This window comes from Streptomyces sp. NPDC058534, assembly GCF_042717365.1.
Classification (GTDB): domain Bacteria; phylum Actinomycetota; class Actinomycetes; order Streptomycetales; family Streptomycetaceae; genus Streptomyces.
Genome location: NZ_JBHXNW010000073.1, coordinates 1 through 46,118 on the forward strand (window position 1 = coordinate 1; position 46,118 = coordinate 46,118).

Consider the following 46,118-nt stretch of genomic DNA (forward strand, 5'->3'; position numbering starts at 1 on the left):
TCGCGCTCCCTCCGGCCCCGGGGCGCTCGAGCGGGGGGCGCGTTCGCCATGCCGTCGGCGCCCCGGAGCGCGACGTGCACGTGACGTAAGCCACATAAAGCTTCTGTGAAGTCGGGACAACCATTCACAGGGTTCACCGATCCAACGGGCCGAGGCATCCCACGGGCAGCGGCTCTGCCCGCCTGTGGGAGAGGGACCCGCGCTCGGAGGGGGGTGCGGGTCCCTCTCACCTCTTCCTCAGCTCTTCTTCGGCGGCACCGCCGGTATGCCCAGGAAGGGCAGGCGCAGCGCGCCGAAGGCCTCCGCCGGGACCGCCGGGGACTTGGGCTCGACCGGCGCCAGTCGCTCGTACGCGCTCCCCTGGGCGGGGCGCGGGTCGCTCTCGCCCTTGTTCGGCCAGTACGACATCGCCCGCTCGGCCTGCGCCGTGATGGTCAGGGACGGGTTGACGCCCAGGTTGGCGGAGACCGCGGCGCCGTCGACGACCGAGATGCCGGGGTGGCCGTAGAGCCGGTGGTACGGGTCGATGACGCCGGTCTCGCGGGAGGCGCCGATCGGGCAGCCGCCGAGGAAGTGGGCGGTGAGCGGGGTGCCCACCAGCTCCCCGACGTTGGAGCCGGCGAAGCCGTTGATCTCGGCGGCGAGCGCGGAGGCGCCCTCGGTGGCGGCCTTGATCTGCTTGGGGTTGGGCGAGCCGTGGCCCTGGCGTGCGGTGAGCAGGCCCTTGCCGACGCCCGTCGGTTTCAGGTGCGTGGTCAGGGAGTTGTCCAGCGACTGCATGACCAGGCCGATGATGGTCCGCTCCGACCACTTGCGGTTGGACAGGGAGCGCAGGACCAGCAGCGGATGCCTGGCCGCGTGGCCCAGGAAGCCCAGGACGCGGGACGCGCCCGAGGCGGTGTGCCCGGCGTACGGGACCTGGAGGATCGAGAGGCCGCCCATCGAGTTGGAGCCCTTGCCGTAACGGACCGGCTCGATGTGGGTGTTGGCGTCCGGGTGGATCGAGGACGTGATGGCGACGCCGCGCGTGAAGTCGGCGCGGGACTCGCCGGTGGCCTTGCGGTAGCGGCGGTCGTCGGTCTGGGCACCGACCAGCGCCTCGGAGTTGGTGCGGGTCAGCTCGCCGAGCTTGTCCGACAGGTGCGAGAGCCGGCCGCCCGCCTTCATGCGGTGCAGCAGGGTCTGGGTTCCGTAGGTGCCGGCGGCGATGACGACCCGGCGGGCCGTGAAGGTGCGGCCGGCGTCCTTCTTCTGCCGGTCGGTGGGGAGGGTGGCTATCGCGAAGCCGCCGCGCGAGTCCTCGGTGACCGAGACGACCGTCGTCATCGGGTGCACGACCGCGCCCGCCTTCTCGGCGAGGTAGAGGTAGTTCTCGTTGAGGGTGTTCTTCGCGCCGTGCCGGCAGCCCGTCATGCACTCACCGCACTCGTTGCAGGCCTTGCGGTCCGGGCCCGCGCCGCCGAAGTAGGGGTCGGGCACCCGCTCGCCCGGCTTCGCCTTCGTCTCCGCCTTGCCGTCGGCGTCCTCGCCGTCGCCGAAGAACACGCCGACCGGCGCCATGTGGAAGCTGTCCCCGACGCCCATCCGCTCGGCGGCGGCCTTCAGGTGCACGTCGGACGGGGTCATCGTCGGGTTCAGCCGGACGCCGAGCATGCGCCGGGCCTGGTCGTAGTACGGCGTCAGCTCCTCGTGCCAGTCGGTGATGTCACGCCACTGTGGGTCCTCGAAGAACGGCTTCGGCGGCACGTAGAGGGTGTTGGCGTAGTTGAGGGAACCGCCGCCGACGCCGGCGCCTGCCAGGACCATGACATTGCCGAGCAGGTGGATGCGCTGGATGCCGAACATGCCGAGTTTCGGCGCCCAGAGGTAGTTCTTCAGGTCCCAGGAGTTTTTGGGGAGGGTGGTGCGGGTGAAGCGGCGGCCGGCTTCCAGGACGCCGACGTTGTAGCCCTTCTCCGTGAGGCGGAGGGCGGAGACGGATCCGCCGAAGCCGGAACCCACGACGAGGACGTCGTAGTCGTAAGCGTCTTGAGGCACGGGGGTCTCCTCGTTGAGTTTCGCGTGCGGGTGCTCTGTGGCTGGTCGCGCCCAGGCGGCGGAGCCGCATATCGATACAGCCCCGCGCCCCCAAGAAGGTGGGCTACCTGAACCGGAGACTCTTCATGAGCCGGAGACTGCGGCTCATGAACTGGGCGTACTTCTCGTCGTCCATCCCCAGCGAGGGGGCCATCGGCAGCAGACGCTGGTGGGCGACCGTCTGGGCCTCGGTGTACTTGAGGATGCCCTCCGAGCCGTGCCGGCGGCCGAGGCCGGAGTCTCCCATGCCGCCCATCGGGGACTGGACGCTGCCGTAGGCGGAGGCGTACCCCTCGTTGATGTTGACGGTGCCGGTGCGCAGGCGGGCGGCGACGTCGCGGCCGCGCCGGGCGTCCTTCGTCCAGACCGAGGAGTTCAGTCCGTACGGCGTGGAGTTGGCGTGCCCGACCGCCTCGTCCTCGGTCTTGAAGCGGTAGACGGACACGACCGGGCCGAAGGTCTCCTCGGCGCACACGGTCATGGGTGCCGTGACGCCGTCGAGGATGGTCGGCTCGTAGAAGTACGGGCCGATGTCCGGTCGGGCGACCCCGCCGGCCACGAGCTTCGCGCCCCGCTCGACGGCGTCCGCCACGTGCCGCTCCACCGTCTCCAGCTGCCGCTCTCCCACCAGCGAGCCCATCTCCGCGCCGTAGGAGAGGGACGTGCCGAGCCGCATGGCCTTGGTCCGGGCGGCGAAGCGCTCCAGGAAGGCGTCGGCGACCGACTCCTGGACGTACAGCCGCTCGATGGAGATGCACAGCTGGCCGGCGGAGGAGAAGCACGCGCGGACGGCGCCCGCCGCGGCCTTCTCGATGTCGGCGTCCTCCAGGACGAGCATGGCGTTCTTGCCGCCGAGTTCGAGGGAGACGCCGACCAGCCGGGCGGCGGCGCCCTGGGCGACCTCGCGGCCGGTGCGGGTGGAGCCGGTGAAGGAGACGTAGTCGGCGTGCCTGACGACCTCGGGGCCGATGACGGGGCCGTCGCCGAGGACGACCTGGAAGACCTCGGCGGGCAGGCCGGCCTCGATGAGCAGGTCACGGGCCCACAGTGCGGTCAGGCAGGTCTCGGTGTCGGGCTTCATGACGACCGCGTTGCCCGCGACGAACGCGGGGAGCGCGTCGCCGACGGACAGCTCCAGCGGGTAGTTCCAGGGGGCGATCTGGCCGACGACGCCGCGCGGGTGGCGCAGTTCGGTGACCTTCGTCAGGGTCGGCACGGCGCCGGTGTGCCGCTTGGGCCGCAGGTACGCGGGCGCCTTGCGGCCGTAGTGCCGGGCGGCGACGGCGACGGCCTGGACCTCCTCGTGGGCGTGCAGCCGGGCCTTGCCGGTCTCCAGCTGGATGAGGTCGAGGACCTCGGCCTGGCGCTCCAGGACCAGGTCGTGGAAGCGCAGCAGGACCGCGGCGCGCTGCCGTACGGGAACACGCGCCCACACGGCCTGGGCGGCGCGGGCCTGTGCGAAGGCGCCGGCCACGTCCTCGGGCGTGGACTCGGGCAGGTCGGCGAGCTTCTCGCCGGTGAACGGGGTGTGGTTGGCGGTGCGGCCGGAACCGGCCACGCCCTTGGTGAGCTGGGCGACCAGCTCGGGCGTGACCACGTCGGCAGCGGTGCGGGCGCCCTCCGGGGAGGGGGCGAGGGGGTTCGTGCCGGTGAGTTCCGGGGCCTGCGCGTCCGTCATGAGCCGCAGGGTATGACGCCGCGGCGCCTTTGTGTACCCGTCGGTAATGGGGATTCACCGAGTGCTCACATGACGCCAGTGATCGCTGGCAACAAACCCGCTGATCAGGGCGTTGCGACCGTCCAGTTGGCGACGACCGTCCGGGCGATGTCCCGTCCCTCGTCGGCGAAGTAGCCCTTGCGGGGGTAGTCGATCCACACCTTGTACATGTCGCCGTTGCCCGCCCGGTAGTACAGGATGTGGAACTCGCGCGCCGTGGGGTCCTCCGAGTCCGTGGTCGTGTACTCGATGGTGTTCTCGGCGGCCTTGCCGCCCTGGTACTCGGTCTCGCTCGGCTCGCCCTCGGGGGCGGGGTCGTCGGCGAAGTCGTAGGAGTACTCGCCGTCCTTGAACGTGTCCCAGTCCGCCCACGCGCCCGCCATCGCGGTGTCCGGGATCTCGCCCGTCTTGTCCTCGGCCTTGATGTCGCGGTCGACGAGGACGGTGACGGCGCCGCTCGGGTCGGCGAACGTCTCGTTGGTGCCGTCCCAGTCGTCGGGGTGCTTCTGCTTCACGAACTCGGCGGGCAGGCCGACGCTCATCCCGAGCCTGGCGTCGAGCTTCTGCTGCTTCCAGCCCTCCGGCAGGGGTCCCGCGAAGGGGTCGGCGACCACCAGGTACGACGCCACCGCCGCCGCGACGACCGCCGCGCCGAGGGTGATCCAGGCGTTGCGGCCCAGCCGGACGCTCCACCGGGAGCCCGGCCCCGACGGCCCGTCGGCCCCGGCGACCCGCACGACCTGGGTGGGTGGCGGCGCGGGCGGGTTGGCGGCGGCGTCCAGCAGGCCGCGCACCCGGGCGGCGTCCGGGCGGCGCGCCGGGTCCTTGTCCAGCAGGCCCGTGATCACCTCGGCGAGCGGGCCCTGCGCGGCGGCGGGCGCCGCGGGGATGGCGTTGAGCACCGACTGGAGCGTGGCGGGGGTGTTGCTGCGGCGGAACGGCGAGACGCCCTCCGTCGCCGCGTACAGCACCACGCCCAGCGACCACAGGTCACTCGCCGGACCGGGGCGCTGGCCCAGCACCCGCTCCGGGGCGATGTACTCGGGGGAGCCGACGAAGCCGCCGGTGTCGGTCAGGTTGGTCTCGCCCTCGATCTGGGCGATGCCGAAGTCGGTGAGGACGACCCGGTCGTGCCGGCCGAGCAGCACGTTGTCCGGCTTCACGTCCCGGTGCAGGATGCCGGCCGCGTGGGCGGCCTCCAGCGCGCCGAGCACCTCCAGGCCGATCCGGGCCGCCTCACGGGCGCCCAGCGTGCCCTCCTGCAACGCGTCGCCCAGCGAGCGTCCCCGCACCAGCTCCATCACGATCCACGGCTGGCCGTCGACGACCGCCACGTCGTGCACGTTGACCACGCAGGGGTGGTCGAGCCGGGCCGCTGCGCGGGCCTCGCGGCGCATCCGTTCGAAGGCGTTGTCCCGTTCGCGCTCGGGAAGGTGGTCGGGTACGCGGGGCTCCTTGACGGCCACCTCGCGGTCCACGGTCTCGTCCTTCGCCCGCCACACCGTGCCCATGCCGCCGTGCCCCAGCTTGGCGAGCAGCCGGTAGCGGCCCGCGATCAGCCGCCCGGCGCCCGGGTCCTGCGCGGACTGGTTCTGCGCGGAGGAGTCCTGCGCGGACGGGCCCTGCGCGGACTGGTTCTGCGCGGACGGGCCCTGCGCGGACTGGTTCTGCGCGGACCGGGACACCGGCTGTGACGGTACGACCTGGGTCGGTGCCGCGTACGGGTTGCCGGGATGCGGCACGGCGACGGGCTGGTTCGGTGGTTGCAGGCCAAAACTCGTCGGCTCGTCCGACCCCCTGCGGGGTCCCCCGTTGCTGCTCATGGGTCCATCCATATCGCGCCGGACGCGTCCGTATCCACCGCGGGTGCCCGGTGGTCACAGACCCGTGACGCGGGTTGCCGCTTATCTCCCCTTTAGGTGCGATGCCGGGGACTCGTGGGCGGACGGAGCGCCGGACGGGGACACCGAGGGGGACGCCGGATCCGTCGTCGGTGTCGCGGGCGCCGAGCTCGTCGGCGCTCCGCCCCCGCCGTCGTCGCCGTCCACGAGCAGCACCGCCGCCGAGATGCCCGCGCCCGCCGCCGCGACGACCAGCAGCACCGCCACGAGCACGCTCCGCTTCATCCGCCGGCGCCCGTGGGCCGCCGTCGTCGCGGGCGGGCGGCCGGTGCTCAGGTAGAGACGCAGCATCCGGTCCGCCTCCGCCGCGTCCAGCCGCCGTCGCGGATCGCGTTCGAGGAGGCCCCGGACGACCGGGAGGAGCGGTCCGGTCTGGGCGGGCGGGTGGATCTCCTCGGTGACCACGGCGTGCAGGACGCCGCCCAACGAGTCGCGGTGGAAGGGCGAAGCGCCGCTGAGGATCGCGCACAGCAGGACGCCCAGGGACCACAGGTCGGACTCCGGTCCGGTCCCGGCGCCGGACATCCGCTCCGGCGCGGTGTACTCGGGCGAGCCGACGAAGGAGCCGCTCTCGGTGAGGGTGGTGGCGCCCGCGACCTGGGCGACGCCGAAGTCGGTGAGGACGACCCGGCCGTCCTCGGCGATCAGCACGTTGGACGGTTTCACGTCCCGGTGCAGGACGCCGGCCGCGTGGGCGGTGCGCAGGGCGTCGAGCAGCGCGATGCCGATCCGGGCGGCCTCGCGGGGGCCGACGGGGCCGCGGGCGACGACGCGGTCCGCGAGCGAGCCGCCGTCGACGAGTTCCATGACCATGTACGCGCGGGCGTCGTCCTCGACGACGTCGTGCACGACGATGACGTGCGGATGCCGCAACTGCGCGACCGCGCGGGCCTCGCGCAGGGTGCGCTCGCGGCGCCGCCGGGCCTCCGCCTCGGAAAGGGTCTCGTCGAGGGGCAGCGCCTTCACGGCCACCTCGCGGACGAGCAGTTGGTCGGTGGCCCGCCACACGATGCCCATGCCGCCGCTGCCGAGCCGCTCATGGAGCCGGTAACGGCCCGCGATGACACGCCCGCCAGCCCCCTCGGTCACCATGCGTCCCATGATGCCCCACCGGACGCGACGCCTCCGTGCCGTCGTCACACGGGTGGCCGACAACCGACGGGTGCGCGGGCGCCGTTGCGGCGGCTCCCGGCCGGCTTCCGGCGCCGCGCGGTGCGGTGCGGTGCGGGTCTCAGCCCGTCCGCTCCTGCCAGCTCTGGAGCACCGACCTGAACTGCCGCTCGGTGGTCGGCCAGTCGTCCGCGGGCCCGGACATGTTGAGGGCGTACTCGACGCCGTCCCGGGACATGTGCGTGTGCGCGACGGCGCGGCGCGGGCCGGGGAAGGGGGTGTCCTTCGCCAGCGCGGTCCAGGTGTACTCCCACCGGGCGCTGTCGCGGTCGCGGTAGGTGCCGCGCTCCAGGGTGGCGCGCCGGTAGTCGACCAGCCGCTGTAGCTGGACCTCCAGATCGAGCTGGTGCGCGTGCGGGTCGTTGTAGTCGGGGGCGGTGTCGACGGATATGCGCAGGAGGTGCTTGCCGCCGTCGGGGCTGTAGTCGGCCTGCTTGAGTTCGCCCTCGTCGTCGAAGGCCGTCCGCTGCCAGTTCTTGGGCAGGTAGAGGCTGAAACCCAACGGGTCGTCGCGGCGTTTCCAGTTGTCCGGGACGGATCCGCCGGGCCCCTTGCCGGTGGTGGGGGACCCCGAGGGCGTGGTGGGCGAGGAGGACGTCGGCCCGGTGGGCTCCGGACCGGCCTCCGTGCCGCCGCCGTCGCGCTGTTGCAGCAGCACGGCGGTGCCCGCGCCGATGAGGGCGGCGACGGCGACGACCAGGGCGACCGTGCGCAGGCGGCCCTGCCGACGGCGCCGGGGGCCGGGGGTTCCGGCGGGTCCGGTGTGCGTATGGCCCGTCGTGGGGCCGGGCGGCGGCACGGTGCCCGGCGGCATGGCGCCCGTCCCGTGCCCCTGCGCCGTGTGGCCCGTCCCGTACCTCTGTGCCGTGTGGCCCGTCGCAGGGTGGCCGACGGCCGCGGTGGGGCCGGTCACCGGCGGGTACGGCGTCGCGGTGGGCGTGCCCGCCGTCCCCTGGTGGAGCGTGTCGCCCTGCCGCCCCTGGCCCGCGTACCGGGTAGGCACGTACGCCTGGGCCGCGTCCGGCCGCCGTCCCTCGGCCGCCTGGGCGAGCAGGTACTCGGCCTCGGTCGGGTCGGGCCGCGCCTCCGGGTCCTTGCGGAGCAGGGCGCTGATGACCGGCGCGAGCGGACCGGCGTACCGGGGCTCGGTGGCCTCCTCCTCGACCACGGCCTGCATGGTGGTGAGCGGTGAGGTGCGGCGGAACGGCGATCTGCCTTCCACCGCCGTGTACAGCGTCGCGCCGAGCGCCCACAGGTCGGAGGCGGAGCCGGGGTCGTGGCCGCGCACCCGCTCGGGCGCGAGGTAGTCGACGGAGCCGACGACCTCGCCGGTCCGGGTGATCGTGGTGTCACCCTCGATCTGCGCGATGCCGAAGTCGGTGAGCAGGACGCGGCCGTCGTCGGCGAGCAGGACGTTGCCCGGTTTGACGTCGCGGTGCAGGACGCCGGCGGTGTGCGCGGCGCGCAGGGCGCGCAGCACCCACAGGCCGATACGGGCCGCCTCGCGCGGCTCGACCCGCTCCTCCTCCTTGACCGCGTCGGCCAGCGAGCGGCCCTCGACCAGCTCCATCACGATCCAGGGCCGGCCGTCGTGTTCGAGGACGTCGTGCACGGTGACGACGGCCGAGTGGTTGATCCGCGCCGCCGCGCGCGCCTCGCCCCGGGTGCGTGCCAGCAGTATCGCCTGGTCGCTCTCGGAGACGTAGAGCGCGGCGGTCAACTCCTTGATGGCGACGGTCCGGTTCAGCACCTCGTCGTGTGCGCGCCACACCCGGCCCATGCCGCCGCTGCCGATGGTGTCCCCGAGCCGGTAACGGCCCGCGACGAGCCGGCCCTGCATCTGATTCACGTTGCCCCGCAATGGTCTTGTCAGGGCCAGACTAGGGACCGGCCCCCCTCCGGGGAACGGGTGGGGTGGCATGGAAACCGCTCTGTGACGGTTGTCGCTTTCCGTGACGGGAGGCAACCATCGGGGCGAACTGGGGTCAGCGCGTGTACTGGTAGGTCGCCGAGGCCTGTTCGAACAGCCGGCTCACCTCGTCCCGCTCGGCCTCCGGACCGCGCACCTGCACCACGTGGTAGCGGCCGTCGATCAGGATGGCGACGTTGCGCACGAAGAGCTCGCCGCCCGCGCCGGTCCAGGTGAACTGCCCCTCGGCCATGGTCCGTCCGCCGACCTCGATGGTCTTCAGCCCGCTGGAGGTGGCCCAGCTGGAGGCGCGGTAGGGGGCCAACTCGGGCTCGCTGTCGCGCTGGTAGACCATCGGGTCGTCGCCGAACTCGGAGGTGCGGTCGCGGCCCGGTACGACGAGCAGCTCGAAGTCGCCCTTGGCGTAGACGACCTGGCCGCTGCCGTTGCGGGGGGTGCGGTTCCAGTCCTCGGCGACGGCGACGCGGAAGCCCTCCGGGTCCTTGCGCAGGGTGAACCCGTCGGCGACGTTCGACTGCGTCTCGGTGGAGCCGGCCCCGGTCTCCGAGTCGCTGGGGCCGGGCTCCGGGGACGTCTGCTCGGGCCGGGGCTCGCTGCTGACGTCCGGTGACCCCGCGGGCGGCGCCTGGCTCGCGTCACCGGCGGTGCCGGTGCGGTCGGCGGCGCCGGAATCGCGCGTGTCGCTCTTCGGCAGGAAGAACATGGCGTACGCGACGGCTCCGGCCAGGGCGAGCAGTATCACCAGGAGCAGGGTCCGGCCGAGGCTGCGTGGCGAGCGGGCGGGTTCCGCGCGGCCCCGCTTGTGGCGGCCGTGGTGTGCGGGCAGCGCGGCCCGGCGCCTGCGCACCAGCTCGCCGCGGCGGCGCACGATGGGCAGCCGGCTGTGGCCGGTCTCGGCGGGCGGGGCCGAGATGACGTGCAGGCCGGCCTCGGGCTCGGGCGCGGAGCGTACGAGGGAGCGCAGCCAGCCGCGCAGTTCCTCGAAGTCGATGCGCTCGGTGGGGTCCTGACGCAGCAGTGACTCCACGACCGGCCGCAGCGGCCCGCACTCCTCGGCGAACGCCGGTGGCTCCGCGCACACGATCTGCACCAGCTCGGCGGTGGACTCCTCCGGGTAGGGCGCGTGCCCCTGTACGGCGCGGTAGAGCAGCGCGCCCAGCGCCCACAGGTCGGTGGCGGGGCCGATGGGCGCGGCCAGCTGCCAGTTCTCGTGCACCGGCCCGGCCTGCTCGGGCGCCCAGCGCTCGGTCACCGGCCCGACCACGGCCATCCGCGTCTGCCGGGCCCGCTCGGCGGCGAGCGCGGTGGCGGGCCCGCGCGGCGCGGGGGTACGGGCGACGAGGTCGTCCCAGCGCCCGGAGGTCGCCGGGCCGGCCTCCTGCGACGGGAGGGCGTGCCCGGCGGTGTCCCCCTGCCGGGGGGCGGGGGGCAGGGCCCGGCTGGTCAAGGTCTCGGACGAGGCCGGGTCACCGGGGGGTTGGGGTGCTTGGGGTGCCGGGTCACCGGTGAGGCGGGGCGCGTGGGGTGCCGGATCACCGGCGGGGCGGGGCGCGTGGGGTGCCGGATCACCGGCGGGGCGGGGCGCGTGGGGTGCCGGATCACCGCCGAGGCGGGACGCGTGGGGTGCCGGATCACCGCCGAGGCGGGGCGGGGTGGATGCCGGGTCGCCTCCGGTGCGGGGCGTGGCGTCGTGCCAGGAGGTCGTGCGTACGCCGTAGGGGTCGGCGATCTGCCCGGACGGACCGGCGTGGACGCCCTGGTCGGGGTACTGGCCGGACCTACCGGCCTCGCCGTCATGGTCGGGGTACTGGCCAGGTCGGCCCGCGATGGCTTCCGGGCCCTGGGGTGGGCGGGCGGCGTCGTCGGGGGCGGGGCGGGCTCCTGGGAGGGCCGCGCGGCCGTTCTGGGCCTCCTGGACGCGGGCGGCGGCACGGGCCCCGGCGCGGTACGCCGCGATCGCGCCGGCGCGCGCGGCGCGGATGTCGCCGCTGGCGTCGAGCTGGGCGGGCGCGAGCCCGGCGGCGGGTGCACCCGGCCCCACGGCCCCGGGCACCGGCAGCCCACCGACGCCCCGAGCCTCGATGGCGGCCCGCCGGGCGGCCTCCGGATCGGCGTCACCGGGGCCCAGGATTCCGGCCCGGGCGCCGACCGGCCCCAGCATCCCGGGCCCGGTGCCGCCCGGGCCGGGCGTACCGCCGCCGGGGCCGAAGGTCCCGTTGGGGTCGAGCGGGCCGGGGGCGGGGTCCTCGTCGGGCGGCGGGACCGGGTCGTACCCGCACAACGCCTCCTCCGCCGCCCCGACCGCCAGGCCGGTCAGCATCACGCGCCCGTCGTCGCAGACCAGCACGGTGCGCGCGGTGATGTTGCGGTGCACCCAGCCGTACGTGTGCAGCACCCGCAGCGCGAGCAGGATGTCGGAGGCCACCTCCGCCGCGCGGTACGGCGTCAGCGCCTGCTCGGCGAGCAGCGCGGCCAGCGGCCTCGCGGCGACCAGCTCGCTCACGATCCACAGCGAACCGCCCTCGGCGAACACGTCGAAGACCTGGTCGAGCCGCGGGTGGTCGGGAACGGCGGCGGCGGCCTGCGCGGCCTCGACGGCCCGCCGTACCACCGGGTCGGCCGGCCGCCGGATGCCGCCACCGCCGTCGGAGGACCGCCTGCCTGCGTGCCGGACGCCGCCGTCGCGGGCCGTGAAGCCGTCGGGCAGACCGTCCGCGTCGAGCACCTCCGCCTCGACGACCTCCGGCAACGGCAGCTGTCGGACCAGGACTTCCTGGCCGCTGTACGTGTCGAAGGCCCGGGTCTCGGTGAGTTCGTACTCGTCGGACGGCGGCAGGGGCAGGCGGTAGCGGTCGGCGAGCACCCGTCCCGCATAGTCGTCCACGTCGCCACCCCCGGCAGCCCGTCGGTCAATTCCGTTCGCCCGGCGGGCCGTTCCGGCTGCGTACGGTCCGCAAGCACTCACGATACGTGCCGGAGGCAACCCGCAAAGAGCTGATGCCAGATATCGCGCCGCTCAAACCCGGACCCATCCGCTCAGGACTTGGGTTCGAAGGACTTCGTCAGGGTGCGCCAGGTGTTACGGCGCAGGTCGCCGTCCCAGTCGGCGGCCTTCGCGGTGTACATGAGCGCGTAGCCCTGGTGGTCGTTGACGACGAAACCCCGGTCCACGGTGCGGTACTTGGTGCCGCCGTCGGTGTAGGTGAACTCCCAGTCGGCCGCGTTCCAGCCCCGGTAGCCCACCTTCTCTATGCGGATCTTCTTGTACTGCGAGCGGACCATGGACCGCTCCTGGTTCTTCCAGTCGGCGACCGGGTCGCCCTTGGGCGTGGAGGTCCAGGCGACCAGCAGCTTCTGCCCGCCGGGGCCGGTGAACCGGTCGCCCGAGGCGCCCGTGGAGGCGAACCTCCAGCCCTCGGGCAGCCCGATGCGGTAGCCCTGGCCGCCCTTGTGGGTGGCGGCCACGTCCTCCTTGGCGTCGGACTTCCCGGCGTCCGGCGACCCGCCGCCCGCGTCGCCGGACGCGCTCGCGCCGGCGTCCGGCGCGCCGGTCGCGTCCCCGTCCGTGGCCGGGTCGGAGGCGGCGCCGTCGGTGCCGGTGCCGCCCTCCTCGTCCTGCTTGGTCTCGTCGCTCGGGCCGGCGGAGGCGACGGGCTTGTCGTCCTTGCCGCCCTCGGCGCCCTTGTCGTCGCCACCGCCCAGGGTGAGCGCCAGCACGGTGCCGAGCACGGCGAGCGCCACGACCACCGCGATGACGATCAGCGTCCGGCGCGGCACCACGTCGGTGAGCGGTGCCCGGGGCACGGGCCTGGCCGGCAGGTCCGGCGGCGGCACGACGGGCCAGCCGGAACTCCGCGCACCGCCGGGAGCGTTCGCCGCCCCGCCCTGCGAGCCGGCACCGGCGCCCGATCCCTGCGCCGATCCCGTGGCAGCGGCCGTTCCGGCGGTACCGGACGCGGCGGTACCGGACGCGCCCGCCCCCGTGGAGCCGGATTCGGCGCCGGACCCGGAGCCCGTAACGCCCTGCCTGGTCCGCGAGGCGGCGGCCGCACCGGCCGCACCCGCCCCCACGGCGGCCTTGCGCACCGAGCGCAGTGCCCCGCGCAGCCGCTCCCCGGCCTCCTCGGCCCGCTTGCCGCCGGCGCCGCCGCCCCGGCGCGTCCGCTCGTCCGGCTGGGCCGGCAGCGGCACGACCTTCGTGGCGTCGACCGGTTCGGCCTCGGCGGCGGGCGGGTGGATGACCTTGTTCAGCATCGCCCGGGCGCCGGCGTCGTCGATCCGGTGGGCGGGGTCCTTGTTGAGCAGGCCGTAGATGACGTCCCGCAGCGGGCCGGCGTTCTTCGGCTCCTCCAGGTTCTCCGTCATCACCGCGGTGAGGGTCGCGATCGCGGAGCCCTTGTCGTAGGGCGGGGCGCCCTCCACGGCGGCGTACAGCAGCCCGCCGAGCGACCAGAGGTCGGCGGCCGGTCCCGGCTTGTGGCCGCGGGCGCGCTCCGGGGAGATGTAGGAGGGGGCGCCGACGAGCATGCCGGTGGAGGTGACGGACGGGTCGCCCTCGACCTGGGCGATGCCGAAGTCGGTGAGCACGACCCGGCCGTCCTCGGCGATCAGCACGTTGGACGGCTTCACGTCGCGGTGCAGGATGCCCTCGCGGTGCGCCGACCGCAGCACGTCGAGGACGGCGAGGCCGACCTCGGCGGCGCGCTTCGGCTCCAGCAGACCGTCCTCACGGATGGCCTCGGCGAGCGACTTGCCCTCGACGAGTTCCATCACGATCCAGGGCCGGTCGTCCTCCTCGACCACGTCGTAGACGGTGACGGCGCCGTTGTTGCGGATCCGCGCGATGGCCTTGGCCTCGCGCAGCGTGCGCGTGATCAGGCGCCGCTTCTCCTCCTCGTCGATGTTGCCCGGGAACCGCAGCTCCTTGACGGCGACCGTGCGTCCCAGGGTCTCGTCCTGGGCCCGCCACACCGTCCCCATGCCGCCGCGGCCGAGCACGTCTCCCAGCCGGTAACGCCCGGCGAGGAGACGTGCGCTCTTGTCCGTACGGGGTGTCCCCGCCCGCTCCGCGTCCGACATGCGTCCCCTCATGCAACCCGCCCTGACTGAGCCTTCATTGTCCCCCACGCGACAAGTGCTCGACGCCCAGGGTGCCACGGGGGCCGGGTGGGCGCCGGGGGCGGGCGGTGCGGCGGGCCCGAGGGGCACCGGCCCGCCGCACCGCCCGCTACCGGGGCACGATGTCCGGCGCCCCCAGCCGCGCCGCGTCGGCCGTCAGGTCGTCCGGCTGGCGCTGCGACTCCCGCTCGGCCTCGACCCGCTTCTCGTAGTGCCGGACCTCGCGTTCGACCTGGTCCTTGTCCCAGCCCAGCACCGGTGCCATCAGCTCGGCGGCCTCACGGGCGCTGCGCGTCCCGCGGTCGAATGTCTCGATGGAGATGCGGGTGCGCCGGGTGAGGACGTCGTCCAGGTGCCGCGCGCCCTCGTGCGAGGCGGCGTAGACGATCTCGGCGCGCAGGTAGTCGTCGGCGGCGTGCAACGGTTCGCCCAGTGAGGGGTCGGCGGCGACGAGTTCCAGCAGCTCCTCGGCCAGCGACCCGTACCGGTTCAGCAGGTGCTCCACGCGCACGACGTGCAGGCCGGTGCGCGCGGCGATCCGCGCCCGCGCGTTCCACAGCGCCTGGTAGCCCTCGGCGCCGAGCAGCGGGGTCTCTTCGGTGACGCTGTCGGCGACCCTCAGGTCGAGTCCGTGCACGGCCTCGTCCACGGCGTCCTTGGCCATCACCCGGTACGTCGTGTACTTGCCGCCCGCCACGACGACCAGGCCGGGCACCGGGTGCGCGACGGTGTGCTCGCGCGAGAGCTTGCTGGTGGCGTCGGACTCGCCGGCCAGCAGCGGGCGCAGTCCGGCGTAGACCCCCTCGACGTCGTCGCGGGTGAGGGGCACCGACAGCACCGAGTTGACGTGCTCCAGGAGGTAGTCGATGTCCGCGCTGGAGGCGGCCGGGTGGGCCTTGTCGAGGTCCCAGTCGGTGTCCGTGGTGCCGATGATCCAGTGCCGGCCCCAGGGGATGACGAACAGCACGGACTTCTCGGTGCGCAGGATGAGCCCGGTGGTGGAGTGGATGCGGTCCTTGGGCACGACCAGGTGGATGCCCTTGGACGCCCGGACGTGGAACTGGCCGCGCTCGCCCACCATCGACTGCGTGTCGTCGGTCCACACCCCGGTCGCGTTCACGATCTGCTTGGCGCGGATGTCGTACTCGCCGCCGGCCTCGACGTCCTGCACGCGCGCGCCGACCACGCGTTCGCCCTCGCGAATGAAGGAGGTGACCCGCGCGCGGTTGGCGACCTGGGCGCCGTACGCCGCGGCCGTGCGCACCAGGGTGGCCACGAAGCGGGCGTCGTCCATCTGCGCGTCGTAGTACTGGAGCGCGCCGACGAGCGCGTCCTTCTTCAAGGCGGGTGCCACCCGCAGGGCGTGAGAGCGGCTCAGGTGACGGTGCATCGGCAGGCCCCGGCCGTGGCCGCGGGCCATGGACATGGCGTCGTAGAGCGCGACGCCCGAGCCCGCGTACAGCCGCTCCCAGCCCTTGTGCTGCAACGGGTACAGGAACGGCACCGGCTTCACCAGATGCGGTGCCAGCCGTTCGAGCAGCAGCCCGCGCTCCTTCAGCGCCTCCCGTACGAGCGTGAAGTCGAGCATCTCCAGATAGCGCAGGCCGCCGTGGATCAGCTTGCTGGACCGGCTGGAGGTGCCCGACGCCCAGTCCCGCGCCTCGACCAGGCCGGTCGACAGGCCGCGCGTCACGGCGTCCAGCGCGGTGCCCGCGCCGACCACGCCGGCGCCCACCACCAGTACGTCCAGTTCGCGCTCGGCCATGGCCGCGAGCGACTCGGCGCGCTGCGCCGGCCCCAGTGTCGCTGTCCTCACTGCTGCCTCCCGCTGTGGTCGCGTCGGCCGCACCCGTCGGGCGAAGCCCGTCTCCTGGTACCCACCATGCCCAGATTCTGTCCGGCCTGCCCGACATCGGCCGCCGCACGCCCCCAGCCTGTGGACAACTTCAAGCCTGTGGACAACTTCCCGCAGGTCACCGTCGAGACTCACCCGAAACGAGGCAGATCAATCCCACAAATCGGTCATATTTACTCCTAGTCTGACGTTGTGCTCGCTCATCCTGTCCACCGGGCTTGCGCGCCTGTCCCGCTTCGGCTACTGGGAAGGACGGCCCACGCCATGCCCGCAGATCTCGCCGTCATCGGACTCGGCCCGTACGGCCTGCCCCTGGCCCAGGCCGCCGTCGCCGCCGGCATCCCCACCCTCGGCTACAAGACCGGCCCCGAGGCCGGCCCCCTCTCCCCCGCCGAGCTGCGCCGGATGCTCGCGGCGGGCTTCCGCACCGCCGCCGGCCCGGCCGAGCTGGGCCGGGTGCGTACCGCGGTCATCTGCGCGCCCACCCCGCCGGCGCCGGACGGCGGCCTGGACCTCACCCAGGTCGAGGCCGCGGCCCGCACGCTGGCCGCGCACATGCGCCCGCACACCACGGTGATCCTGGAGTCGCCGGTGCGGCCGGGGACCACGGAGGAGTTCCTGCGCCCGATCCTGGAGCAGGGCTCCGGGCTGCGCGCCGGCCGCGACTTCCACCTCGCCTACTCCCCCAGCCGCGTCGACCCCGGCAACCGCGACTTCACACCCGCCAACACACCGAAGGTCATCGGCGGCCTCACCCCCGCCTGCACCGAGTCGGCCGCCGCCTTCTACGGCCGCCTCACCGACAAGGTGGTCCGCGCGCGTGGCCCGCGCGAGGCGGAGACGGTGCAGCTCCTGGAGACCAACTTCCGCCACGTCAACATCGCCCTCGTCAACGAGATGGCCGTCCTCTGCGACGACCTCGGCGTCGACCTGTGGGACGTCCTGCGCTGCGCCGAGACCAAACCCTTCGGCTTCCATGCCTTCCGGCCCGGCCCCGGCGTCGGCGGCCACTCCGTCCCCCAGGACCTGACCGGCCAGGCCCCCCACAGCCTGCGCATGGTGGAGGTCGCCCAGCGGGTCAACGCACAGATGCCCCGCTACGTCGTCCAGCGCGCCGCCGCCCTCCTCAACGAGCACGGCAAGTCCGCGCGCGGCGCCCGCGTCCTGCTCCTCGGCGTCACCTACAAGGCCGACCTCGCCGACCAGCAGGCCACCCCGGCCGAGGAGATCGCGACCCGCCTGATGGGGCTCGGCGCCGCCGTCAGCTACCACGACCCGCACATCCCGTCCTGGAACGTCGCGGAGCGCCCGGTCCCCCGCGCGGACTCCCTCTACGAGGCCGCCGCCGACGCCGACCTGACGATCCTCCTCCAGCAGCACCGCACGTACGACCTCCAGGGCCTGTCGGTGAAGGCCCAGCTCCTGCTGGACACGCGCGGGGCGACGCCCACGGGGGCGGCCCACCGGCTCTGAGCGCACCGGCGATGGCGCCGGGTGGGGCCAGGCAACGCGAAGGGGCCCGGAGCGACTGCTCCGGACCCCTTCGCTACGCCGTCCGGGTGACTACCGCCGGTGCTGCGAGTCCGCCACGGTGACCTCGACCCGCTGGAACTCCTTGAGCTCGCTGTAGCCGGTCGTCGCCATCGCGCGGCGCAGCGCCCCGAAGAAGTTCATCGAGCCGTCCGGGGTGTGGGACGGGCCGGCGAGGATTTCCTCTATGGTGCCGACCGTGCCGAGGTCGACCTTCCTGCCGCGGGGCAGCTCCTCGTTGACGGCCTCCATGCCCCAGTGGTTGCCCTTGCCGGGCGCGTCGGTGGCGCGGGCCAGCGGGGAGCCCATCATCACGGAGTCGGCGCCGCAGGCGATCGCCTTGGGCAGGTCGCCGGACCAGCCGACGCCGCCGTCGGCGATGACGTGCACGTACCGGCCGCCGGACTCGTCCATGTAGTCGCGGCGGGCCGCCGCCACGTCCGCCACCGCCGTCGCCATGGGCACCTGGATGCCCAGCACGTTGCGCGTGGTGTGCGCGGCGCCGCCGCCGAAGCCGACGAGGACGCCCGCCGCGCCGGTGCGCATCAGGTGCAGGGCGGCGGTGTAGGTGGCGCAGCCGCCGACGATGACCGGGACGTCCAGCTCGTAGATGAACTGCTTCAGGTTCAGCGGCTCGTGCGAGCCGGAGACGTGCTCCGCCGAGACCGTCGTACCGCGGATGACGAAGATGTCCACACCCGCGTCCACGACGGCCTTGGAGAACTGGGCGGTGCGCTGCGGGGAGAGCGCGGCGGCGGTGACCACACCGGAGTCGCGCACCTCCTTGATGCGCTGCCCGATCAGCTCCTCCCGGATGGGAGCGGCGTAGATCTCCTGGAGGCGTCGGGTCGCGGTGTCCGCGTCGAGGCCGGCGATCTCGTCGAGCAGCGGCTGCGGGTCCTCGTGCCGGGTCCAGAGCCCTTCGAGGTTGAGCACGCCGAGGCCGCCCAGCTCGCCGATGCGGATGGCGGTGGCCGGTGAGACGACCGAGTCCATGGGAGCGGCCAGGAACGGCAGCTCGAAGCGGTAGGCGTCGATCTGCCAGGCGATCGAGACCTCCTTCGGGTCCCGCGTACGGCGGCTGGGGACGACGGCGATGTCGTCGAAGGCGTACGCCCGGCGGCCGCGCTTGCCGCGCCCGATCTCGATCTCAGTCACGTCTGTGGCCTTTCCCTGATGCGTTGCAGCGCCTTCCAGTATCCCCGACGGGCACGGCGGGGCACTGCTGAGGGCGGCCCCGGATGGTCCGGGGCCGCCCTCGGGAAGCCTGCTGCCTACTTGCTGCGGCTGTAGTTCGGTGCTTCGACCGTCATCTGGATGTCGTGCGGGTGGCTCTCCTTGAGGCCGGCGGAGGTGATCCGCACGAACCGGCCCTTGGACTCCATCTCCTCGATGGTGCCGGCGCCCACGTAGCCCATGGTCTGGCGCAGACCGCCGACGAGCTGGTGCAGCACGTTGCCCAGCGGGCCGCGGTAGGGCACCTGGCCCTCGATGCCCTCGGGCACGAGCTTGTCGTCGGACGCCACCTCGGCCTGGAAGTAGCGGTCCTTCGAGAACGACCTGGCCTGGCCGCGGGACTGCATGGCGCCCAGCGAGCCCATGCCGCGGTACGACTTGAACTGCTTGCCGTTGATGAACTGCAGCTCGCCCGGCGACTCCTCACAGCCCGCGAGCAGGCTGCCCAGCATCACCGTGTCGGCGCCGGCGGCCAGTGCCTTGCCGATGTCGCCGGAGTACTGCAGGCCACCGTCGCCGATCAGCGGGACACCGGCGGGCCGGGCGGCGAGGGACGCCTCGTAGATCGCCGTGACCTGCGGGACACCGATGCCGGCGACGACGCGGGTGGTGCAGATGGAGCCGGGGCCCACGCCCACCTTGATGCCGTCGACACCCGCGTCGATCAGCGCCTGGGCACCGTCACGCGTGGCGACGTTGCCGCCGACGACGTCTATGCCGACGCTCGACTTGATCTTCGACATCCAGCTCAGGGCGTTGCTGTTGTGGCCGTGCGAGGTGTCGACGACCAGGAAGTCCACCCCGGCCTCGGCGAGGGCCTGGGCCCGGTCGAGCGCCTCGGGGCTGGCGCCCACGGCGGCGCCGACGATCAGACGGCCCTCCGCGTCCTTCGCGGCGTGCGGGTACTGCTCGGCCTTCACGAAGTCCTTGACCGTGATCAGGCCCTTGAGGACACCGTCGCCGTCGACCAGCGGAAGCTTCTCGATCTTGTGGCGGCGCAGCAGCTCCATGGCCTCCACACCGGAGATGCCGACCTGGCCGGTGACCAGCGGCATCGGCGTCATGACCTCGCGCACCCGCCGGGAGCGCTCGCTCTCGAAGGCCATGTCGCGGTTGGTGACGATGCCGAGCAGCCTGCCCGCGTCGTCGGTGACGGGTACGCCGCTGATGCGGAACTTGGCGCACAGCGCGTCGGCCTCGGCGAGGGTGGCGTCCGGGTGGATGGTGATGGGGTTGGCCACCATGCCGGACTCGGAGCGCTTGACCAGGTCGACCTGGTTGGCCTGGTCCTCGATGGACAGGTTCCGGTGCAGGACGCCGACACCGCCCTGGCGGGCCATGGAGATCGCCATCCGGGATTCGGTCACCTTGTCCATCGCCGCCGAGAGCAGCGGGATGTTGACCCGCACGTTGCGGGAGATGCGGGACGAGGTGTCGACCGCGTTCGGGAGCACCGCGGAGGCGCCCGGCAGCAGCAGCACGTCGTCGTAGGTCAGCCCGAGTGTCGCGAATTTTCCGGGCACTCCGTCGACGTTGGCAGTCATGACACCTTCCCCAAATGGCCTTGATCGGTGCGGATGTCCATGCTAACGGGAAGTGGACGTGGCTCATTCCACGATCAGGAAGGCCTGCGATCTTCGTAGTTTTGTACGGACAGGGGCCGCCGTCCGTTCACGGCGGCGACTACTGCTCCGCCAGCGCCCGCAGTCGGCTCAGCGCCCGGTGCTGGGCGACCCGCACGGCACCGGGTGACATTCCCAACATCTGGCCGGTCTCCTCGGCCGTGAGTCCGACCGCGATGCGCAGCAGGAGCAGCTCGCGCTGGTTCTCCGGCAGGTTGGCCAGCAGTTTCTTGGCCCAGGCGGCGTCGCTGTTGAGCAGCGCGCGCTCTTCCGGGCCCAGGGAGTCGTCCGGCCGCTCGGGCATCTCGTCGGACGGGACGACGGTCGAGCCGGGGTGGCGCATCGCCGCGCGCTGCAGGTCGGCGACCTTGTGGGCGGCGATGGCGAAGACGAACGCCTCGAAGGGCCGGCCGGTGTCCTTGTAGCGGGGCAGCGCGAGCAGCACCGCGACGCAGACCTCCTGGGCGAGGTCCTCGACGAAGTGGCGAGCGTCGCCGGGCAGGCGGGACAGACGGGTACGGCAGTAGCGCAGCGCCAGGGGGTGGACGTGGGCGAGCAGGTCGTGCGTGGCCTGCTCGTCCCCGTCGACGGCGCGGTGGACGAGCCCACCGACCGTCCCCTGGTCGCGGGGCGCCTCGTCGTCACGCATCGGTCCATCGTGCCTTGCGGCCGTCCGATCCGTGGCTCCGTGCCCGCTGTTGTGCACCGAAGCGTTATGAGTAGGTGCGCCGGAACTCATCCCCTGCGCCCTCCCCTTCCGCTTGACCGACTCGTCCCCGAGGAACTCCACACCTCAAGGATGCGTCATCCGCGGCGAAACGAGCAGCGGGCACCCGGCGGGTCGCCTTGTCACCCCCGCTCACCTCGCGATAAGCGGGGAACGTCACGTCCCCGACGGGCCCTTTCGGCCTCCACCGCACGGGTGCCCCCTAGGGCCTGTCCGGCGGATCATGCCGCAGACGCGGGGGCTGGCACGCCCATCTGCCGCGTTGTCGTCGGTTGCCGACTCCCCCACGCTCGGCTCCGCTCGCGCGGGGGGACCCCCATCGCGTCGTCGCCCTCCTCCGCCTTGCAGCTGGACGCACCAGCCCCCGCTCGCCTGCGATGATCATGCACCGTCCCTTTCCTGCGACCTGATCCGCCGGACAGGCCCTAGCGGACCAGGCCCCACCGGAAGCCGAGCGCCACGGCGTGCGCGCGGTCCGAGGCGCCGAGCTTCTTGAAGAGCCGCCGGGCGTGGGTCTTGACGGTGTCCTCGGAGAGGAACAGCTCGCGGCCGATCTCCGCGTTGGAGCGGCCGTGGCTCATGCCCTCCAGGACCTGGATCTCACGCGCGGTGAGCGTGGGCGCGGCGCCCATCTCGGCCGAGCGCAGCCGGCGCGGGGCGAGCCGCCAGGTCGGGTCGGCGAGGGCCTGGGTGACGGTGGCGCGCAGCTCGGCGCGCGAGGCGTCCTTGTGCAGATAGCCGCGGGCACCGGCGGCGACCGCGAGGGCCACGCCGTCCAGGTCCTCGGCGACGGTGAGCATGATGATGCGCGCCCCGGGGTCGGCGGACAGCAGCCGCCGGACGGTCTCGACGCCGCCCAGGCCGGGCATGCGCACGTCCATCAGGATCAGGTCCGAGCGGTCGGCACCCCAGCGGCGGAGGACTTCCTCGCCGTTGGCGGCCGTCGTCACGCGCTCGACGCCGGGCACGGTCGCCACCGCGCGGCGCAGCGCCTCTCGGGCAAGCGGGGAGTCGTCGCAGACGAGGACGGAAGTCATGGCCGTCCTCCGCAGCTGATGCGCGTCACGTTGAGCCTCCAGGCTGGTACGAAATCGTCACCTGTGCGGTCGACCGTCCCGGACGCCCGCCCGAGCACTTGTTCCTTCAACCGCCTCCGCACTCTCAACGATGGTCACTCGAAAGAGTTACGGGGCTGTGTGTCGTCTTCGGCACTCTACGTGAGGAGGCGGCCACGCAGCAGACATGCGCGTCGGACCCGCGCCGTTTCATCACAAGCAGTGCCCCATTTAGCCGCTTTTCTTCCACTTCGGTGGTGTCTGCGGCTAGATTCGCAATGAGTCATATTTTCATCTCCTTAGATCGTAGTTGTACGGTCGTGGATGCTGGATCGCTGGATCGCCGCATCGCCGCATCGCCGCATCGCCGGCATTCACCCATATCGGCAACAAGGGGTCACGCAATGGCAGATTTCTCCCGCCTTCCAGGACCGAACGCGGACCTGTGGGACTGGCAGCTCCTGGCTGCGTGCCGCGGGGTGGACAGCTCGCTCTTCTTCCATCCGGAGGGCGAACGCGGTGCGGCGCGGAGTGCTCGCGAGAACTCGGCCAAGGAGGTCTGCATGAGGTGCCCGGTCCGCGCCGAGTGCGCGGCGCACGCGCTTGCGGTGCGTGAGCCGTACGGCGTGTGGGGCGGGCTGACCGAGGACGAGCGCGAGGAGCTGATGGGACGGGCACGCCACCGCCTGGTGGCGGCGTCGGCGTCCGGACCGGCCGGCGGGGAGGCGGCCGCCCACCACTGAAGGAACGTTTCTTTAATGGGGTTGTCAGAGCAGGGGGTTCTTCAGGGCATGGGGTTCTTCAGAGCAGAGGGTTCTCAGAGGGGGTTCGGCCGACGCGCCGCCGACAGGCGCGCGCCCGCCCGGGCCAGTTCGTCCAGCGTCGCCGCCACCGCGGGCACCTGGGCCAGGTCGGGCAGGCTGAGCGCGACGATCTCCCGCCGCACCGCCGGTTCCAGCGTCACCGTGCGCACACCCCGGGGCCGTACGGACTCGACGGCGAGCTGGGGCAGGACGGCCACGCCCAGCCCGGCGCCGACCAGGCCGACGACGGCCGGGTAGTCGTCGGTCGCGAAGTCGATGCGGGGGGTGAAGCCGGCTCCCTCACAGACCTCGACCAGCTGGCCCCGGCAGCGGGGGCAGCCCGCGATCCAGGACTCCCGGGCCAGCTCCCCGATGGCCACGGGCCCGGCGGACACCGCGCGGGCCAGCCGGTGCCCGTCCGGGACCAGCGCCACGAGGCGGTCGGTCAGCAGCGGCCGTACGACGAGATCGTCCCACTCCTCCGCGCCCGCCGCGCCCTCGTAGCGGAAGGCGAGTGCCACGTCGCAGTCGCCCTCGCGCAGCAGCTCGACGGATTTCGGCGGCTCGGCCTCCTCCAGCGAGACCCGGGTGCCGGGATGCGCGGCGCGCAGCGCGGCCAGGGCGTTGGGTACGAGGGTGGAGCTGCCGCTGGGGAAGGAGACCAGCCGGACCCGGCCGGCGCGCAGCCCGGCGATGGCGGCGACCTCCTCCTCGGCGGCGGTGAGCCCCGCGATGATCCCGGCGGCGTGCCGCACCAGCGCCTCTCCGGCCTGGGTGAGGCGCATCTCGCGCCCGGTGCGGACGAGCAGGGGGGTGCCGACGGAGGACTCCAGGGCCTTCATCTGCTGGCTGACGGCGGGCTGGGTGCAGCCCAGCTCGCGCCCGGCGGCGGAGAAGGAACCGGTCGATGCCACGGCGCGCAGCACACGGAGATGACGAGCCTCGATCACACCGCTGAGGATAAGCGACGCTTTGACCGAACGACGAATACCGCGTCGACACTTTGACGAGGATTGTCCTACCGTTCCGCCATGAAGCTTCTGTCTGTCAATCTCGGCCGCGCGAAGACCGTGCCGTACACGGACCACCCCGAGGGCGTCACCGGCATCGACAAGCGGCCGGCCGACGGGCCCGTGCGGGTGGCGGCGCCCGGGGCGAAGGGCGTCGGGGCGAGCGGGCTGGCCGGCGACACGGTGTGCGACACGCGCCATCACGGCGGCGACGACCAGGCGGTGTACGCGGTGGCCCGCGAGGACATGGACGACTGGGAGCGCGAACTGGGCCGTGCGCTGCCCAGCGGCTCGTTCGGCGAGAACCTCACCACCACGGGCCTGGACGTCTCCGGCGCCCTGATCGGCGAGCGCTGGCGGATCGGTCCGGACCTGCTCCTCGAAGTGACGTCCGGACGCATTCCCTGCCGCACCTTCCAGGGCCATATGGGTGAGCAGGGCTGGATGAAGCGCTTCATCGAGAAGGCCGCGCCGGGCGCGTACTTCAGGGTGGTCGAACCCGGGGAGATACGGGCGGGCGACCCGGTCCGGATCGTGCACCGGCCCGACCACGAGGTGACGGTGGCCCTGCAGTTCCGGGCGGTGACGATCCAGCGGGAGCTGCTGCCCCGGCTGCTGGCGGCGGGCGGGGCGCTGCACCCGGAGGCGTTGGCGCAGGCACGGAAGTACGTGGCGAGGTACGGCGACTGACCGCTCTTCACCAGGATTTTCTTCACCGGCTCTTCACGAGCGGCGGGGCCGGTGAGCGAAGTGGACCCGGCCCGTCCGACCCATAACCTTGCGCCATGACAACGGCATTGATTACGGGATCGACGGCGGGCATCGGCGCCGCGTTCGCCCGGCGGCTGGCGGCCGACGGACACAACCTGGTGCTGGTGGCCCGGGACACCAAGCGGCTGCGCGAACAGGCGACCGAGCTGCACGACCGGCACGGCATCGAGGCGGAGGTGCTGACGGCGGACCTGTCGGCGGACGCCGGCATCGAGGCGGTGTCCGCCCGGCTGGGTGAGCGCAGGCACCCCGTCGATCTGCTGATCAACAACGCCGGCTTCGGCAACAAGGGCAAGTTCCTCGACGTCTCCATGGCCGACGAGCTGACCATGCTCAAGGTGCACTGCGAGGCGGTGCTGCGGCTGACCTCGGCGGCGGTGGAGGGGATGCGGGAGCGCGGCCGCGGCGGCGTCGTCAACGTGGCCTCGGTCGCGGCCTTCGTCCCGCGCGGCACCTACGGCGCGTCCAAGGCGTGGGTGGTGCAGTTCACCCAGGGCGTGGCGAAGGACCTGGGCGGCAGCGGCGTACGCCTGATGGCCCTGGCTCCCGGCTTCGTGCGTACGGAGTTCCACGAGCGGGCCGGCATGGGCACGGACAACATCCCGAACTGGATGTGGCTCGACGCGGACAAGGTCGTCGCGGCGGCCCTGGACGACCTGGCCCGGGGCAAGTCCCTGTCCATCCCGGACCCCCGCTACAAGACCCTGATGGGCGCGGCGAAGCTGGTGCCGCGCGGCATGCTGGGCGGCCTCAGCTCACGGACGGGCCGCAAGTACGGCCCGCAGTAACCGGCAGCGCCCCGCAAGGGGCGCGGGGAACTGCGCGAGCAACCCCCACGGCGCCGCACCCGGCGGCAAACCCCGCCGGGGCAGGACGCGAACCCGCCGCCGGCGCCAAAAGAAACGGTGCCCAGCCCCCCGCAGGGAACTGGGCACCGTAGGGCTCAGCGCAGCGCTCAGTGGGCGTGCCCGTGGCCCGCGGCGGCCGGCTCTTCCTCTTCCTTCTTCTCGACGACCAGGGTCTCGGTCGTCAGGAGGAGGGAGGCGATGGAGGCCGCGTTCTCCAGGGCGGAGCGGGTGACCTTCACCGGGTCGATGACGCCGGCCTTGACCAGGTCGCCGTACTCGCCGGTGGCGGCGTTGAAGCCCTGGCCCTTGTCCAGCTCGGCGACCTTGGAGGTGATGACGTAGCCCTCCAGGCCGGCGTTCTCGGCGATCCAGCGCAGCGGCTCGACGGCGGCGCGGCGGACGACCGCGACACCGGTGGCCTCGTCGCCGGTCTTGCCGAGGCTGCCGTCCAGCACCTTGACGGCGTGGACCAGCGCGGAGCCGCCACCGGAGACGATGCCCTCCTCGACCGCGGCGCGGGTCGCGGAGATGGCGTCCTCCAGACGGTGCTTGCGCTCCTTCAGCTCCACCTCGGTGGCGGCGCCGACCTTGATCACGCACACGCCGCCGGCCAGCTTCGCGAGACGCTCCTGGAGCTTCTCGCGGTCCCAGTCGGAGTCCGTGGACTCGATCTCGGCCTTGATCTGGTTGATGCGGCCCTCGACCTCGTCGCGCTTGCCGGCACCGTCGACGATCGTGGTGTCGTCCTTGGTGACGGTGATGCGGCGGGCGGTGCCGAGCACGTCCAGGCCGACCTGGTCGAGCTTGAGGCCGACCTCCTCGGAGATGACCGTGGCGCCGGTGAGGACCGCCATGTCCTGGAGCATCGCCTTGCGGCGGTCGCCGAAGCCCGGGGCCTTCACCGCGACGGCGTTGAAGGTGCCGCGGATCTTGTTGACGACGAGGGTGGAGAGCGCCTCGCCCTCCAGGTCCTCGGCGATGATCAGCAGCGGCTTGGAGGCGTTGGTCTGGATGACCTTCTCCAGCAGCGGCAGCAGGTCCGCGATGGAGGAGATCTTGCCCTGGTTGATCAGGATGTACGGGTCGTCGAGGACGGCCTCCATGCGCTCCTGGTCCGTCACGAAGTACGGCGACAGGTAGCCCTTGTCGAAGGCCATGCCCTCGGTGAAGTCCAGCTCCAGGCCGAAGGTGTTGGACTCCTCGACGGTGATGACACCGTCCTTGCCGACCTTGTCCATCGCCTCGGCGATCAGCTCGCCGACCTGCTGGTCCTGGGCGGACAGCGCGGCGACGGCGGCGATGTCGGACTTCTCTTCGATCGGCCGGGCCGTGGCGAGGAGGTCCTCGGACACGGCGGCGACGGCCGCGTCGATGCCCTTCTTCAGCAGCGCCGGGGAGGCGCCGGCGGCGACGTTCTTCAGGCCCTCGCGGACGAGCGCCTGGGCGAGCACGGTGGCGGTGGTGGTGCCGTCACCAGCGATGTCGTTGGTCTTGGTCGCCACCTCCTTCACCAGCTGGGCGCCGAGGTTCTCGTACGGGTCCTCGACCTCGACCTCGCGGGCGATGGTGACGCCGTCGTTGGTGATGGTGGGGGCGCCGAACTTCTTGTCGATGACGACGTTGCGGCCCTTGGGGCCGATCGTCACCTTCACGGTGTCGGCGAGCTTGTTGACGCCGCGCTCGAGGGCGCGACGGGCGTCCTCGTCGAACTTCAGGATCTTCGCCATGGGAGCGTGAGCCCTCTTCCGGAAATCTTGGGGTTATACGGCACTGCGCCCCCGACACCCGGCTTTTTATGGTCGCGGGAGCCAGGGGCGCAGCTGGAAAGCAAGGTGCTTCGGTGAAGTGAAGAGCTACTTCAGCTACTTCTACTTCTCGACGATCGCGAGCACGTCGCGGGCCGAGAGGACGAGGTACTCCTCGCCGTTGTACTTCACCTCGGTGCCGCCGTACTTGCTGTACAGCACGACGTCGCCGACGCTGACGTCGAGCGGAAGGCGGTTGCCGTCCTCGAAGCGGCCCGGGCCCACGGCCAGGACGACGCCCTCCTGGGGCTTCTCCTTGGCGGTGTCCGGAATGACCAGGCCCGAAGCCGTGGTCTGCTCGGCGTCGAGCGGCTGGACCACAATGCGGTCCTCGAGCGGCTTGATGGCAACCTTGGAGCTGGTGGTCGTCACGATCCGACCTCCCCCTTCGGAGATCTCACGGGGTTAACTGTCTGAGGTGGCGACCAGGTGGATCCGTCGTCGCGGGTGCCGGACCTGCCCGTCGCGTAGTTGGCACTCTCCAGTGGGGAGTGCCAGGGTTGAGACTATGACTGCGGTTAGCACTCGGTCAAGCGGAGTGCCAATGCCTGCGGCGCGTCGGCCGGGAAATCGTGTGAACGCCGGTCTGGGGAGCGCACCCGGGGTGGGTGTGGGCGTCGCTGGGGGCTGCCGCCCCCCAGACCCCCGCTGTCGGCCTGAACGGCCTCGTCCTCAAACGCCGGACGGGCTGAGATGCCGGTCGGCGCCGAGAGTCAGAGGTAGTCGTCCAGGGCGGCCACCCTCAGGTCCTGGTCCTCGATCGTCTCCAGCAGAGCTTCCGTGTGGGTGGTCAGGTTCACGGCCACGATGTCGCCGGGGTGCAGGCCGTGTTCGCCTCGGGTGTAGGTGAGGTGGCCGTCGGTGTTCAGGGCCGCGCGCCACAGGACGACGGCCGTGATGCCGCAGTCGGCGGCGGCGCGCAGGGTCGTGGTGTCGTACGTGCCGTGCGGTGGGCGGAAGAGGTGGGGGCGGACGCCGAAGCGGGACCTGAGCTTGGTCTGCTGGCCGCAGACCTCGGCGCGCTGGCCGGCGTAGGGCAGGCCCCGCAGGGAGCGGTGGTTCAGGGTGTGGTTCTGGAGGCTCGCGCCCACCGATCGGAGCCCGGCGAAGTGGCCGTACGCCGGTCCGGCCACGGTGTCGGTGAGGAACAGGGTGACGGGGAGGCGCCGCTCGCGGATCAGGGCGGTGAAGCGGGGGTCGCGCTCGGCGCTGTCGTCGTAGGTGAGGAAGACGACCCGGTCGGTGGTGCGGACGTGGTCCACGACGGGCGGGAGGTTCAAGTTCTGGTCGCCGCTGCGGTCGCCGCCCCGGGCGGGTTCCCCGGCCGCCGGGTGTCCGGCGGGGCCGGCGAACTGGGCGCAGCCGGTGAGCAGTACGGCGGCCAGGGCGGCCCCGGCCGGCCGGAACCGTCCTCGCCTCACAGGTAGTCCTCCAGGCGGGCCACCGCGTAGCCCTCGGCGGTGATCCGGTTCAGGAAGCGCCGGGCCATGTCGGTCATCGTGCCGTCCCAGTCCTCACGGCCCCGGAAGTGGGTGAGGACGATGTCGCCGGGGTGCAGTTCCCGGTCCCACTCGCGGTACTCCCAGTGGTCGACGAACACCTCCTCGCTCCAGATGGGCGCGTACTTGATGCCGCAGGTCTTCGCGGCGCGCAGGGTGTCGCGGTTGTAGTTGCCGAAGGGCGGCCGGAAGAGGACGGGGCGCTTGCCGTAGCGCTTCTCCATGACGTTCTGCATGCCGCAGATCTCCCGCTTCTGCTCCGCGTAGGAGAGGCCGGGGAGGTAGGGGTGGCTCAGGGTGTGGTTGTTGAGGGTGACCCCGCGGGCCTGCATCTTCTTGAAGTAGCCGTAGTCGTCCTTGATCTCCTCGTCGGTGAGGAAGACGGTGTACGGGATCTTCAGCTCGCTCATCATCCTCAGGAACGCCCGGTCCTTCTCGGCGCCGTCGTCGATGGTGAGGAAGACGATCTTCTCCTTGGTGGGGACCGTGGTGAAGACCGGCGGGAGGCCGTCCTGCTTCTGGCCGTCGACCTCGAAGCCTTCGCGCGCCTTGATCTCCGGCTTCTTCGCGGGGGGCGCGGGGGCGGTCAGCGGGACCTTCCGGAGATCCCAGCGCTTTGCGGCGGCGACCCGGGCGGCCTGGGCCGCGCGCAGCTTGGAGGCGTATGCGTCGAGCCCGCGGGCCGGGGGTGCCTGGAGAGGCTCCTGGCCCGGGGCGCCCCGGGCGTCCGAGGTGTCCTGCGCACAGCCGGCGGCGAGGGCGGCCACGGCGAGGAGGACGGTGACGGTGGCGGCGCGCCCGCGCGGTCCGGGGGCAGTCGCCGCCCGCAGCACCCGCGACGCCCGGCTTTTGTCATTTTGTACGACTGCTCGCATGGTGCCGGATCTTCGCAGTCCTCGGCCGCAGGACCCCGTCCGACACCGCGCCGGAGGCACACCATCCACCGACTGGCCCACAATGAGGCGGTGAACGACCTCGACGCCCTGCTCTCCCTGCTCACCCCCGAAGGCCGCGCCCTCCTCGACGAGGTGCGCGACACCGACCCCGCGCGGGAGTTGGCCGTCGCCACCCGGCTGCGCCGCGAGCACCCGGTCGCGCTGGTGTCGGCCGCGCTCGGGCAGGCGCGGCTGCGGCAGCGGGCGGCGGCGAAGTTCGGGGCGGAGGACGCGGGGCGGATGTTCTTCACGGCCAACGGGGTCGAGCAGTCCACGCGGGCGAGCGTGGCGGCGTACCGGGCGGAGCGGTTCGCGGCTCTGGGTGCCACCTCCGTGGCCGACCTGTGCTGCGGGATCGGGGGCGACGCGATCGCGCTGGCCCGGGCGGGCATCCGGGTGCTGGCGGTGGACCGCGACCCGGCGACCGCGGCGGCGGCCCGTGCCAACGCCGACGCGCTGGGGCTCGGGGAGCTGATCGAGGTGCGCGAGGCGGATGTCGAGGCGGTGGACACCAGCGGGTACGACGCGGTCTTCGTCGACCCGGCCCGCCGCGGCGGCCGGGGGAGGATCTTCGACCCCGAGGCGTACTCGCCGCCGCTGTCCTGGGCCGTCGGCGCGGCCCGTACGGCCTCCCGTGCCGCCGCGCTGAAGGTGGCGCCCGGCATTCCGCACGAGGCGGTGCCGGACGACGCCGAGGCCGAGTGGATCTCCGACGGCGGGGACGTGAAGGAGGCCGTGCTGTGGTTCGGCGGCGCCCCGGGGGCGGTGCGGGCCACGCTGCTGCCCGGGCCCCGCACCCTGCCGGGCACCGGCCTGCCCGACCCGGCGGTCCGTACGCCCGGCCGGTACCTGTACGAGCCGGACGGCGCCGTGATCCGCGCCCATCTGGTCGCCGAGGTCGCCGAACAGGTCGGCGGCGGACTGCTCGACGCGACCATCGCGTACGTCACCGCGGACGAGCTGCAGCCGACGCCGTACGCCACGGCGTACGAGATCACCGACCTGATGCCCTTCCACGTGAAGAAGCTGAAGGCGCTGCTGCGGGAGCGCCGCGTCGGCACGCTGACCGTGAAGAAGCGGGGGTCGGCGGTCGAGCCGGAGGAGCTGCGGCGGAAGGTCAAGCCGCAGGGGCCGAACGCGGCGACCGTGTTCCTGACCCGGGTCGCGGGGGCGCCGACGATGCTGGTCGGGCACCTGGCGCGGAAGCCCTAACCGCACTCCTGTGCCCGGCGGGTCAGCAGTTCGCGCTCGCGTTCGTTGCGGGCCAGGGACGCGGCCCGTTCGAACTCCGTGCGCGCCTCGGCCGGGCGGTCCAGGCGGAGCAGGAGGTCGCCGCGGACGCTGGGGAGCAGGTGGTAGTCGCGCAGGGCCGGTTCGGCGGCCAGGGCGTCGACGAGGGCCAGCGCGGGGGCCGGGCCCTCGGCCATCGACACGGCGACCGCGCGGTTGAGTTCGACGACCGGGGACGGGGCGCGGGTGGCGAGCAGGCCGTAGAGCGCGGCGATGCGCGGCCAGTCTGTCTGCTCGTAGCGGTACGCCGTCGCGTGGCAGGCGGCGATCGCGGCCTGGAGCACGTACGGGCCCGGGGCGCCGGAGCCGGCCGTGGCGTGGGCGTGGTCGAGGGCGGTGATGCCCCGGGCGATGAGCAGGCGGCTCCACCGGCGGCGGTTCTGGTCGCGCAGGAGGACCGGCTCGCCGTCGGGGCCGGTGCGGGCGGCGGTGCGGGAGGCCTGGAACTCCAGCAGCGCCGTCAGGCCGTGGACCTCGGGTTCCTTCGGCATCAGGGCGGCCAGGACGCGGGCCAGACGCAGGGCGTCCTCGCACAGGGCCGGGCGGAGCCAGTCGTCGCCCGCGGTGGCCGCGTAGCCCTCGTTGAAGATCAGGTAGATGACCTCCAGGACCGAGCCGAGGCGGGCCGCCCGGTCCGGGCCGTACGGCACCTCGAAGGCGACGTTCTTGGTGGCCAGGGTGCGTTTGGCGCGCACGATGCGCTGCGCGACCGTCGGTTCCGGGACGAGGAAGGCGCGGGCGATCTCGGGCGTGGTCAGGCCCCCGAGCAGCCGCAGGGTCAGGGCGATGCGGGCCTCGGCGGAGAGCACCGGGTGGCAGGCGGTGAAGACCAGCCGCAGCAGGTCGTCGTCGATGTCGTCCGGGGCGGCGGGCTCCTCCGGCGGCGCCGTCTCGGCGGGCAGCTCGCGGCCGATCTCCGCGAGCTTGCGGGCGTAGGTCTCCCGGCGCCGGATGAGGTCGACGGCGCGACGCCTGGCGGTGGCCATGAGCCAGGCGCCGGGGTTGTCGGGCACGCCGTCCCTCGGCCACTGCTCCAGGGCGGCGACCAGGGCGTCCTGCGTGAGTTCCTCGGCGATGCCGACGTCCCGCACGAGCCGGGCGACGCCGGCGACGACGCGCGGGGTCTCCAGGCGGAAGACGGTCTCAAGAGCCTCGGTGGGCTGCGGTTCCACAGCCCACCATGCAACACCCTCCGGGCGGCCGGGGAAAACGGTGCTCAGCCCTCCATCAGCTGTCGCACCTCGCAGGTGACCGTCCAGTACTCCTCGTGCACCTTCAGGAAGCGCTTGGTCCACTCGACGGCCTCCGCCTTGTCCTTCGCCTGGAGCAGGGCGTAGCCGCCGATGACCTCCTTGGACTCGGTGAACGGCCCGTCGGTGACGGACAGCTGTCCGCCCTCGTAGTGGACGCGGGTGCCGTCGGCGGTCGGGGTGAGGCCGGCCGTGTCGAGCAGGACGCCGGCCTTCGTCATCTCCTCCATCAGCTTCTCCATGCGCTGCACCAGCTCGGGGCTGGGGCCGCCGGAGAGGGAGTCGTTCTCCTCGATACGGATCAGCGACAGGTAACGGGGCACGGTGACTCCTCGGGTTCGGCGGCCGGGTTCCTCCCCGGCCTCTCACCCAGTACGTCGAACGGGAGCGGCGTGGATCGACAGCCGTCGCGGGATTTCTTTCAAGAACTTTCGGGGGAACCGCTAGCGCAGCGATTCCCACAGGTCACCGGCGTCCGGCTCGCGGGCGATCACCCGGTTGGGGTCCCAGGGGGCCGGGTCCACCGGCATGGTCACGGTGCGTACGTCGGCTGCCGCGAGGCCCCCGAGGCTGCGGCCGAGGCTCGTCAGTTCGCCCAGTGAGTCCAGGCCGGTGTCGGTGGTGAGGCTGCCGGTGACCGCGTCCGCGACCTGGTAGAGGCGCGGGGGGTCGGTGAGCAGGTCGGTGGCGGCGATCTGTTCCAGCAGCGCCTTGACCAGGTTCTGCTGGAGCTCTATCCGGGCCAGGTCGCTGCCGCCCGCCAGCCCGTAGCGGGTGCGGGCCAGACCGAGCGCCTCGGTGCCGTCGAGGTGGTGGGTGCCGGCGTCCAGGTGCAGGTGGCTCTTGTCGTCGTCGATGTCCACGTCCGTGGTGACGGTGACCCCACCCAGCGCGTCGACCAGCTTGGCGAACCCGGAGAAGTCGATCTCGATGTAGTGGTCCATGCGGACGCCGGTGAAGGACTCGACGGTCTTGACCGCGCAGACCGGTCCGCCCAGTTCGTAGGCGGTGTTGAACATCGCGCCGCTCGCCTCCCGGGTCGAGCCGCCGGACTCCAGGGGGCAGGAGGGGCGGTCGACGAGCGTGTCGCGCGGGATGCTGACGACGGTGGCGGCGGTGCGGCCCGCGTCGAGGTGGACGACCATCGCGGTGTCGGAGCGGGCGCCTCCGCTGTCGCCGCCGCCGAGTTCCCGGTTCTCCTCGCCGCTGCGCGAGTCCGAGCCGAGGACGAGGATGTTCAGGGCGCCGGTGGGCGCCGGGGACCCGGAGGGCGAGCCGGAGGGGACGGTGGCCGGACGGGCGGGGCGGTCGTCGCCGAGCGCGCCCTCGATGTCGACGCCGGTGATGTTGCCGTTCAGGTGCCAGTAGGCCCAGCCCGCCGCGGCGAACCCGAGCAGCAGGGCGCCGGCCAGCGCCAGGCCGGCCACCTTGAAGCCCTTCGAGCGCCCACCGCGCCCCTCCCGCGCGTCCCGCGCAGCCATGCGTCCCGCCCCCGCCCCTGCCGGTCCCGTTCGCGTCCCCACGCGAGTGCCCCGTCGGAGGGAACATAAGTCGGAATTGTTGAATCAGGAACGTGCGGGTCGGGATTCTGCGGAAATTCTCAGACTTCGGGCGTGGCCCGGACGTCGGCGCGGCTCGGGCTTCCGGGCGGCTCGGGCTTCCGGGCGGCTCAGCCGGCGCCGGGCGCCGCCGTGCTGCTGCGCACCTCCAGGCTGGTGGCCAGCTCCACCCGGGTCGCCGACGCCGAACCGTCGTCCCGCCCGAGGTCCAGGACCAGCCGCGCCGCCGCCTCGGCCATCTCCGTCAGCGGCTGCCGTACGGTCGTCAGCGGCGGCCCCACCCAGCGGGCCACCGGCAGGTCGTCGAAGCCGACCACGCTGAGGTCCTGCGGGATGCGCAGCCCCAGTTCGCGCGCGGCCTCGTACAGGCCCAGCGCCTGGAGGTCGTTGCCCGCGAAGACTGCGGTCGGCCGGTCGGGGCGGCGCAGCAGCTCCAGGCCCCGCCGGTAGCCGGCCTCGTGGTGGAAGTCGCCGGTCACGATCAGGTCCGGCTCGACCGGCAGCCCGGCGGTCTCCAGTGCGGCCCGGTAGCCGTCGACGCGGGCGCGGCTGCACATCATCCGGGTGGGTCCGCTGATCGCCCCGATGCGGGTGTGACCGAGGTCGACCAGGTGACGGGTGGCGGCGAGTCCGCCCTGCCAGTTGGTGGCGCCGATGGACGGCACGTCGGCGCCGGGGTCGCCGGCCGGGTCCATCACCACGAACGGGATGGAGCGGCTGGTGAGCAGGGCCCGCTGGGACTCGTCGAGGCCGGACAGGACCAGGATCACGCCGTGCGGACGGCGCGCGGCGACCTGGTCGGCCCAGGTCCGGCCGGGCGTGAGGCGCCCCGCGCTCTCGGAGAGCACCACGCTGAGCCCGGTGTCCCGGGCCACGTTCTCCACGCCCCGGATGACCTCCATCGCCCAGGCGCTCTCCAGCTCGTGGAAGACCAGGTCGATCAGCGGCGAACGGGTCGACTCGGCCCGCCGGCGCCGGTAGCCGTGGGTGCGCAGCAGCTCCTCCACGCGGGCCCGGGTGGAGGGGGCGACGTCGGCGCGGCCGTTGAGCACCTTCGAAACAGTCGGCGCCGACACACCGGCCGCACGCGCGATCTCGGCGAGGGTCGCGGTCTGCGCGGACCGCTTTTGCGTCCGGGTTTCAGCGGGCTGCGGGGATGTCATGGCGGCGATCGTAACCCTGTCGGGCTCGCTTGACGAAGCCCTCTGGGGTTTCAGGATCTCGGAACATTCGATGACCACATCGAAATATTCGCCGAGTCCGAGTCCGCTCGTCGTCCACGAATCACACTCCCTAGACCGTGAACGCGCCGTGAAGGCACCGGTGTCAGTCCTTGCCCATCGACTCGAACCGCCACCGGTGCACCGGACGCGTGACCAACTCCCCGTCCGGTTCGGGCAGTTCCGGCAGTGCGGCCTCGTACGGCGCGTCCCACCAGGTGATGACCAGGACCCGGTCCTGCGGGGCGCGCAGGGTTTCGCGGCGGAGCGGGGTGGCGGCGAGCGGCTGGGCCCGGGTCCAGGCCAGCAGTTCCGCGCCCCGGCCGGGCACGGCCCGGGCCTCCCACATCAGGGCGACGGTCACGAGTACAGGTTCTCCTTGCTGACCTCGTGGACGTGGTCGTGCGAGTGGCTGTGGCCGTGGCCCTGGGCGTTCCCGGGCACGTGCGGGTCGGTCACCGGCAGCGACGAGTCCGCGGAGAGGTCCCAGTCGGAGGCGGCCCGGTTGCGGGCGACCATCTCGGCGCCGAGGGCGGCCACCATCGCGCCGTTGTCCGTGCACAGCTTGGGGCGCGGCACCCGCAGCCGGATGCCGGCCGCCTCGCAGCGCTCCTGGGCCAGCGCGCGCAGCCGGGAGTTGGCGGCCACGCCGCCGCCGACCATCAGGTGGTCGACGCCCTGGTCCTTGCAGGCGCGCACCGCCTTGCGGGTCAGCACGTCCACGACCGCCTCCTGGAAGGACGCCGACACGTCCCGCACCGGCACCTCCTCCCCCGCCGCCCGCTTCGCCTCGATCCAGCGGGCCACGGCCGTCTTCAGCCCGGAGAAGGAGAAGTCGTACGCCGGGTCGCGCGGACCGGTCAGCCCGCGCGGGAAGGCGATGGCGTTCGGGTCGCCCTCGCGCGCGTACCGGTCGATGACCGGGCCGCCCGGGAAGCCCAGGTTCAGCACCCGGGCGATCTTGTCGAAGGCCTCGCCGGCCGCGTCGTCGATGGTGGCGCCCATCGGGCGGACGTCGGAGGTGATGTCCGTCGAGAGCAGCAGCGAGGAGTGGCCGCCGGAGACCAGCAGCGCCATCGTCGGCTCGGGCAGCGCGCCGTGCTCCAGCTGGTCGACGCAGATGTGCGAGGCGAGGTGGTTGACGCCGTACAGGGGCTTGCCGAGGGCGTAGGCGTACGCCTTGGCGGCCGAGACGCCGACCAGCAGGGCGCCGGCCAGGCCCGGACCGGCGGTGACGGCGATGCCGTCGAGGTCGCGCGCGCCGACCCCGGCCTCCTTCAGGGCGCGGTCGATGGTGGGGACCATCGCCTCCAGGTGGGCGCGGCTGGCCACCTCGGGGACGACGCCGCCGAAGCGGGCGTGCTCGTCGACGCTGGACGCGATGGCGTCGGCCAGCAGGGTGGTGCCGCGGACGACACCGACGCCGGTCTCGTCGCAGGAGGTCTCGATCCCGAGGACGAGCGGCTCGTCGCGTGAGTCAGCCATGGTTGTCGGTTCCTCGTTCGGTTCCCGGTACGGAGGTGGAAGGGTCGGTCAGGCGCATCACCAGGGCGTCCACGTTGCCCGGCTGGTAGTAGCCGCGCCGGAAGCCGATGGGCTCGAAGCCGAACCGCTCGTACAGCCGCTGGGCGCGGGTGTTGTCCACCCGGCACTCCAGCAGCACCTCGGCGCACTCGAAGGCGGTCGCCGCCCGCAGCAGCTCGGTCAGCAGCCGCGCGCCGAGGCCGGTCCCCCAGTGGTCGCGGGCGACGGCGATGGTCTGCACGTCGCCCTGGTCCCCGGCGGTGACCAGACCGGCGTAGCCGACGAGGCGGCCGTCCTCCTCGGCGACCAGGTACCGCCGGGTCGCCCCGGGTCCGCGCGCGTGGGCCAGCTCGGACCAGAACATGCCCCGCGACCAGGCGTCCTCCGGGAACAGCTCCCGCTCCATACGGAGCACGGGGTCGATGTCCCACCAGCGCATCTCGCGCAGCCCGGCGTCCACGGTCGGGGTCACGGGTTCGGTCGCTCCGGTCACTTGGGGGTGACCACCTTGTAGTTCTTGGGGACCTGGGCGTCGGGCCTGCGCAGGTACAACGGCCGGGGCTCGGGCAGCTTCTCGCCCGCGGCCAGCTTCTCGGCGGCCAGGCACGCGAGGGCGGCGGCGGACACGTGCTCGGGCTCGTGCGCCTTCGGGAAGGTGTCCGGGTACAGCAGCGCGCCCGCGCCGACGGCCGGGAGTCCGGCCACCTGCCCGGCGATGTCGGCGGGGCGGTCGACGGCCGGGTCGGTGAGGCGGGTGCGGGAGTCGGCGTAGCGCGCCCAGTAGACCTCCTTGCGGCGGGCGTCGGTCGCCACCACGAAGGGTCCCTCCAGGTCGGCGGCGTAGGCGAGGCCGTCCAGCGTGCACACGCCGTGCACGGGCACCCCGAGCGCGAGCCCGAAGGTCTCCGCGGTCATCAGGCCGACGCGCAGCCCCGTGTACGGGCCGGGGCCGATGCCGGCGACGACCTCGGTGACGGCGTCGAGCCGCAGTCCGGCCTCGGCGAGCACCCGGTCGACGGCGGGCAGCAGCAGCTCGCCGTGGCGGCGTGCGTCCACCTGGCTCGACGAGGCGATGACGTCCGTACCGTCGTGCAGCGCGACGGTCACGGCGGGCGTGGCGGTATCCAGAGCGAGCAAGAGCACGCAAACAGCCTACGGCGCCGGGCGTCCCCCGGCGGACGCCCGGCGGCGGCCCCGGCCCGTACCCGTGTCGCACAGCGCGTTCACCACGTCACGGACTGCTACCGTCGCCGGGAACTCAGGCACGACGTACGACGACGAGGTGGTCGCCCGTGGCAAGCAGCAGCGCCGGTTTCGTCACCGGCCTCACCGCGGCCGCCCTCGCGACCATCGGCTTCCTCGCCCACCAGGCGGCGGCGACCGTCCCGGCCGAACTCGGCCGGACCCACGTGAGCAGCACACCCGCCCCCGGCGCTTCCAAGGCGCCGCGCGACCGCAGGCACCCCGAGGCGCTGCCGACCGGATCCGGCCAGGGTGAACGGGTGGTGTACTCGGTGGACGACGACCGGGTGTGGCTGGTCGGCGCGGGCGGCAAGGTGCGGCGCACCTTCCCGGTCACGCCCAGCACGGTCGACCCCGCGCCGGGCACCTACGGGGTCACCTCCCGGTCCAACCGGGTCACCGGGTCCGACGGCGTCCCGGTCGAGCACGTCGTGCGCTTCACCAGCACCGCGGGCGTGGTCATCGGCTTCAGCGCGGAGGTCGACGGCTCGACGGCGAAGCCCGATCCGGGCAAGCGCACCGGCGGCATCCGGGAGTCGCGCGCGGACGGCGACGCGATGTGGCGGTTCGCGACGATCGGGCAGCCGGTCGTCGTCGTCCCCTGAGGCGCGGGGGCCGTGGGAGGTCAAGCGGCCTCGCGGTGCTCCCGGACGGGCCCGCGGGTCTCCGGTTCGGGCGCGCGCGGCGGCGTCGAGACCGCCGCGGCGGCGGCGCAGGACGCCAGCAGTTCGCTCATGGGCACCCCGCTGAGCGCGGGCGACTGCGACCTCGGGCGGGCCTGCGGCTCGGTGTGGGACATGGACGCCTCCTGAAGGTCGGGGGCGGGCGTGGTTAGGCATGCCTAACCACGAGCTGGGTACCATGTGACCACGCGCAAGACCCGGAACGCAATATTTTCCCGACGCCTTGTCGGAACATCCCGGCGGCGTTCCGCGAGCGCCGCGCTCAGCCGGCGAGCACGCTCATGTCGGCCTCGGCCCAGCGCGCGCCGACGCCGGTCAGCGTCACGTGCCGCACCTCGTCCGTGGTGTCACCCACGGCGCGGTGGATCCACAGCTGCAACCGGTCGTCGGTCAGCTCCTCGACCTTGCCCTCGCCCCACTCCACGACGATCACCGAGTCGGGCAGGGAGACGTCGAGGTCGAGGTCCTCCATGTCGTCCAGGCCGCCGGACAGCCGGTAGGCGTCCACGTGGACCAGCGGCGGACCGTCACCGAGCGAGGGGTGCACGCGGGCGATCACGAAGGTCGGGGAGGTGACGGCACCGCGCACGCCCAGACCCTCGCCGAGCCCGCGGGTCAGCGTCGTCTTGCCCGCACCCAGCTCCCCGCTGAGCATCACCAGGTCACCGGCGCGCAGCAGCTTGGCGAGCCTGCGGCCCAGTTCCCGCATCTGCTCGGGGGAGGTGACCGTGATCTCGGTGTCGGGGGCGGGCTCGGCCGGCTCAGCCGGGACGTGCGGCTTTGCGGATTCTTCCATCGTCACTCACTCGCAGTAGTACACGTGTCACACCCCGCAAGGGGTCGGTTGGGGCTGGACCGCAGCCGGGAGGCTGGAAGCCGCTTCCGCTCAGGAAGAGGCGGAGTCACAGCCCTCAACGGTAGCCGTTGACGGCAACGCCCCCGCGCGGGCGAGCAGATCCGCGAGGCGGTCGGTGACGACTTCCGGGTGCTCCAGCATGACCAGGTGCCCGGCGTCCGGCACCAGTACCAACTCGGCGCCCGGCAGGATGCCGGCGATCGCCTCGCTGTGCTCGCTCGGCGTCACCAGGTCCCGCACCCCGGCCAGCACCAGGACCGGCAGGTCGGCGAAGTGGACGAGGGCCTCGGTCTTGTCGTGGTCGTTGAAGGCCGGGTAGTACTCGGCGACCACGTCGATCGGCGTCGACTCGATCATCCGCTCGGCGAACCGGGCCACGGCCGGGTCGACGTCCCGGGACGCGAACGAGTACCGCTTGATGATCCCGGCGAACAGGTCCGCCGTCGCCCGCCGCCCCTTCTCCACCAGCTCGGCGCGCTGCCCCAGCACCTTCAGCACGCCCGGCAGCACCCGCCGGACCGCGTTGACGCCGGCCACCGGCAGCCCGAAGTTGACCTCGCCGAGCCGGCCGGAGGACGTGCCGACGAGCGCGACGCCGACGACCCGCTCGCGGACCAGGTCGGGGAACGCGTCGGCCAGGGCCATCACGGTCATGCCGCCCATGGAGTGCCCCACCAGCACGATCGGGCCCTCGGGCACGGCCGCGTCGATGACGGCCTTCAGGTCCCGGCCCAGCTCCTCGATGGTGACCGGCCGGCCGTCCCGCGCCTGGGCCGCGCCCCGCGCGGACCGGCCGTGGCTGCGCTGGTCCCAGTGCACGGTGCGTACGACGCCCCTCAGGGCGGCCCGCTGGAAGTGCCAGGAATCCTGGTTGAGGCAGTAGCCGTGGCTGAAGACGACGGTCACCGGAGCGGGCTCCTTGCGGCCGAACAGCCGCCGGCGGCGCCGGGAGAGCGCGGACTCCGCCGCCGGTTCGACGTCGTCGACCTCGTAGTACAGCTCGGTGCCGTCGTCGGCGTACGCCTTGCCGGGGTTGCCGCGCAGTCCGCCGTACGGTCCCGCCGAGTCCAGCGCGAGCCGGGCCTTCTGGCGTATCCCGCGGCCGACCGTCAGCCGTTCTATCGCCACGCCGGCCGCCGCGCCCGCCGCGACCACGCCTATGGCGACGCCGGCGATGCCGGTCGCCCGGCGCCAGCCGCCGGCGGCGGCCTCGGTGGCCGCTTCCGTGGCGGAGGCGACGGCCGACGCGACGGCCTCCGCGTTGCTCTCGCTCACGTACACCGCTCCTCTTCGCCGGGCCGCTGTGCGGATACCCACTGGTTGCCGATTCACCTGAACGTGCGTCACGCCGTGTGCGGGCGCGTCATCCCGCGTACGGACGCGTCACTCGTTCACATAGACGCGCGGCACGCGGGATCCGATCCGGGTGACGATCTCGTACCCGATGGTGCCCGCCGCCTGCGCCCAGTCCTCGGCGGTGGGCTCGCCGCGGTCGCCGGGCCCGAACAGGACCGCCTCGGCGCCCGGTTCCGGCCGGTCGCCGCCGAGGTCGACGACGAACTGGTCCATCGCGATCCGTCCCGCGACGGTGCGCCACTTGCCGTCGACCAGGACGGGTCCGGTGGAGGAGGCGTGGCGCGGGATGCCGTCCGCGTAGCCGAGGGGGACGAGGCCCAGGGTGGTGTCGCCGGGGGTGGTGTAGTGGTGCCCGTAGCTGACGCCGTGGCCGCCGGGGACCTGTTTGACCAGGGCCAGCGCGGCGGTCAGCGTCATCACGGGCCGCAGTCCGAGGTCGGCGGGGGTGCCGATCTCGGGGCTGGGCGAGACGCCGTACATGGCGATGCCGGGCCGCACCAGGTCGAAGTGGGCCTCGGGGAGGGTGAGCGTGGCCGGCGAGTTGGCGATGTGCCGCACGTCGGGGCGTACGCCCTGCCGCTCGGCGTACGCGGTCATCTCGTGGAAGCGGGTGAGCTGGGCGGCGATGGAGGGGTGCCCGGGCTCGTCGGCGCAGGCGAAGTGCGACCAGAGCCCGGTGACCCGGATCAGGCCCTCGGCCTCGGCGCGCAGGGCCTGACGGACCAGTTCCTCCCAGTCCGAGCCCGGCTGGCAGCCGCCCCGGCCGAGCCCGGTGTCGGCCTTGAGCTGCACCAGCGCGGTGCGCCCGGCGAGCCGTGCCGCCGCGGTGACCTCCGCCAGGGCCCACATCGCGCTGACGGAGACGTCGAGCCCGGCCTCCACGGCCTCCCGCCAGGGGCCGCCCGGCGTCCACAGCCAGCACATGATCCGTACGTCGTCCGGCAGCCCGGCCTCCGCGCGCAGGGCGAGCGCCTCCTGCGGGGTGGCCGTGCCCAGCCAGGTCGCGCCCGCCTCGACGGCCGCGCGGGCGCAGGGTGCCGCGCCGTGGCCGTATCCGCCGGCCTTGACGACGGCCATGAGAGCCGCCCCGGGGGCCCGTTCGCGCAGGGCGCGTACGTTGGCCCGCAGGGCGGCCAAGTCGATCTCGGCCCGGGCCCGCAGTACCGCGTCCCGCCGAGCAGCTGTCTCACTCATCGTGCCCACAGTCTCTCAGAGCCCCCGGCCGTCGCCGTGTGCCCGGGCGTCACCCGCCGGGCGACGGCCGCCAGTGGTTAGGGTGCCCGGCATGAGCATCATCGGGGTCGGGATCGACGTGGCCGAGATCGAGCGGTTCGAGGCTTCGCTGAAGCGCACGCCGGCCCTCGCGGAGCGGCTCTTCCTGGAGAGCGAGTTGCTGCTGCCGAGCGGTGAGCGCCGGGGCGTCGCCTCGCTCGCCGCCCGCTTCGCGGCGAAGGAGGCGCTGGCCAAGGCGCTGGGCGCGCCGGCCGGCCTGCTCTGGACGGACGCCGAGGTGTACGTCGAGGACAGCGGCCGGCCGCGACTGCGGGTGACGGGGACGGTGGCGGCGCGGGCGGCGGAGCTGGGGGTGGCGTCGTGGCACGTGTCGCTCAGCCATGACGCGGGGGTGGCGTCGGCGGTGGTGATCGCGGAGGGGTAGCGGCTGCCCTCAGGGCCTGCCCACGGTCGGCCGGACCCAGATGTGCGCGCGCTCGCCCTGTACGCAGATCGGGTAAGGGCGGGATCGTGCGTGTTTCCGGCGTACGGGGAAGACTCGACGGCATGCGGACTGCGTACAGCGTGGAGACGGTCAGGACGGCGGAACGCCAGGAGATGGCACGGCTGCCGGAGGGGGCGCTGATGCAACGGGCCGCCGCCGGGCTCGCCGCCGCCTGCGCCGAGGTGCTCGGGCGGGTGGCGGGCCGGGTCTACGGCAGCCGGGTGGTGCTGCTGGTCGGCAGCGGGGACAACGGCGGTGACGCCCTGTACGCCGGGGCGCGGCTGGCCCGGCGCGGGGCGGGCGTGACGGCGGTGCTGCTGGCGCCGCAGCGCGCGCACGGACCGGGGCTGGCCGCGTTGCGCCGGGCGGGCGGCCGGACGGTGGCGGGCGGCCCGGAGACCGGCGCCGGTTCCGCCGTGGAGCTGGTCACGCGGGCCGATCTGGTCGTCGACGGGATCGTCGGGATCGGTGGTAAGGGCGGGCTGCGCGAGGAGGCGGTGCCGCTCGCGGACGCGGCCGCTCGGTCCCGGGCCGCCGTCGTCGCCGTCGACCTGCCGAGCGGGGTCGACGCGGACAGCGGGGAGGTGCGGGGGGCCGCGGTGCGGGCCGACCTGACGGTCACCTTCGGGGCGCACAAGCCGGGGCTGCTGGTCGATCCGGCGCGGGAGTACGCCGGTTCGGTGCGGCTGGTGGACATCGGGCTGCCGCTGCCGGGTGAGGCGGCCGAGCTGGAGGCCCTGCAACACGCGGACGTGGCCCGGCTGCTGCCGGTGCCGGGCGCGGAGAGCGACAAGTACCGGCGGGGGGTCGTGGGGGTCGCCGCCGGGTCGGCCCGTTATCCGGGCGCGGCGGTGCTCGCCGTCGCCGGTGCGCTGCGGGGCGGGGCGGGGGCGGTGCGGTACGTCGGTCCGGCGGGGGACGCGGTGATCGCCCGCTTCCCGGAGACGCTCGTGTCCGAGCGGGGCCCGGAGCGGGCGGGGCGGGTGCAGGCGTGGGTGGTCGGGCCGGGGGCCGGTGACGACGCCGGGACGGTGGCCGAGGTGCTGGCGGCGGAGGTGCCGGTATTGATCGACGCGGACGGGCTGCGGCTGGCCGACGCGGACGCGGTGCGGGCACGCACGGCGGCGACGCTGATGACGCCGCACGCCGGGGAGGCGGCGGCGCTGCTCGGGGTGGGCCGGGAGGAGGTCGAGGGGGCGCGGCTGGCCTCGGCGCGGGAACTGGCGGCGCGGTACGGGGCGACGGTGCTGCTGAAGGGCTCGACAACGGTGGTGGCCGGGGCGGACGGAGGGCCGGTCCGGGTCAACCCGACGGGCACGTCGTGGCTCGCGACGGCCGGGAGCGGGGACGTACTGTCCGGACTCGCGGGGTCCCTGCTGGCGGCGGGGCTGTCGGCGCTGGACGCGGGGAGCGCGGCGGCGTACCTGCACGGGCTGGCGGGCCGGTTCGCGGCGGAGGGGGCGCCGGTGGGGGCGCATGATGTCGCCGGGGCCGTTCCGGAGGCGTGGCGGGATGTGGTTCGGGGGCGGTGAGCGCGGGGTGTGACGAGTGTCAGGAACTCAGTTCCCCTCGGTCCAGCACCTCACCGGTCTTCGCGTCGACGTCGTAGGTGTGGACGTTGTCCCGTTCGATGGTGGTCACGTCGACGTTCCACACGACGCGGCCTTCCTTCGTGTCGATCTCGATCGAGGTCACCTTGCCGAATTCCGGTTTGGTCACCTCACGCACGGCCTGCTCCGGAAGGATCTTGGCCTGCTCGATCAGTTTCCGCTGCCCGGCGTCTTCGTCCGGCACTTCCTTGGCGCTCAGCACCTTGGGGCGGCTTCCGTCCACTCGCACAAGGTGACGTGTGCCGTCCTGGGCGACGACGTTGCTGTCCCAGACCGGCTCGTCCCCCTCGGACTGGCGCAGGTGGAGAGCTGCCAGGTCACTGCCGGGCACCTCTTCCAAGGACAACCGGATGGCTTCGTCGGCCGGGACTTCGAGCATGGGCAGCACCTCATGCGCTTCCTGCTGTTCACTGTCGCAGCCGGCCAGCGCGAGCAGCGCGAAGGCACAGGCCATGGCCGTCCCGGCGAGAGGCGGGCATCGGCGTGCGCCGCCGGTGGCGCGAGGAGTCGGGAGAATCATGACGCCTGCGTACCCGGCCGCCGGTGGTGTGATGTCCGAACGCCTTGCGGTTCACCCGGCGGGCGGCAAGCCCGTCGGCCCGTTTCCCGCAAACACGTAGATGCCTGTCGGAGATGCCTGTTCTGGATGTGTGGCGGCTGAATGCCTGAGCACCTGACGTGCTGTGCCGCAGGTGAGCCAGACGTCCACGGAGGTGGGACCGTGGTCAGGACACCGAGCCGGATGCCTCCCGTACTGGTCGGGGTCGCTGCCGGGCAGGACGGCTGGCGGGGGGCGAAGACCCTGGTGTGTTTCGCGGCCGCCGAGGCGGCTCTGCGCGGGGCCGCTCTGCGGATTCTGCATGCCGTGGAGTGGCCGATCCCCGATGACGCACCCGAGGAAGGCGGTGCTCCTCTGTCTCCGGAGGACCAGGGGCGCGTTGTCGCCGGAATGTACGCCGAGCTGGTGGAGCGGGAGTATCCTCCCGCGCACGAGGGAGATTCGTGGTCGGCGTCAGCGGCTCCGCGGCCGCCGAGGCCGCGCTGAGGTTCGCGTTGGCCGAGGCCGCACTGCACGAAGCGCCCCTGGACATCGTTCACGTCGATCACGCTCCGGCCCTGACCACTCCCCAGGCCGGTGTGGGGGCCGGGGACCGGACCGGGTCCGCCGACCTGGCTCGGACCGTCACGCACGCCGGCGTCGTGGAGCGCGGCGCCGAACTGCCGAAGGTCGAGGTGTCGACGCGGCTGGAACACGGCGGGACGGTGCGCAGACTGCTGCACGCGGCGGACGACGCGGCCACGCTGGCTGTCGGGTCCTGCGACGGCCGGACCTTTCCAGCGGCCCGCCTGTCGGTGCTCGGCCGCCTGACGGCCTCCGCCGGATGCCCGCTCGCCGTGGTCCCCGAGCACGTCGGGCTCTGAGCCGTTCCGGCAGGTGCGTGAACGCCCACGGACTGGGAAACCGGTTGCTTCGGGGGGCTTTGCCGCCTGTGGGAAAAGAGGACTGCCATGTCGGATATCGAACCGGGCCGGCTGGACGTGGGCACCGCGTGGAACACGGTCGCGAGCTTCGACTCCTACGAAGAGTCGCAAGCCGCTGTCGACCACCTGTCCGACCGCCATTTTCCCGTGGAACACCTGGACATCGTCGGCTCCGGCCTGCGCCTGGTCGAGCACGTGACCGGGCGGCTCACCAAAGGGCGGGCCGCCGGCGCGGGCGCCTTGAGCGGAGCCTGGTTCGGCCTGTTCATCGGTCTGCTGGTGGCGCTGTTCACCCCGCGGCCGGACTGGCCCGGGCTCATCGTCTTCGGTGTTCTCATCGGCGCGGTGTGGGGTGCGCTCTTCGGCTTCGTCTCCCACTCCGCCACCCGGGGCCGCCGTGATTTCTCCTCGACCCGCTCGCTGGCCGCTTCCCGCTACGACGTCATCGCGCGCGGCGGGCGCGCGGACGAGGCGCGGGCCCTCCTGGCCGAGGGTGGCGGCACGTGGGGCGAGAAGCCGTAGCTGCCCGGGCGGACCGGTCGGTGGGTGCCTGGACGGTCCGTTCCGCCCAGCTGACCCTGGGTGTCAGCAGCGTGGCCTTCCTCGCCCTGAGTCAGTGGGCGGTCAGCGTCTCTAGAATTCTGTGGTTGCCCGGGTGTTTCGGGCTTTTCGGGCGCGGCGTGGCCGTGTGCGGTCGCCATCGGTGGGTCCGATCCTCGGG

Annotated in this window: 40 protein-coding genes; 10 read left to right on the top strand and 30 right to left on the bottom strand. The window is 73.0% G+C overall.

Going from position 1 to position 46,118, the window contains the following annotated elements; genetic code table 11:
* Window positions 1-237: 237 nt before the first annotated feature.
* The 8 genes from ACFWR9_RS33235 to ACFWR9_RS33270 all read right to left on the bottom strand — a co-directional run bounded on the left by ACFWR9_RS33235 (window position 238) and on the right by ACFWR9_RS33270 (window position 15,728).
* Window positions 238-2,037, bottom strand: a complete 1,800-nt coding sequence (locus tag ACFWR9_RS33235; protein ID WP_383848679.1) for a GMC oxidoreductase — start codon at window positions 2,035-2,037, stop codon at window positions 238-240.
* Window positions 2,038-2,140: 103 nt separating this feature from the next.
* On the bottom strand, window positions 2,141-3,754 hold the full coding sequence (locus ACFWR9_RS33240) for a succinic semialdehyde dehydrogenase (protein WP_383848681.1): 1,614 nt from the start codon (window positions 3,752-3,754) through the stop codon (window positions 2,141-2,143).
* A 104-nt stretch (window positions 3,755-3,858) separates the two neighbouring features.
* The gene (locus ACFWR9_RS33245; RefSeq protein ID WP_383848684.1) at window positions 3,859-5,616 is read right to left on the bottom strand and encodes a serine/threonine-protein kinase; all 1,758 of its coding nucleotides are present in this window, start codon (window positions 5,614-5,616) and stop codon (window positions 3,859-3,861) included.
* Window positions 5,617-5,697: 81 nt separating this feature from the next.
* Complete coding sequence (locus ACFWR9_RS33250) at window positions 5,698-6,795, bottom strand: serine/threonine-protein kinase (protein ID WP_383848687.1); 1,098 nt, start codon at window positions 6,793-6,795, stop codon at window positions 5,698-5,700.
* A gap of 130 nt (window positions 6,796-6,925) precedes the next feature.
* Complete coding sequence (locus ACFWR9_RS33255; protein ID WP_383848689.1) at window positions 6,926-8,704, bottom strand: serine/threonine-protein kinase; 1,779 nt, start codon at window positions 8,702-8,704, stop codon at window positions 6,926-6,928.
* A 145-nt stretch (window positions 8,705-8,849) separates the two neighbouring features.
* Window positions 8,850-11,678: a protein kinase gene (locus tag ACFWR9_RS33260; RefSeq protein ID WP_383848692.1), complete on the bottom strand. Its 2,829-nt coding sequence runs from the start codon at window positions 11,676-11,678 to the stop codon at window positions 8,850-8,852.
* Between the two features lie 152 nt (window positions 11,679-11,830).
* Window positions 11,831-13,873: a protein kinase gene (locus ACFWR9_RS33265; RefSeq protein ID WP_383848771.1), complete on the bottom strand. Its 2,043-nt coding sequence runs from the start codon at window positions 13,871-13,873 to the stop codon at window positions 11,831-11,833.
* Between the two features lie 148 nt (window positions 13,874-14,021).
* Entirely contained in the window at window positions 14,022-15,728 is a 1,707-nt protein-coding gene (locus ACFWR9_RS33270) for a glycerol-3-phosphate dehydrogenase/oxidase (protein WP_383848696.1), read from the bottom strand.
* 303 nt (window positions 15,729-16,031) lie between these two features.
* On the opposite strand from ACFWR9_RS33270, the gene ACFWR9_RS33275 reads away from it, so the two are divergent.
* Window positions 16,032-17,240 carry a nucleotide sugar dehydrogenase gene (locus tag ACFWR9_RS33275; protein ID WP_383848699.1) on the top strand — a complete coding sequence of 403 codons (1,209 nt, stop codon included), beginning with the start codon at window positions 16,032-16,034 and terminating at the stop codon, window positions 17,238-17,240.
* A 90-nt stretch (window positions 17,241-17,330) separates the two neighbouring features.
* Here ACFWR9_RS33275 and ACFWR9_RS33280 read toward each other — a convergent pair whose 3' ends face one another.
* The 4 genes from ACFWR9_RS33280 to ACFWR9_RS33295 all read right to left on the bottom strand — a co-directional run bounded on the left by ACFWR9_RS33280 (window position 17,331) and on the right by ACFWR9_RS33295 (window position 21,919).
* Window positions 17,331-18,455 carry a GuaB3 family IMP dehydrogenase-related protein gene (locus ACFWR9_RS33280; RefSeq protein WP_383848702.1) on the bottom strand — a complete coding sequence of 375 codons (1,125 nt, stop codon included), beginning with the start codon at window positions 18,453-18,455 and terminating at the stop codon, window positions 17,331-17,333.
* A gap of 116 nt (window positions 18,456-18,571) precedes the next feature.
* Window positions 18,572-20,077: an IMP dehydrogenase gene (guaB, locus tag ACFWR9_RS33285; protein WP_383848704.1), complete on the bottom strand. Its 1,506-nt coding sequence runs from the start codon at window positions 20,075-20,077 to the stop codon at window positions 18,572-18,574.
* 139 nt (window positions 20,078-20,216) lie between these two features.
* Window positions 20,217-20,804 (bottom strand): sigma-70 family RNA polymerase sigma factor, encoded by a 588-nt coding sequence (locus tag ACFWR9_RS33290; RefSeq protein ID WP_064729392.1) that lies wholly within the window; start codon window positions 20,802-20,804, stop codon window positions 20,217-20,219.
* 503 nt (window positions 20,805-21,307) lie between these two features.
* Window positions 21,308-21,919, bottom strand: a complete 612-nt coding sequence (locus ACFWR9_RS33295; RefSeq protein ID WP_003948568.1) for a response regulator transcription factor — start codon at window positions 21,917-21,919, stop codon at window positions 21,308-21,310.
* A 422-nt stretch (window positions 21,920-22,341) separates the two neighbouring features.
* On the opposite strand from ACFWR9_RS33295, the gene ACFWR9_RS33300 reads away from it, so the two are divergent.
* Window positions 22,342-22,680 (top strand): WhiB family transcriptional regulator, encoded by a 339-nt coding sequence (locus ACFWR9_RS33300; protein ID WP_376350549.1) that lies wholly within the window; start codon window positions 22,342-22,344, stop codon window positions 22,678-22,680.
* A 74-nt stretch (window positions 22,681-22,754) separates the two neighbouring features.
* Here the strand turns inward: ACFWR9_RS33300 and ACFWR9_RS33305 are convergent, their stop codons facing one another.
* Window positions 22,755-23,690: a LysR family transcriptional regulator gene (locus ACFWR9_RS33305; protein WP_383848707.1), complete on the bottom strand. Its 936-nt coding sequence runs from the start codon at window positions 23,688-23,690 to the stop codon at window positions 22,755-22,757.
* A gap of 81 nt (window positions 23,691-23,771) precedes the next feature.
* Between ACFWR9_RS33305 and ACFWR9_RS33310 the strand changes: the two genes are divergently transcribed.
* Both ACFWR9_RS33310 and ACFWR9_RS33315 read left to right on the top strand, forming a co-directional pair.
* A complete protein-coding gene (locus tag ACFWR9_RS33310) occupies window positions 23,772-24,440 on the top strand; it encodes an MOSC domain-containing protein (RefSeq protein ID WP_383848710.1) in 669 nt (222 codons plus the stop codon).
* 95 nt (window positions 24,441-24,535) lie between these two features.
* On the top strand, window positions 24,536-25,309 hold the full coding sequence (locus tag ACFWR9_RS33315) for an SDR family NAD(P)-dependent oxidoreductase (RefSeq protein WP_383848713.1): 774 nt from the start codon (window positions 24,536-24,538) through the stop codon (window positions 25,307-25,309).
* Window positions 25,310-25,476: 167 nt separating this feature from the next.
* Here the strand turns inward: ACFWR9_RS33315 and groL are convergent, their stop codons facing one another.
* The 4 genes from groL to ACFWR9_RS33335 all read right to left on the bottom strand — a co-directional run bounded on the left by groL (window position 25,477) and on the right by ACFWR9_RS33335 (window position 29,548).
* Window positions 25,477-27,096: a chaperonin GroEL gene (gene groL, locus ACFWR9_RS33320; protein WP_383848715.1), complete on the bottom strand. Its 1,620-nt coding sequence runs from the start codon at window positions 27,094-27,096 to the stop codon at window positions 25,477-25,479.
* A gap of 141 nt (window positions 27,097-27,237) precedes the next feature.
* A complete protein-coding gene (gene groES / locus ACFWR9_RS33325; RefSeq protein ID WP_003974211.1) occupies window positions 27,238-27,546 on the bottom strand; it encodes a co-chaperone GroES in 309 nt (102 codons plus the stop codon).
* 341 nt (window positions 27,547-27,887) lie between these two features.
* On the bottom strand, window positions 27,888-28,595 hold the full coding sequence (locus ACFWR9_RS33330) for a polysaccharide deacetylase family protein (RefSeq protein ID WP_383848717.1): 708 nt from the start codon (window positions 28,593-28,595) through the stop codon (window positions 27,888-27,890).
* Entirely contained in the window at window positions 28,592-29,548 is a 957-nt protein-coding gene (locus ACFWR9_RS33335) for a polysaccharide deacetylase family protein (RefSeq protein ID WP_383848720.1), read from the bottom strand. The genes ACFWR9_RS33330 and ACFWR9_RS33335 overlap by 4 nt, the downstream gene beginning before the upstream one ends.
* Here ACFWR9_RS33335 and ACFWR9_RS33340 point away from each other — a divergent pair.
* A complete protein-coding gene (locus tag ACFWR9_RS33340) occupies window positions 29,531-30,820 on the top strand; it encodes a methyltransferase domain-containing protein (protein ID WP_383848723.1) in 1,290 nt (429 codons plus the stop codon). The genes ACFWR9_RS33335 and ACFWR9_RS33340 overlap by 18 nt on opposite strands.
* Here ACFWR9_RS33340 and ACFWR9_RS33345 read toward each other — a convergent pair.
* From ACFWR9_RS33345 to tsaB, 8 genes are all read right to left on the bottom strand, one after another.
* Entirely contained in the window at window positions 30,817-32,070 is a 1,254-nt protein-coding gene (locus ACFWR9_RS33345) for an RNA polymerase sigma factor (RefSeq protein WP_383848726.1), read from the bottom strand. The genes ACFWR9_RS33340 and ACFWR9_RS33345 overlap by 4 nt on opposite strands.
* Before the next feature lie 44 nt (window positions 32,071-32,114).
* Window positions 32,115-32,471 (bottom strand): YciI family protein, encoded by a 357-nt coding sequence (locus tag ACFWR9_RS33350; RefSeq protein ID WP_383848728.1) that lies wholly within the window; start codon window positions 32,469-32,471, stop codon window positions 32,115-32,117.
* 120 nt (window positions 32,472-32,591) lie between these two features.
* Window positions 32,592-33,629, bottom strand: coding sequence for an LCP family protein (locus tag ACFWR9_RS33355; RefSeq protein ID WP_383848731.1), 1,038 nt, complete (start codon window positions 33,627-33,629; stop codon window positions 32,592-32,594).
* Between the two features lie 188 nt (window positions 33,630-33,817).
* A complete protein-coding gene (locus ACFWR9_RS33360; RefSeq protein WP_376350520.1) occupies window positions 33,818-34,870 on the bottom strand; it encodes a LacI family DNA-binding transcriptional regulator in 1,053 nt (350 codons plus the stop codon).
* Window positions 34,871-35,033: 163 nt separating this feature from the next.
* Entirely contained in the window at window positions 35,034-35,291 is a 258-nt protein-coding gene (locus ACFWR9_RS33365) for a hypothetical protein (protein ID WP_383848735.1), read from the bottom strand.
* Window positions 35,288-36,412, bottom strand: coding sequence for a tRNA (adenosine(37)-N6)-threonylcarbamoyltransferase complex transferase subunit TsaD (tsaD, locus tag ACFWR9_RS33370; protein WP_383848737.1), 1,125 nt, complete (start codon window positions 36,410-36,412; stop codon window positions 35,288-35,290). The genes ACFWR9_RS33365 and tsaD overlap by 4 nt, the downstream gene beginning before the upstream one ends.
* Window positions 36,405-36,890, bottom strand: coding sequence for a ribosomal protein S18-alanine N-acetyltransferase (gene rimI, locus ACFWR9_RS33375; protein ID WP_383848774.1), 486 nt, complete (start codon window positions 36,888-36,890; stop codon window positions 36,405-36,407). The genes tsaD and rimI overlap by 8 nt, the downstream gene beginning before the upstream one ends.
* Window positions 36,891-36,940: 50 nt before the next feature.
* Window positions 36,941-37,594, bottom strand: coding sequence for a tRNA (adenosine(37)-N6)-threonylcarbamoyltransferase complex dimerization subunit type 1 TsaB (gene tsaB, locus ACFWR9_RS33380; RefSeq protein WP_383848740.1), 654 nt, complete (start codon window positions 37,592-37,594; stop codon window positions 36,941-36,943).
* Window positions 37,595-37,743: 149 nt separating this feature from the next.
* On the opposite strand from tsaB, the gene ACFWR9_RS33385 reads away from it, so the two are divergent.
* Window positions 37,744-38,298: a hypothetical protein gene (locus ACFWR9_RS33385; RefSeq protein ID WP_383848742.1), complete on the top strand. Its 555-nt coding sequence runs from the start codon at window positions 37,744-37,746 to the stop codon at window positions 38,296-38,298.
* Window positions 38,299-38,318: 20 nt separating this feature from the next.
* Here ACFWR9_RS33385 and ACFWR9_RS33390 read toward each other — a convergent pair whose 3' ends face one another.
* The 4 genes from ACFWR9_RS33390 to alr form a co-directional block, all read right to left on the bottom strand.
* Window positions 38,319-38,492 carry a hypothetical protein gene (locus tag ACFWR9_RS33390; protein ID WP_383848745.1) on the bottom strand — a complete coding sequence of 58 codons (174 nt, stop codon included), beginning with the start codon at window positions 38,490-38,492 and terminating at the stop codon, window positions 38,319-38,321.
* Window positions 38,493-38,638: 146 nt separating this feature from the next.
* Window positions 38,639-39,172, bottom strand: a complete 534-nt coding sequence (tsaE, locus tag ACFWR9_RS33395; RefSeq protein ID WP_383848747.1) for a tRNA (adenosine(37)-N6)-threonylcarbamoyltransferase complex ATPase subunit type 1 TsaE — start codon at window positions 39,170-39,172, stop codon at window positions 38,639-38,641.
* A 90-nt stretch (window positions 39,173-39,262) separates the two neighbouring features.
* Complete coding sequence (locus ACFWR9_RS33400; protein WP_383848750.1) at window positions 39,263-40,507, bottom strand: alpha/beta fold hydrolase; 1,245 nt, start codon at window positions 40,505-40,507, stop codon at window positions 39,263-39,265.
* Between the two features lie 108 nt (window positions 40,508-40,615).
* Window positions 40,616-41,782, bottom strand: a complete 1,167-nt coding sequence (alr, locus tag ACFWR9_RS33405; protein ID WP_383848753.1) for an alanine racemase — start codon at window positions 41,780-41,782, stop codon at window positions 40,616-40,618.
* A gap of 91 nt (window positions 41,783-41,873) precedes the next feature.
* On the opposite strand from alr, the gene ACFWR9_RS33410 reads away from it, so the two are divergent.
* Together ACFWR9_RS33410 and ACFWR9_RS33415 are read left to right on the top strand one after the other, a co-directional pair.
* Entirely contained in the window at window positions 41,874-42,245 is a 372-nt protein-coding gene (locus ACFWR9_RS33410) for a holo-ACP synthase (RefSeq protein ID WP_383848756.1), read from the top strand.
* 122 nt (window positions 42,246-42,367) lie between these two features.
* Complete coding sequence (locus tag ACFWR9_RS33415; protein ID WP_383848759.1) at window positions 42,368-43,837, top strand: NAD(P)H-hydrate dehydratase; 1,470 nt, start codon at window positions 42,368-42,370, stop codon at window positions 43,835-43,837.
* Between the two features lie 19 nt (window positions 43,838-43,856).
* Here the strand turns inward: ACFWR9_RS33415 and ACFWR9_RS33420 are convergent, their stop codons facing one another.
* The gene (locus tag ACFWR9_RS33420; protein WP_383848762.1) at window positions 43,857-44,435 is read right to left on the bottom strand and encodes a PepSY domain-containing protein; all 579 of its coding nucleotides are present in this window, start codon (window positions 44,433-44,435) and stop codon (window positions 43,857-43,859) included.
* Between the two features lie 482 nt (window positions 44,436-44,917).
* On the opposite strand from ACFWR9_RS33420, the gene ACFWR9_RS33425 reads away from it, so the two are divergent.
* Both ACFWR9_RS33425 and ACFWR9_RS33430 read left to right on the top strand, forming a co-directional pair.
* On the top strand, window positions 44,918-45,337 hold the full coding sequence (locus ACFWR9_RS33425; protein ID WP_383848765.1) for a universal stress protein: 420 nt from the start codon (window positions 44,918-44,920) through the stop codon (window positions 45,335-45,337).
* Between the two features lie 87 nt (window positions 45,338-45,424).
* Window positions 45,425-45,919: a general stress protein gene (locus ACFWR9_RS33430; RefSeq protein ID WP_383848768.1), complete on the top strand. Its 495-nt coding sequence runs from the start codon at window positions 45,425-45,427 to the stop codon at window positions 45,917-45,919.
* The last annotated feature ends 199 nt before the right edge of the window (window positions 45,920-46,118 follow it).

Excerpts from the sequence above, each read along its gene's own strand:
- ACFWR9_RS33420 (WP_383848762.1), bottom strand. The coding sequence starts at position 44,435 with ATGATTCTCCCGACTCCTCGCGCCACCGGCGGCGCACGCCGATGCCCG.
- ACFWR9_RS33300 (WP_376350549.1), top strand. The coding sequence starts at position 22,342 with ATGGCAGATTTCTCCCGCCTTCCAGGACCGAACGCGGACCTGTGGGAC.
- rimI (WP_383848774.1), bottom strand. The coding sequence starts at position 36,890 with ATGCGCTGGTGGGACATCGACCCCGTGCTCCGTATGGAGCGGGAGCTG.
- groL (WP_383848715.1), bottom strand. The coding sequence starts at position 27,096 with ATGGCGAAGATCCTGAAGTTCGACGAGGACGCCCGTCGCGCCCTCGAG.
- ACFWR9_RS33255 (WP_383848689.1), bottom strand. The coding sequence starts at position 8,704 with ATGCAGGGCCGGCTCGTCGCGGGCCGTTACCGGCTCGGGGACACCATC.
- ACFWR9_RS33310 (WP_383848710.1), top strand. The coding sequence starts at position 23,772 with ATGAAGCTTCTGTCTGTCAATCTCGGCCGCGCGAAGACCGTGCCGTAC.
- ACFWR9_RS33335 (WP_383848720.1), bottom strand. The coding sequence starts at position 29,548 with ATGCGAGCAGTCGTACAAAATGACAAAAGCCGGGCGTCGCGGGTGCTG.
- ACFWR9_RS33250 (WP_383848687.1), bottom strand. The coding sequence starts at position 6,795 with ATGGGACGCATGGTGACCGAGGGGGCTGGCGGGCGTGTCATCGCGGGC.
- ACFWR9_RS33315 (WP_383848713.1), top strand. The coding sequence starts at position 24,536 with ATGACAACGGCATTGATTACGGGATCGACGGCGGGCATCGGCGCCGCG.
- alr (WP_383848753.1), bottom strand. The coding sequence starts at position 41,782 with ATGAGTGAGACAGCTGCTCGGCGGGACGCGGTACTGCGGGCCCGGGCC.
- ACFWR9_RS33295 (WP_003948568.1), bottom strand. The coding sequence starts at position 21,919 with ATGACTTCCGTCCTCGTCTGCGACGACTCCCCGCTTGCCCGAGAGGCG.
- ACFWR9_RS33265 (WP_383848771.1), bottom strand. The coding sequence starts at position 13,873 with ATGTCGGACGCGGAGCGGGCGGGGACACCCCGTACGGACAAGAGCGCA.
- ACFWR9_RS33275 (WP_383848699.1), top strand. The coding sequence starts at position 16,032 with ATGCCCGCAGATCTCGCCGTCATCGGACTCGGCCCGTACGGCCTGCCC.
- ACFWR9_RS33415 (WP_383848759.1), top strand. The coding sequence starts at position 42,368 with ATGCGGACTGCGTACAGCGTGGAGACGGTCAGGACGGCGGAACGCCAG.
- ACFWR9_RS33360 (WP_376350520.1), bottom strand. The coding sequence starts at position 34,870 with ATGACATCCCCGCAGCCCGCTGAAACCCGGACGCAAAAGCGGTCCGCG.
- tsaD (WP_383848737.1), bottom strand. The coding sequence starts at position 36,412 with ATGGCTGACTCACGCGACGAGCCGCTCGTCCTCGGGATCGAGACCTCC.
- ACFWR9_RS33355 (WP_383848731.1), bottom strand. The coding sequence starts at position 33,629 with ATGGCTGCGCGGGACGCGCGGGAGGGGCGCGGTGGGCGCTCGAAGGGC.
- ACFWR9_RS33245 (WP_383848684.1), bottom strand. The coding sequence starts at position 5,616 with ATGAGCAGCAACGGGGGACCCCGCAGGGGGTCGGACGAGCCGACGAGT.
- ACFWR9_RS33290 (WP_064729392.1), bottom strand. The coding sequence starts at position 20,804 with ATGCGTGACGACGAGGCGCCCCGCGACCAGGGGACGGTCGGTGGGCTC.
- ACFWR9_RS33240 (WP_383848681.1), bottom strand. The coding sequence starts at position 3,754 with ATGACGGACGCGCAGGCCCCGGAACTCACCGGCACGAACCCCCTCGCC.
- tsaE (WP_383848747.1), bottom strand. The coding sequence starts at position 39,172 with ATGGAAGAATCCGCAAAGCCGCACGTCCCGGCTGAGCCGGCCGAGCCC.
- guaB (WP_383848704.1), bottom strand. The coding sequence starts at position 20,077 with ATGACTGCCAACGTCGACGGAGTGCCCGGAAAATTCGCGACACTCGGG.
- ACFWR9_RS33410 (WP_383848756.1), top strand. The coding sequence starts at position 41,874 with ATGAGCATCATCGGGGTCGGGATCGACGTGGCCGAGATCGAGCGGTTC.
- ACFWR9_RS33390 (WP_383848745.1), bottom strand. The coding sequence starts at position 38,492 with ATGTCCCACACCGAGCCGCAGGCCCGCCCGAGGTCGCAGTCGCCCGCG.
- ACFWR9_RS33430 (WP_383848768.1), top strand. The coding sequence starts at position 45,425 with ATGTCGGATATCGAACCGGGCCGGCTGGACGTGGGCACCGCGTGGAAC.